This window comes from Paenibacillus sp. P46E (genome assembly GCF_001909095.1).
GTDB lineage: Bacteria > Bacillota > Bacilli > Paenibacillales > Paenibacillaceae > Paenibacillus_AQ > Paenibacillus_AQ helianthi.
The window spans coordinates 173,015-230,685 of sequence record NZ_LVYZ01000044.1; the positions used below are offsets into that span (position 1 = coordinate 173,015).

The 57,671-nt window shown below is 50.3% G+C and carries 52 protein-coding genes (2 of these 52 running past the window's edge); 7 read left to right on the forward strand and 45 right to left on the reverse strand.

The window, feature by feature from the left end:
- The 15 genes from hydF (A3849_RS16605) to cysT form a co-directional block, all read right to left on the reverse strand.
- On the reverse strand, nt 1-84 hold the 5' portion of the coding sequence (hydF, locus tag A3849_RS16605; protein ID WP_074112413.1) for a [FeFe] hydrogenase H-cluster maturation GTPase HydF. The gene continues 1,185 nt to the left of window position 1, outside the view; 84 of the gene's 1,269 nt are visible here — the first part of the coding sequence; its start codon is at nt 82-84; its stop codon lies off the left edge, out of view.
- A 41-nt stretch (nt 85-125) separates the two neighbouring features.
- Nucleotides 126-1,556, reverse strand: coding sequence for an aspartate ammonia-lyase (locus tag A3849_RS16610; protein WP_256700797.1), 1,431 nt, complete (start codon nt 1,554-1,556; stop codon nt 126-128).
- Complete coding sequence (gene hydF / locus A3849_RS16615; RefSeq protein ID WP_074112414.1) at nt 1,553-2,743, reverse strand: [FeFe] hydrogenase H-cluster maturation GTPase HydF; 1,191 nt, start codon at nt 2,741-2,743, stop codon at nt 1,553-1,555. Before hydF (A3849_RS16615) ends, A3849_RS16610 begins: the two co-directional genes overlap by 4 nt.
- Before the next feature lie 26 nt (nt 2,744-2,769).
- On the reverse strand, nt 2,770-4,194 hold the full coding sequence (gene hydG, locus A3849_RS16620; protein ID WP_483874378.1) for a [FeFe] hydrogenase H-cluster radical SAM maturase HydG: 1,425 nt from the start codon (nt 4,192-4,194) through the stop codon (nt 2,770-2,772).
- 47 nt (nt 4,195-4,241) lie between these two features.
- Nucleotides 4,242-5,978, reverse strand: coding sequence for an NADH-dependent [FeFe] hydrogenase, group A6 (locus tag A3849_RS16625; protein WP_074112416.1), 1,737 nt, complete (start codon nt 5,976-5,978; stop codon nt 4,242-4,244).
- 17 nt (nt 5,979-5,995) lie between these two features.
- Entirely contained in the window at nt 5,996-7,873 is a 1,878-nt protein-coding gene (gene nuoF / locus A3849_RS16630; RefSeq protein WP_218619245.1) for an NADH-quinone oxidoreductase subunit NuoF, read from the reverse strand.
- A 42-nt stretch (nt 7,874-7,915) separates the two neighbouring features.
- Entirely contained in the window at nt 7,916-8,416 is a 501-nt protein-coding gene (locus tag A3849_RS16635) for an NADH-quinone oxidoreductase subunit NuoE family protein (protein WP_074112417.1), read from the reverse strand.
- 170 nt (nt 8,417-8,586) lie between these two features.
- Nucleotides 8,587-10,878, reverse strand: a complete 2,292-nt coding sequence (locus A3849_RS16640; protein ID WP_074112418.1) for a thiamine pyrophosphate-dependent enzyme — start codon at nt 10,876-10,878, stop codon at nt 8,587-8,589.
- A gap of 20 nt (nt 10,879-10,898) precedes the next feature.
- Complete coding sequence (locus A3849_RS16645; RefSeq protein ID WP_074101593.1) at nt 10,899-11,891, reverse strand: 2-oxoacid:acceptor oxidoreductase family protein; 993 nt, start codon at nt 11,889-11,891, stop codon at nt 10,899-10,901.
- 204 nt (nt 11,892-12,095) lie between these two features.
- Complete coding sequence (hydE, locus tag A3849_RS16650; RefSeq protein WP_256700803.1) at nt 12,096-13,178, reverse strand: [FeFe] hydrogenase H-cluster radical SAM maturase HydE; 1,083 nt, start codon at nt 13,176-13,178, stop codon at nt 12,096-12,098.
- A gap of 706 nt (nt 13,179-13,884) precedes the next feature.
- On the reverse strand, nt 13,885-14,667 hold the full coding sequence (locus A3849_RS16655; protein WP_074112420.1) for an MBL fold metallo-hydrolase: 783 nt from the start codon (nt 14,665-14,667) through the stop codon (nt 13,885-13,887).
- A gap of 208 nt (nt 14,668-14,875) precedes the next feature.
- Nucleotides 14,876-15,943 carry a sulfate ABC transporter substrate-binding protein gene (locus A3849_RS16660; protein WP_074112421.1) on the reverse strand — a complete coding sequence of 356 codons (1,068 nt, stop codon included), beginning with the start codon at nt 15,941-15,943 and terminating at the stop codon, nt 14,876-14,878.
- Nucleotides 15,944-16,052: 109 nt separating this feature from the next.
- Entirely contained in the window at nt 16,053-17,117 is a 1,065-nt protein-coding gene (locus A3849_RS16665; protein WP_074112422.1) for a sulfate/molybdate ABC transporter ATP-binding protein, read from the reverse strand.
- Between the two features lies 1 nt (nt 17,118).
- Nucleotides 17,119-17,916 (reverse strand): sulfate ABC transporter permease subunit, encoded by a 798-nt coding sequence (locus A3849_RS16670; protein WP_074112423.1) that lies wholly within the window; start codon nt 17,914-17,916, stop codon nt 17,119-17,121.
- Entirely contained in the window at nt 17,913-18,728 is an 816-nt protein-coding gene (gene cysT, locus A3849_RS16675) for a sulfate ABC transporter permease subunit CysT (protein ID WP_074112424.1), read from the reverse strand. The genes A3849_RS16670 and cysT overlap by 4 nt, the downstream gene beginning before the upstream one ends.
- Nucleotides 18,729-18,913: 185 nt before the next feature.
- Between cysT and A3849_RS16680 the strand changes: the two genes are divergently transcribed.
- Nucleotides 18,914-19,315: a secondary thiamine-phosphate synthase enzyme YjbQ gene (locus A3849_RS16680; protein ID WP_074112425.1), complete on the forward strand. Its 402-nt coding sequence runs from the start codon at nt 18,914-18,916 to the stop codon at nt 19,313-19,315.
- A gap of 187 nt (nt 19,316-19,502) precedes the next feature.
- Here A3849_RS16680 and A3849_RS16685 read toward each other — a convergent pair whose 3' ends face one another.
- From A3849_RS16685 to A3849_RS16695, 3 genes are all read right to left on the reverse strand, one after another.
- Nucleotides 19,503-20,084, reverse strand: a complete 582-nt coding sequence (locus tag A3849_RS16685; protein WP_074101599.1) for a TetR/AcrR family transcriptional regulator — start codon at nt 20,082-20,084, stop codon at nt 19,503-19,505.
- 3 nt (nt 20,085-20,087) lie between these two features.
- Nucleotides 20,088-20,720, reverse strand: a complete 633-nt coding sequence (locus A3849_RS16690) for a YigZ family protein (protein WP_074112485.1) — start codon at nt 20,718-20,720, stop codon at nt 20,088-20,090.
- 129 nt (nt 20,721-20,849) lie between these two features.
- The gene (locus A3849_RS16695; RefSeq protein ID WP_074084892.1) at nt 20,850-22,205 is read right to left on the reverse strand and encodes a glucose-6-phosphate isomerase; all 1,356 of its coding nucleotides are present in this window, start codon (nt 22,203-22,205) and stop codon (nt 20,850-20,852) included.
- A gap of 247 nt (nt 22,206-22,452) precedes the next feature.
- On the opposite strand from A3849_RS16695, the gene A3849_RS16700 reads away from it, so the two are divergent.
- Both A3849_RS16700 and A3849_RS16705 read left to right on the forward strand, forming a co-directional pair.
- On the forward strand, nt 22,453-23,355 hold the full coding sequence (locus A3849_RS16700; protein WP_074112426.1) for an NAD(P)-dependent oxidoreductase: 903 nt from the start codon (nt 22,453-22,455) through the stop codon (nt 23,353-23,355).
- A gap of 94 nt (nt 23,356-23,449) precedes the next feature.
- Nucleotides 23,450-23,926 carry a GNAT family N-acetyltransferase gene (locus A3849_RS16705; protein WP_074112427.1) on the forward strand — a complete coding sequence of 159 codons (477 nt, stop codon included), beginning with the start codon at nt 23,450-23,452 and terminating at the stop codon, nt 23,924-23,926.
- A gap of 15 nt (nt 23,927-23,941) precedes the next feature.
- Here the strand turns inward: A3849_RS16705 and A3849_RS16710 are convergent, their stop codons facing one another.
- From A3849_RS16710 to tkt, 3 genes are all read right to left on the reverse strand, one after another.
- A complete protein-coding gene (locus tag A3849_RS16710; RefSeq protein ID WP_083613541.1) occupies nt 23,942-25,474 on the reverse strand; it encodes a M14 family metallopeptidase in 1,533 nt (510 codons plus the stop codon).
- Between the two features lie 162 nt (nt 25,475-25,636).
- The gene (ppnP, locus tag A3849_RS16715; RefSeq protein WP_074112429.1) at nt 25,637-25,954 is read right to left on the reverse strand and encodes a pyrimidine/purine nucleoside phosphorylase; all 318 of its coding nucleotides are present in this window, start codon (nt 25,952-25,954) and stop codon (nt 25,637-25,639) included.
- A gap of 34 nt (nt 25,955-25,988) precedes the next feature.
- Nucleotides 25,989-28,037, reverse strand: coding sequence for a transketolase (gene tkt, locus A3849_RS16720; protein WP_074112430.1), 2,049 nt, complete (start codon nt 28,035-28,037; stop codon nt 25,989-25,991).
- A gap of 461 nt (nt 28,038-28,498) precedes the next feature.
- On the opposite strand from tkt, the gene A3849_RS16725 reads away from it, so the two are divergent.
- The gene (locus tag A3849_RS16725; RefSeq protein WP_178382720.1) at nt 28,499-29,146 is read left to right on the forward strand and encodes a hypothetical protein; all 648 of its coding nucleotides are present in this window, start codon (nt 28,499-28,501) and stop codon (nt 29,144-29,146) included.
- A 101-nt stretch (nt 29,147-29,247) separates the two neighbouring features.
- Here the strand turns inward: A3849_RS16725 and A3849_RS16730 are convergent, their stop codons facing one another.
- The 14 genes from A3849_RS16730 to A3849_RS16790 all read right to left on the reverse strand — a co-directional run bounded on the left by A3849_RS16730 (nt 29,248) and on the right by A3849_RS16790 (nt 45,075).
- Nucleotides 29,248-32,379 (reverse strand): glycoside hydrolase family 78 protein, encoded by a 3,132-nt coding sequence (locus tag A3849_RS16730; RefSeq protein WP_143191836.1) that lies wholly within the window; start codon nt 32,377-32,379, stop codon nt 29,248-29,250.
- A gap of 765 nt (nt 32,380-33,144) precedes the next feature.
- On the reverse strand, nt 33,145-35,409 hold the full coding sequence (locus tag A3849_RS16735; RefSeq protein WP_074112432.1) for a PKD domain-containing protein: 2,265 nt from the start codon (nt 35,407-35,409) through the stop codon (nt 33,145-33,147).
- Nucleotides 35,406-36,005, reverse strand: a complete 600-nt coding sequence (locus tag A3849_RS16740) for a hypothetical protein (protein ID WP_143191837.1) — start codon at nt 36,003-36,005, stop codon at nt 35,406-35,408. The genes A3849_RS16735 and A3849_RS16740 overlap by 4 nt, the downstream gene beginning before the upstream one ends.
- Nucleotides 36,006-36,036: 31 nt before the next feature.
- Complete coding sequence (locus A3849_RS16745; protein ID WP_074101605.1) at nt 36,037-36,534, reverse strand: hypothetical protein; 498 nt, start codon at nt 36,532-36,534, stop codon at nt 36,037-36,039.
- A gap of 20 nt (nt 36,535-36,554) precedes the next feature.
- Nucleotides 36,555-36,935, reverse strand: coding sequence for a hypothetical protein (locus tag A3849_RS16750; RefSeq protein ID WP_074112434.1), 381 nt, complete (start codon nt 36,933-36,935; stop codon nt 36,555-36,557).
- A 15-nt stretch (nt 36,936-36,950) separates the two neighbouring features.
- Nucleotides 36,951-37,094, reverse strand: coding sequence for a hypothetical protein (locus A3849_RS32955; RefSeq protein WP_020428330.1), 144 nt, complete (start codon nt 37,092-37,094; stop codon nt 36,951-36,953).
- 5 nt (nt 37,095-37,099) lie between these two features.
- Nucleotides 37,100-37,312 (reverse strand): hypothetical protein, encoded by a 213-nt coding sequence (locus A3849_RS16755; RefSeq protein ID WP_074112435.1) that lies wholly within the window; start codon nt 37,310-37,312, stop codon nt 37,100-37,102.
- Nucleotides 37,313-37,391: 79 nt separating this feature from the next.
- A complete protein-coding gene (locus A3849_RS16760; protein WP_074112436.1) occupies nt 37,392-38,261 on the reverse strand; it encodes a hypothetical protein in 870 nt (289 codons plus the stop codon).
- A 15-nt stretch (nt 38,262-38,276) separates the two neighbouring features.
- Nucleotides 38,277-39,326 carry a hypothetical protein gene (locus A3849_RS16765; protein WP_074112437.1) on the reverse strand — a complete coding sequence of 350 codons (1,050 nt, stop codon included), beginning with the start codon at nt 39,324-39,326 and terminating at the stop codon, nt 38,277-38,279.
- An 18-nt stretch (nt 39,327-39,344) separates the two neighbouring features.
- On the reverse strand, nt 39,345-40,892 hold the full coding sequence (locus A3849_RS16770; protein ID WP_074112438.1) for a P-loop NTPase family protein: 1,548 nt from the start codon (nt 40,890-40,892) through the stop codon (nt 39,345-39,347).
- Nucleotides 40,889-41,953 (reverse strand): CpaE/TadZ family protein, encoded by a 1,065-nt coding sequence (locus A3849_RS16775; RefSeq protein WP_074112439.1) that lies wholly within the window; start codon nt 41,951-41,953, stop codon nt 40,889-40,891. The genes A3849_RS16770 and A3849_RS16775 overlap by 4 nt, the downstream gene beginning before the upstream one ends.
- A gap of 21 nt (nt 41,954-41,974) precedes the next feature.
- The gene (locus A3849_RS16780; RefSeq protein ID WP_074112440.1) at nt 41,975-42,757 is read right to left on the reverse strand and encodes an SAF domain-containing protein; all 783 of its coding nucleotides are present in this window, start codon (nt 42,755-42,757) and stop codon (nt 41,975-41,977) included.
- A gap of 246 nt (nt 42,758-43,003) precedes the next feature.
- Nucleotides 43,004-43,900 (reverse strand): formyltetrahydrofolate deformylase, encoded by an 897-nt coding sequence (gene purU, locus A3849_RS16785; RefSeq protein WP_074112441.1) that lies wholly within the window; start codon nt 43,898-43,900, stop codon nt 43,004-43,006.
- A gap of 47 nt (nt 43,901-43,947) precedes the next feature.
- A complete protein-coding gene (locus A3849_RS16790; RefSeq protein ID WP_074112442.1) occupies nt 43,948-45,075 on the reverse strand; it encodes a deoxyribonuclease IV in 1,128 nt (375 codons plus the stop codon).
- A 171-nt stretch (nt 45,076-45,246) separates the two neighbouring features.
- On the opposite strand from A3849_RS16790, the gene A3849_RS16795 reads away from it, so the two are divergent.
- Both A3849_RS16795 and A3849_RS16800 read left to right on the forward strand, forming a co-directional pair.
- Entirely contained in the window at nt 45,247-45,711 is a 465-nt protein-coding gene (locus tag A3849_RS16795) for a DUF2621 domain-containing protein (protein ID WP_074112486.1), read from the forward strand.
- A 16-nt stretch (nt 45,712-45,727) separates the two neighbouring features.
- The gene (locus A3849_RS16800) at nt 45,728-46,633 is read left to right on the forward strand and encodes a TIGR01777 family oxidoreductase (RefSeq protein WP_074112443.1); all 906 of its coding nucleotides are present in this window, start codon (nt 45,728-45,730) and stop codon (nt 46,631-46,633) included.
- A 16-nt stretch (nt 46,634-46,649) separates the two neighbouring features.
- Here the strand turns inward: A3849_RS16800 and A3849_RS16805 are convergent, their stop codons facing one another.
- From A3849_RS16805 to A3849_RS16850, 10 genes are all read right to left on the reverse strand, one after another.
- The gene (locus A3849_RS16805; RefSeq protein WP_074112444.1) at nt 46,650-48,317 is read right to left on the reverse strand and encodes a DUF6382 and FHA domain-containing protein; all 1,668 of its coding nucleotides are present in this window, start codon (nt 48,315-48,317) and stop codon (nt 46,650-46,652) included.
- A 17-nt stretch (nt 48,318-48,334) separates the two neighbouring features.
- A complete protein-coding gene (locus A3849_RS16810; protein ID WP_306010714.1) occupies nt 48,335-48,850 on the reverse strand; it encodes an A24 family peptidase in 516 nt (171 codons plus the stop codon).
- A complete protein-coding gene (locus A3849_RS16815) occupies nt 48,847-49,863 on the reverse strand; it encodes a TadE/TadG family type IV pilus assembly protein (RefSeq protein WP_083613542.1) in 1,017 nt (338 codons plus the stop codon). The genes A3849_RS16810 and A3849_RS16815 overlap by 4 nt, the downstream gene beginning before the upstream one ends.
- Before the next feature lie 16 nt (nt 49,864-49,879).
- Entirely contained in the window at nt 49,880-52,135 is a 2,256-nt protein-coding gene (locus A3849_RS16820; protein ID WP_143191838.1) for a hypothetical protein, read from the reverse strand.
- A 72-nt stretch (nt 52,136-52,207) separates the two neighbouring features.
- The gene (locus A3849_RS16825) at nt 52,208-52,870 is read right to left on the reverse strand and encodes a TadE/TadG family type IV pilus assembly protein (protein WP_074112447.1); all 663 of its coding nucleotides are present in this window, start codon (nt 52,868-52,870) and stop codon (nt 52,208-52,210) included.
- The gene (locus A3849_RS16830) at nt 52,867-53,055 is read right to left on the reverse strand and encodes a Flp1 family type IVb pilin (protein WP_074109306.1); all 189 of its coding nucleotides are present in this window, start codon (nt 53,053-53,055) and stop codon (nt 52,867-52,869) included. Before A3849_RS16830 ends, A3849_RS16825 begins: the two co-directional genes overlap by 4 nt.
- A 15-nt stretch (nt 53,056-53,070) precedes the next feature.
- Nucleotides 53,071-53,943 (reverse strand): type II secretion system F family protein, encoded by an 873-nt coding sequence (locus tag A3849_RS16835; RefSeq protein WP_074112448.1) that lies wholly within the window; start codon nt 53,941-53,943, stop codon nt 53,071-53,073.
- Nucleotides 53,944-53,957: 14 nt separating this feature from the next.
- Nucleotides 53,958-54,752, reverse strand: coding sequence for a type II secretion system F family protein (locus A3849_RS16840; protein WP_372237774.1), 795 nt, complete (start codon nt 54,750-54,752; stop codon nt 53,958-53,960).
- Nucleotides 54,752-55,984: a TadA family conjugal transfer-associated ATPase gene (locus A3849_RS16845; RefSeq protein WP_074112488.1), complete on the reverse strand. Its 1,233-nt coding sequence runs from the start codon at nt 55,982-55,984 to the stop codon at nt 54,752-54,754. The genes A3849_RS16840 and A3849_RS16845 overlap by 1 nt, the downstream gene beginning before the upstream one ends.
- Complete coding sequence (locus A3849_RS16850) at nt 55,977-57,146, reverse strand: cellulose synthase operon protein YhjQ/BcsQ (protein ID WP_074112450.1); 1,170 nt, start codon at nt 57,144-57,146, stop codon at nt 55,977-55,979. The genes A3849_RS16845 and A3849_RS16850 overlap by 8 nt, the downstream gene beginning before the upstream one ends.
- Nucleotides 57,147-57,421: 275 nt before the next feature.
- Here A3849_RS16850 and A3849_RS16855 point away from each other — a divergent pair, with 275 nt between their 5' ends.
- Nucleotides 57,422-57,671: the beginning of a copper amine oxidase N-terminal domain-containing protein gene (locus A3849_RS16855; protein ID WP_074112451.1), read on the forward strand. It continues 941 nt past the right edge of the window; 250 of the gene's 1,191 nt are visible here — the first part of the coding sequence; the start codon lies at nt 57,422-57,424; the stop codon falls past the right edge of the window.

The window sequence follows — 57,671 nt, forward strand, 5'->3', positions numbered from 1 at the left end:
GATCAGACTTGATTTTCCTGCGTTGCTCCTGCCAAACAGGGCGATATGCAGGCGATTCGGGCGCGGGGTATCGTTCACACTCACACGGTTCTCTCCTTCCCCCAGCGGCTAGCGCAGAGCTGGACTTATTTACCGGGTACACCCGGTTTGGTTATTTGATACGGATTCAGGATTTGATCCAGCTCAGCCTCCGGTAGAAGCTGAGCCTCCAGCAGTACCTGCCGCACCGTTTTGCCTTCTTGGCTTGCCCGCTTGGCTACCTCAGCACTTTTCTCGTATCCGATGTGGTGTATCAGCGCGGCTGCCAAAGCGGAGGAATTCTCAACCCTTTCATAACACCGCTGCTCACAGATCCGGATGCCGCGGACACAGCGCTCTTCGAACAGCCTTACAGCATTGGCCAGGACCTCCAGGGACTCCAGGAGCGCATCCGCGATCAGCGGCATGAACGCATTCAGCTCCAGCTGACCGCCCGCAGCCGCCATCGTTACAGCCGTATCATTGGCAATGACACGCATTGCCACAAGCCCCGCCATCTCTGCCATTACCGGATTGACTTTACCCGGCATAATGGAGGAGCCTGCCTGCACCGCCGGCAATTCAAGCTCCCCCAAGCCCCCAACCGGCCCGCTGGCCAGCAGACGCAGATCACCGGAAATTTTCAATAGATTAATAGAAGCCGCCTTCAACAGCCCGGATACTTCAGCGAAAACATCCATATTCTGCGTAGGGTCCATCGGATATTCACTCCGGGCCAGCCCGTAGCCGGTCAGATCCTGCAAAATATCAGTCATCAAAAACGTATATTTTACCGGTGCATTGAGGCCTGTGCCAATTGCAGTTCCCCCAATGTTGATCTCCCTGAGCCGCTCCTCCACTTTGTACAGGCGCCAGCGGTCCCGGGCTACCGCTTTGGCATATGCTCCGAAGCCCTGCCCTGCCATCATCGGCAAGGCATCCATGAGCTCGGTACGGCCCAGCTTGAGCACATCGGCGAAGGCATGCTCTTTCTCCTGAAGGGCTTCCTGCAAGGACGCAAAAGCTTGACTCAGCAGCCGAACCAGCCCGATTGCAGCAATTCTCAATGCCGTGGGATAGATGTCATTGGTGGATTGGCAGCAGTTAACGTGATCGAGCGGATGAACCTGTGAATAATCTCCCCGCTCTCCGCCCATGAGCTCAATAGCACGATTAGCGATGACTTCGTTCACATTCATATTAGCTGATGTCCCGGCACCGCCCTGCATGGCATCTACTGTAAATTGCTCCCTGTGGGCACCGGCCAGAAGCTCATCACAGGCCTGCACAATCGCCCGGGCTATCGCTGCCGGATAGGTATTCAGCTGCAAATGAGCCTGTGCCGCAGCTTTCTTCACTGTTATTAGGCCATGAAGCAAATGAACGTTGACCATTCTGCCACTTACAGCGAAATTGTCCATAGCCCTAGCGGTATGAATCCCGTAATACACTGCTTTTGGTATATTCCTGGCACCCAGTGCATCCTGCTCTTCGCGGAAAGACTGCAGCGGGTTCTCCACCCTGGACAGCCTGCTCAAGCCTTCACTTCCAGGACTTCCAGCACACGCGGCAGAATCCCGTGAAAATAGGCAAAGGCGATGCCATAGTTGGTAATCGGCACGTTTTGCACACCCGAACTCCGCAGCCGCATCATCAGTTGCTTCCGGTTGAATATACAGCCGCCGCAGTGAACGATCAGTTTATAACCGGAGACGTCATCAGGGAAATCAGGCCCCACACTTGTCGTAATATCCAGCCCGCCGCCAGCCATTTCCTGCAGTTTGGCTTTGACGAGCATACGGTCGATCTCTCCGTTATGCGGGTGGTGGATACAGGCCTCTGACAGCAGTACCTTATCCCCAGGCTTCAGGCTGGATATCATCCCGGCACCGGTCACAAAGGTTTTCAAATCCCCCTTAAAACGAGCCATCAGAATCGCAAAGGTGGTTAATGGCACACTCGCCGGTATAATCTCATTCACTCTGTCAAATACCTGCGAATCGGTAATAACAAGATCAGGCAGCTTGTTTAAGCGCGCGAGCAGGTCAGGCAGCTCTTCTTCAGTAACCGACAACGCTATCGCGTGATGATCGAGCAGGTCGCGGAGGATTTGCTGCTGGGAGGCAACCAGCCGGTATTTGGGAGCAGGGATCATCTCCGGCATTACCATAACGACCAGGTCCCCCAGGTTCACGAGATCACCTACAATGCTGTTTCGTTCAAATTCAGCAGGAGCCAAGGCGCTCATAGCATGGCGCAGACTGCCAAGATTGGAATTCCGCTTCACACTGAGCTTCACGATGGGGACATTCAGAGCCGCCTTCAGCGAATCAATATCAACATAATGATCGTCGGTTTTGGCAATGACGCCAATGACGGGAATGTTCCGTTTGTCCAGCTCGTGCACCCATTCCTTCTCCAGCTTGTAGTCGCCCGCTTCATCCGAGAAGATCATGATGCCCAGATCGGTCAGATCCATCACCTCTCTCGTTTTTTGCACGCGGAAGAGGTCAGCATCATCGATTCCGGCTGTATCTACGATAATAGCGGTCCCCACATTTTTGATCTCCACATATTGAAAAATGGGTTCAGCTGTCGTTCCGGGCTCATCACTGACCAGCAAGGTCGATTTCCCTGTGAGCGCGTTGATCAGACTGGACTTCCCGGCATTTCTTTTGCCAAAAACAGCAATGTGCATTTTGTTAGATTGTGGTGTAAATTGCATAGCAATTCTCTCCTCAATATGCGATTTTAGAAACGCAAATCCCGTTCACCGTTCTCAATGCGCCGGAGCCGGTCCATCGTTGCTTTTCTCGCGGCTTCCTTAGGAATATCCTCAAGCCCCTTGCGAATGATCTCTTCTCCCAGGGTACGGGTCGTTTCATCTGCGTAATCAAGTAAATATTCTTTAAAAGTTAACAGGGAGTTCGGCTGGCATATATTATGAATCTGTCCGGATTTGGCAAGCCGCATAAAACGGTCCCCTGTCCGTCCTTCCCGATAGCAGGCTGTACAATAGCTGGGAACATATCCGTCCTGGCACAGTCCGCGGATAATTTCCTCCGGCGAACGATGGTCGCTGACTTCGAATTGAGGCTTCTCTTGCGGCCGGCCTCCGGTTCCCTGTTTGGTCTCCATGTATCCCCCGACCCCCGTACTGGAGCCTGCACTCACCTGTGAAATGCCAAGCTTAATCACCTCATCACGGAATGACGGTTCTTCGCGGGTGGACAGAATCATTCCGGCATAAGGAACGGCGAGCCGCAAGACGGCAACCAGCCTTTTGAAGTCCTCATCCTTCACCAAATGCGGATACACTTCCAGATTCACGCCCTCCGCCTCCCGCAATCTGGGAACGGAAACGGTGTGAGGGCCTACCCCAAACCGCTCCTCCAAATGCTCCGCATGCATCAGCATAGCAACGGTATCGTACTTATAGTCATACAGGCCGTAGAGAACGCCTATCCCCACATCATCAATTCCTCCCATTTGCGCCCGGTCCATGGCTGTAGTGTGCCAGTCGTAATCGCTTTTGGGTCCCTTAGGGTGCATGGCAGCATAGGTGGGTCTGTGGTAGGTCTCCTGGAACAAAATATAGGTCCCGATCTCTGCATCCCTAAGCTTCGTGTAATCTTCAATGGTAGTAGCTGCGATATTAATGTTCACACGACGGATGCTCCCGTTATCTACCTTAACCGAATAGATCGTCTTGATCGCTTCGACAACATAGTCAATGTCACAGTTCACCGGATCTTCTCCTGCTTCAACCACAAGCCGTTTATGGCCCAGCTCCTGAAGCACACGGACCTCATCCGCCAACTCATCCAGATCCAGCTTCCGCCGCAGAAAATCCTCGTTGGTGTGTTTATATCCGCAGTACTCGCAGTTATTGACGCAATAGTTGCTTATATATAGTGGAGCGAACAATACTATACGGTTACCGTAAATTTTCTCTTTGATTACCTTGGCCGAGCGGTTAATGCTGTCAAGCACCTCAGTCTCTGCGACTTCAAGCAGGACAGCCGCCTCCCGGTGGGTCAGTCCCTTGCACGCTCTCGCTTTCTCCAAAATGGTCTGGACATAGGCGGAATCGCCCGCCTTCACTTTGGCTTCTTCCAGACTCAGGCGAATTTCCTCATCATTGATAAAATCTGCTGCTTCCCAACCCTTCCGCACATCCATCAACCTCCATGAACTAGACCTCAAAGCTTGTGGGCATAAGCTTAAACCTTGGACCGCTTGGTATAGTGAGTATGCAGCAGTTCGTGTGCTAGGTGACCGTTAGGCTCCCCTAAGAATTCTTCATACAATGCTTTTATAAAAGGATTGTTATGCGATTTGCGAACCGTTTGGGCCTCATCTTCGGTGTAGATGGCTTTTGCGCGCTCAGCCTTAATATCGATCCGCTCGGAGGTTCCCGCATCCACGATGGGCTGTCCCCCGCCGGTGATACAGCCGCCGGGGCAGGCCATCACTTCCATGAAGTCATAGGTCTTGTCACCCCGCTCCATCGCTTCCATCAGCTTACGCGCGTTGCCGAGACCATGAACAACAGCCGTACGAATTCTCTGGCCGGTGGGCAAATCAATGACGGTTTCCTTAATGCCCTCCATGCCACGGACAGCGGTATATTCAATGGTATCGAGTGCTTTGCCTGAGGTGATCTCGAACACGGTACGAAGTGCGGCTTCTGCCACACCACCGGTTGCACCAAAAATAACAGCAGCACCCGAACCCTTACCGATTGGATTATCAAACGCTTCATCCTGCAGGTTCACAAAGTCTATACCGGCTTCTTTGACCATGGCCGCAAGCTCACGGGTGGTGAGGACCCAGTCGACATCCTGCAGTCCTTCCCTTGACAGCTCTTCACGTGCACCTTCGTACTTCTTGGCGGTACAAGGCATGATGGAGACAACAACAATACTCTTTGGATCTATCCCCGCTTTCTTGGCAAAGAAGGATTTCACCATGGAGCCTTCCATTTCATGAGGCGATTTGCAGGTAGACAGGTTACCCAGCCTGTCAGGGAAGTTATGCTCCATAAATTTCACCCAGCCGGGGCAGCAGGACGTCATAAGCGGCAGGTTCTCTCCGCTGCCAAGGCGGGAGAGAAGTTCGGTCCCTTCTTCCATAATGGTAAGATCGGCGCCAAAGTTAGCATCAAATACTTTATCAAATCCAAGCTTCCGCAGGGCTGCGACCATTTTTCCGGTAACCCGGGTTCCAACCGGCAGGCCAAATTCTTCTCCCAGGGCTACACGGACAGCAGGCGCTGTCTGGACAACAACATATTTGGCCGGGTCTGCGAGAGCATCCCACACATCGTCGATATTCTCACGCTCACTAAGTGCGCCTACAGGACAAGCCATAATACACTGGCCGCAGTTGACACAGGTGGACTCGGCAAGCGGACGGCCAAATGCGGTGGAGATCACCGTATCAAACCCGCGCTTCGCAAAGCTGATCGCACCCACGGTCTGCATAGTCCCGCAAGCCCCGACGCAGCGGCCGCAAAGGATACATTTCGATGCATCACGGACGATAGCCGGGGAAGTATAGTCCTTCTCCTGGCTGGATTGCTCACCGGTGTAAGTCACTTTACGGATATTAAGATTACTGGAGACGTCCTGCAGCTCACAGCCGCCGCTTCGGGAGCAGCTGAGACATTCCTGATTATGATCGGACAGCAAAAGCTCGACGGAAGCACGGCGGGCGTCCCGGACCTTTTTGGTGTTCGTCTGGATCTTCATGCCTTCTTCCGCAATCAGCGTGCAGGAGGCAATGAGCCTCGGCCCCACTTCAACCACACATACCCGGCAGCTGGACGAGTGGTTGATTCCTTTCAAATAACACAGGGAGGGTATATGGGCGCCTTGATTACGGGCGGCTTCGAGCACAGTCGTACCTTTGGCGACTTCTGCTTCGATCCCGTCGATCATGATTTTAATCGTATCCAAAGTAATCACTCCTCTCGTCAGACTATCGCTACGGCTTTGAACTTGCATACATCGAAGCAGACCCCGCACTTGATGCAGACCGCCGTGTCGATGACAAACGGTTCCTTCATTTCACCGGAGATCGCATCCGTTGGACACTTTTTGGCACAAAGGCTGCAGCCCCGGCACAGATCAGGATCGATTTGATAAGAAATCAGTGATTTACAGACGCCTGACGGACATTTTTTGTCGATAATATGGGCCATGTACTCTTCGCGGAAATACTTGATGGTGGACAATACCGGATTCGGAGCGGTCTGGCCCAAGGCACACAGGGAGGCATTCTTGATCTGAACCGAGAGATTCTCAAGCTTCTCGAGATCCTCCATACTTCCTTTTCCTTCAGTGATCTTGTCGAGCAGCTCCAGCAGACGTTTGGTGCCTATGCGGCAAGGCGTGCATTTCCCGCAGGACTCATCGCGTGTGAAATCCAGGTAGAACCGGGCAACGTCGACCATGCAGGTATCTTCATCCATGATGATCATGCCGCCGGAGCCCATCATCGAACCCAGACTGGTCAGCGTATCAAAATCAATGCTGCAGTCCAGATGCTCTTCTGTCAGACAGCCGCCGGAAGGCCCTCCGGTCTGTACCGCCTTGAATTTTTTGCCGCCCGGAATCCCGCCGCCGATTTCAAAGATTACTTCACGCAAAGTTATTCCCATGGGAACTTCAACCAGGCCGGTATTCACGACTTTCCCGCCCAAAGCGAATACTTTGGTGCCCTTAGACTTTTCGGTTCCGATACTTGCATACCATGCGGCACCTTTCAGAATAATCTGAGCAACATTCGCCAGGGTCTCAACATTATTGATGATCGTCGGCTGCTCCCACAGACCTTGAACGGCCGGAAAAGGCGGTTTGGGTGTTGGCATTCCCCGGTGGCCCTCCACCGAGTGGATCAGGGCTGTTTCTTCTCCGCAGACAAAAGCTCCGGCTCCAAGCCGTACATCAATGCTAAAGCTAAAGCCGGTTCCCAGGATATTATCGCCGAGCAGACCATATTCACGGGCTTGGGCAAGCGCTTTCACAAAGCGTTGGACGGCGATTGGATATTCTGCACGGACATAGATGAAGCCTTGGCTGGAACCAATGGCATACCCGGCAATCGCCATCGCCTCTATGACCGAGTGGGGGTTGCCTTCGAGGATTGAGCGGTCCATAAATGCCCCGGGGTCCCCTTCGTCCGCATTACAAATGACGTACTTTTGCTTCTTATCCTGCTTGGCTGCAAATTCCCACTTCAGACCTGTGTTGAACCCGCCGCCGCCGCGTCCCCGCAGACCCGATTGCTTGATGGTATCAATCACCTCCTGGCGTCCCATGGTCTTGAGCACCTTGCCAAGTGCCTGATAGCCGTCACTGCCGATGTACTCATCAATATTTTCCGGGTCAATAACCCCGCAGTTGTGCAAGGCGATCCGCACTTGTTTTTTGTAGAATTCCGTTTCTTCAAAGTTCAGGATTTCGCCGTCCTGTTTGGTCTTCTCGTAAATCTTCTTCTCGTAAGGTTTGCCGTGGAGCAGATGTTGTTCCACCAGCTTCGGAATATCCTGAACCTCTACCCTGCTATAAAATATACCTTCCGGATAGACGATGACGACTGGCCCGAGCTCGCATAGACCGAAGCAGCCTGTGCGCACGACTTCCACCTGCTCCTGGATGCCGTGGTCTGCGATTTCCTGGTTCAGCTTCACAATAATCTGATTGGAATCGGACGATGTACATCCTGTCCCCCCGCATACCATCACTGACCTGAACCGGATGGAATCAGGAGATTCTCCGGTGATTTTCCGGTTATCCAGACGGCCTTGCGTAAGCGTTCTGATAGCATCAAGATCCGTTAAGAGCTTCATACTCATACCTCCCGTATCAAATGCGCCAGAGGCGCAAGAGCATCAATTGTATTCCTTCAGAATTTTCGGAATGTTATTAGGTACCAGACGTCCATGAACTTTTTCGCCAATGGTCATGACGGGTGCAAGGCCGCAGGCCCCCAGACAGCGGGTCGCTTCCAGTGTGAATTTATTATCTTCGGTGGTTCCTTGTACTGGGACCTTCAGCTCCGTGCTCAGACGGTCAAGCACACCTTGTGCACCCTTGATATAGCAAGCTGTGCCAAGGCACACATGGACCACATTCTCCCCTTTGGGGGTCAGCGAAAAGAAATGATAAAACGATGCCACACCATAGATTTCACTCATCGGCAAATTAAGTTCAGCAGATACAATCTGGAGAACGGGCTCCGGCAGATAGCCGTAGATATCCTGAATTTCATGAAGCACGGGAATCAGAGCCCCTTGTATCATTTTGAACTGCGAAATCGCGGCCTGGACTTTCAGCAGCTTCTCGTCGGCCTCCGCTACGCCCCCACAGTTACTGATTGGTTGTTGTTCCATTAAGAATGCTCCCTCCACTCAAGGTAAAAAGTTGAGCGCGATATTTAGAAAAGCAACATCTTTAGCTGAAATCCAAATATAATGTAATGAGAATGATTTTCAGTTATAAAGGATGAGGATGAGGCCAACTCCTTTATCTGTCGGCCTCCCACAACCCTGCCCTAGGGCAGTTAGAGCAGCGAACTCTCACTCTTGAGCTTCAGCCGGCTCCAGCGGCGTTCAATTTCGGCTTCGAAATTTTGCAGCAGTTCTTCATCCTTGAGCAGATGTTTGGTTTTACCCATTCCCTTCAGCCACTCCACTGCCGGGATACGCTTGCCCTTCAACTCTGGATTGTAGGTGATGCTAGTGATCCCCTGCTCGATTTCATACAGCGGGAAGAAGCAGGAATCCACAGCCGCTTTTACCAGGTCATAGCCGCTATGGTCACTCGTCTTCCAGTTCAGCGGGCAGGCGCAGAGCAGCTTTCCGTAGGCAGTACCGACATTATTGGCATACCACTGTGCCTTGGCAGCCTTCTGCAGCAAATCCTGGGGATTGGATTCAGCACCCGTAAACACATAAGGAATGTTGCAGGCCGCCAGAATTTGCGCCGTATCCTTGTGATGGCCTTTTTTACCTTTTTGCGTCTTCCCTACCCCGGAGGTGCTGGTCATGTGTCCCATTGGAGTCGAGTAAGACAGTTGGGAGCCGGTGTTCATGTAGCCCTCGTTATCATATTCAAGGATGATCATTTTATGGTTGCGGAGAGCCGCGCCTACGGTTGCCCCCATGCCGATATCCATGCCGCCGTCGCCGGACACCATCACGAAGGTGATGTCATCACTAATCTGAACTTCGCCGCGCCGCTTCAATTCATAGAAGGCATCCACCATCCCGGCGAGTGTAGCTGCACCGTTCTGGAACAGGTTGTGTACAAAGGTCTGGTTATGGGAGGAATACGGATAGCTGGCTGTCACCACATACGCACAGCCCGTCTGGAACAGGACCACCATATCGCCTTCGATTCCTTTGAAGAACAGCTCCAGTGCGGAAAGTGCGCCACAGCCGGGACAGGCGCCATGCCCGGGGGCCAGGCGGTGCGGCTTGGCAGTCAATTGCCGAAGCGGAGGGAGCTTCACTTTCAGCAGGCCGGTATCTTCACTGGGAGTCACCTGGATGAGGCCGCTTTTGTAAGCATCGCCATGCAGCGGTTCCATCACCGGAACAAGTGCGTCCTTGGCATCCCCGGGGTAGTACCCATGATAGTCGAACGGTTTCTCGGCATACCCTTTATCCGCTGCATCCATAGCCAGTTGAAAAAAAGCTTCCGCATCATCCGCATAGAAATCCTTGCCGCCCAGACCAAAAATACGGGAGAGGATGATTGTCTTGTTGTCCGGATCTACCTGCAGCGCAGAGCGGATCTCGTGGGTCAGGTTACCGCCCTGGGCCCCATAGGAATCAGCGCGTTCACCGACAAGCAGTGCCTTGACGTTCTTAAGGGCCTGGCGAAGCTGCTCCGCCGGGAACGGACGAATGAGGTTGGGACGGACCAGACCTGCCCGGATGCCTTTAGCCCGAAGCGCATCAACGGTATCCTTTGCGGATTCCCCTGCAGAGTTCAGCAGGAACACAGCCACTTCAGCATCATCCATACGGTACAAGTCGAGAACCTTATGTTCACGTCCTGACAAGGCGGCATATTCCCGGGCGACCTCCGCATAGACCTCACCTGCTTTATCCAGAGCTACCGACAGCTGATAGTGGTTATTCAGCAGGTCATCGCCACCCATATGCGCACCTATGGTCACCGGATGGGCAGGGTCCGAGACATTGGGATAGTTGTGATTGGGATTCGGGCCTACAAAATTCTGTACAACTTCATTCTCTTTGAAGTATTGGACTTTGCGTTTCTGGTGGGAGGTGAAGAAGCCGTCATAAGCGACGATTACAGGCAGACGAACCTCAGAATGTTCAGCTATTTTGAGAGCCATGATATTCATGTCATATACAGCCTGCGGCGTGCTGGCAGTCAGGATGACCCAGCCTGTATTAAGACCATAGTACAAATCAGAATGATCTCCACGAATATCAAGCGGTCCGCTGACTGCACGGGTAACAAGGTTAAGCACCATCGGGAACCGTGTCCCGGACTGGGTGGGAAGCTGCTCCAGCATATACAGAAAACCTTGGGAACTGGTTGCATTAATCACGCGTGCCCCCGCCATAGCCGCACCGTAGCAGATCCCGGCAGAACCATGCTCACCATCTGCTGCGATTAATTGAATATCATGCAGACCATTCGCTTTCATCTGATCCAGGTATTGGGCTACTTCCGTAGATGGCGTAATGGGGAAATAACCCATAATGTGGTAATTAATCTGAGCAGCGGCAGTAGCCGCCATTTCATTGCCGGATTCGAAGTGAGTGACTTGTTCAGCTACTATGATCTCCGTCTGTGCATTTTCACTAACAGCCATTGTTGTTTCCTCCCTTTCCATCACTTGAACACTTGGGGAACGCGATGCTCTTCGGCAAAACCCACTTCTTCACGGATACTGGTGAGGGCTTCTGTGGGGCATACTTCAATGCATTTCAGGCAGCCTTTACAGTAGTGATAGTCGATGCCGAGCAGGATCTGCTGGGGCCGTCCACGCTTGTCTTCGCCTTCCTCCCAGACAAAACAGTTGTCAGGGCACACATTGTCGCATGCCGCGCAGCTAATGCATGAATCCACATCAAGGACCGGCAGTACACCTGAACGCGAGCCGCTCAGATCCTTCTGAATACTGTTGCCCTGCGCGAGAATTACACCGCCGGGAACTTGTGTCTCGTAGCCGAGCAGAGACTGCGCACGCTTGAAAGGTACAGCCTGCGTCCCTGCAGGCACTTCGTAGGTTTTGAATTTCACTTCGTTGTATCCGCGGTCGAAGGTGCGGATGTTCGGCTCCACCAGGTGCGGATATTTCTTCTCAAAGGTTCTGCGGATGACCTTGCGCATCGCTTCCGGATCAAGGAAATCACAGATACGGAACATAGCGCCAAGCATCGAGGTATTGACTTTCGTCTGCTCCTCAACGGCAATTCCCATGGCATCCACCAACGCAACCGTGCCGTATTCCAGCTTCAGGTCTGCCCGGACCTCATCGAAATCGCGCGAAGTATTCACCAGGACAACACCGTCCGGCTGCAGGCCACTGACAACGTTGACCGTCTTGTACAGGGCTTCATGAAAAACAGCAACCAGATGGGGCTCTTCAATTGGACTATGGTCCCTGATTTCGACTTCAGGATCACAGAAACGGACGAATGTTTTGATAGGGGTCCCTTTTTTTTCGGAGCCGTAAGACGAGAAGTTGGATGCATTGAAGCCAAGCTCAATCGCACCGGTCTCGGCAAGCATTTTACCTGCAAGGTTGGCGCCAAGTCCGCCGATGGATTCCAGACGGATTTCATAAAAACCCAGCGCATTCTTTTTTGGCAACGTTGACATTAGATCTCCTCCTAAAAGTTTTGTCAGCATTCTATCTATGAGATCACTTCGTACAAAACTAGCTCCGGAAGCATGAGCTTAGTTTTGTCAGCATTCCTTCTATCAGATCACTTCGTACAAGACTTGCTTGGCTGCATGTGCTTAAATCACCGGGCCATCGAACGTGAAATTATTCACTTATAGGTCTAAAATAAACCTCACGCTCTAGCTTTTCTCTGGTGTTCGGTTGAAGCTGCAATGATCCCCTCTAGTGAGATCAATCTTATAGCCGGCGGCTGCGATCCTCATCTCCATACAGCTTCTGCATTGGGAAGCCTCGTCCCCCGTACAAATCTTGTTCTCGTACAGCGCATATTTCCTGCGGACGCTCAGAGGGGAGAGTATGGGCATCACTACGTTACTGCCCGCCGCAAGTGCCTTTTCCCTGCCTGTATGATCAAGAGTTCCCATTGCCGTAGTTGCAGGCATCAGCGCATCCGGAATGAGCAATCTTGCCATGGCAATCATTACGAGCGTGTCTTCAACCGTCCCCCCCTGAGCATCTTTAAGCGGAGTTGCGCTATGCGGGATGAACGGGCCGATGCCAATCATTTCCGGATGGAGTTCCTTCAGAAAGAGGAGATCCTCTGCCAGGTGCTCATGGGTCTGTCCGGGAAGTCCCACCATAAAGCCGGCTCCAACCTGGTAGCCAATCTTCTTGAGTGTACGCAGGCAGTTCACACGGTTATCATATGACATCCCCGGATGCAATGACTGGTACAGCGAACGTGAGGCTGCCTCGTGCCGAAGCAAGTACCGGTCAGTTCCAGCATCAAACAGCGCACGATAAAAGGCCTCGCTGCGTTCTCCAATAGATAAAGTGATTGCCGCATCAGGAAAACGGAGCTTCATAGTCGTGACCAAGCGGATCATCCGTGCTTCAGTGAAGTAGAAATCTTCTCCGCTCTGTAAGACAAATGAACGATAACCGAGACGGTATCCCTCTTCCGCACACTCCAGAATCTCCTCCTCAGTCAGCCGGTAGCGCTCCGCCGCAGCATTCGACCTCCGCAGACCGCAATACAGGCAGTCCTGTTTGCAAAAGTTTGAAAATTCAATTAGGCCCCGCAAAAAAACGTTTTCATTATAGTGCAGCTTCCGGGTTTGTGCCGCCAGATCGAACAACCGGACCTTAAGTTCGGGAGTCAGATGCTGCAGAAAATAGACCATTTCGTCTTGATCCAGCTCGTTCTGCTCAACTAATTTGCCAAGCAACCCTTCCATCGAGCGTATTCCTCCATCCCGCATGTCTGCCAAGTGAAGACCTCTTATTTCTCCGTCCGTTACCAGGCAAAACAAGCTCGCAGTGAACGAATTACTCTAGATTATGCAGGGTGTGTAGGTAACATGACGGCGTGATCTGCACATTTTTCGCTTTTTATGCATTTCTTTAGAACTCCTCCATGAAGTCCTGTAAAAAAGCAGATTGTGCTTGTCACCATAGGGTCGGGGGAACAATATTTTTCAGGGAGAGGAATCAAAAACAGCGGGTTTCCGACAATCGGAAACCCGCTGCTATCTTAGATTACGAACACACCCGGGAGCTTATACGGGGAGAGAGTTCTTGGGCCAAAGGCAAGCTCAAGTGGAAAAAGTAAACTTAATACTTCCCTTTTCTATCCCCCGCAAACGCTAGTTGGACAAAGTAAACTTAATCTGGCCCATTCGCACACGTACGGGAAAATCCGCTTAGATTAGGTCTACTAATTCCCACTAAATCCACTTCCCAACGCCTTCGAGCCCCATTTAAGTTCACTAATTCCACTCCAATTTCCCACGGCGCCCAGCAGCCCTCCATTCCCATATTCACACCGAAGGAAGACCCCAATTTTCTGTAAAAGGAAAAAAAAGGCCCCCACTTGAGCAGCAGCAGTCATGCACAATGGGGACTCTTGGGGGAGAATTTCTCTTATAGGCTTGGCCCTCAGTCAGGACGTCCAGTCTCTGTCAGGCCTCAGCCTTCACCGTGGCCCAGTTGCAGCTTCAGCCCTGTTACCGCGAGGGTCACATTTCCCGGAAGAATGTAGTCTTTTCTGAAGTCCACATCATGCGACATATGGGTGTACACGGCACGGATTGGCTGTACGATATCCAGCAGTTCTGCAGCTTCGGTCATATCATAGACTGAACGGGTGGACAGCTCAGCAGATTCATAATAAAAGCTTGTTCCCAGCACCAGAAGGTCCGCCCCATGCATATGCTTCGTTTCCTCCGGAGAGAGGGAAATAGAGTCCGGGCAATAGACCCAGGTGTAGCCGTCCTTTTCCAGCCTGTAGGCATAGGAATAGCCGTTCTTCCCATGGTTGACCCGCCAGGTGCGGATCTGCCACCCGTCCAGTTCAACTCCGTCATCACACGGAATCATATCGATGTGGCCGCCAAGCCACGGATACTGCCGCTGAATTACCGGGATCACCTCCGCCGGCGCGTAGAGCTCCCCTCTATACCCCATCCAGCGGCAGCTGTCTGCCCATTCCGGCAATCCGCCGATATGGTCGAAATGGGCATGCGTCACCAGCAGCCTGCGCATGCTGCGCCGCCCCTCCAGCTCCATCTGGCGCCGCCAATCCGGGCCACAGTCTATGACCCAGAAATCACTGGCGTTATCTATCAGCACTGAGGAGCGCAGCCGGATATTTTCTCCGCTGCTTCTCGCCTCCATGCAGGTCTCACAGCTGCAATATACCCGGGGTACGCCCATGGCGTCCCCGGTTCCCAAGAATACCAATGTGTCCACAAGCCAGCCCTCCTTAAATTTCGCGTCACGCGTCACGGATGTTCGGAAACTCTTTATCATTATAGAACAGCTCAGCCACCTATTGCACCCTACGGTAAGAAGTGGCTCCGGTCCATCGGACTAACCCTGGCCGAACATCAAAAAGAGCAGCCTCATCCGCAGGTTAGCCCTGCCGTGAGACCACTCTTTTTCATCCGAATTCTCCATCCTAGATTCCAGCCAGCACCTGATACCAGATACCCCGCTTCGAATACAGTGTAGTACGAACCTCATTCCAGCCGCCGAGATACGAAATGTCGAACAGGCCCGCAGGAACCGGATAACGGCTCTCATTCTCTGCATAGACCTGCTTGTCAACGGGCCGGAACCCGTATTTGGCAAAGACCTCCTGCGCTTCAGGTGTAGCCAGATAATCCACCAATGCGTCCGCTGCTTCGCTGGTACCGTGTTCTTTGGCATACTTATCCACGACCGCAGCCGGATTTTCAATCAGGATCGTATTCTTGGGAATAACCACCTCATATTTCACACCTTTGGCAATCCGGGCCAGCAGCTCATTCTCGTAAGTGACGATCACATCACCCACCCCGTATTCAAAAGCCGCCATGGAAGCCCGTCCGCTTTTGTCCAGAGACTCTACGTTCGCGTGTATGCTCTCCAAAAATGCTTTGGCGGCAGCTGGATCCTTTGCCCCCTCCTGCTCCTCAGACAGCTTCAGGCCCGCCCCGTAGATGGCGTTGATATCCCACTGTGCCCCGCCGGAGGTCTTCGGATTGGGATAGAGCACCTTCACCCCTGGCTTCGCCAGATCCGCAAAATCATGAATGCCCTTCGGGTTGCCTTCCCGGGTACCCAGTGCAACCACCGAGCGGGTTACCATTCCGTTCACCCCGCGGTCCTTCCAGCCAGGTTCAACAAGTCCAGCCTTAACCAGCTTCTCCACATCGCCTTCCATTGCCAGCAGCGTCACATCCGCTTCAAATCCGCCGACAATGGCCCGCGCCTGGGTTCCCGATGCCTCATAAGACTGCTGAAAGGTGAGGGTCTGCCCCGTTTTGGTCTTCCACTCTGCTGCGAACAGGGGCAGAATCTCACCCAGAGCATCCTTCGCCACACTATAAGCTCCTATCACAAGCGTAAGATCCCCATGCTGCGGGTTGTCAGCCGCCGTGCTTTCCTTACCATTCCCGCAGCCGGCCACGGCCAGTGCAAGCATTGCCAGCATTATGGGCGCCAGCCATCCGTGCAGTTGTCTGCTCCTTTTGATAAGCCTCATCCCGGCGACACATCCTTTGACAAGATACCCCCACACAGTGGAGATTTGAATTCGAAACGTACTCAAGCACTTTGCGGGGACCCCAAAAAACCTAGAAATTCTTCTATTATTAGATAAACACAGGCATTGGATCTTCCTTCAGTCCATTCTCTTGAATCCAGCTCCGCTCGTCATTGAACAAGTAGGCACGGTGGACAAGCACAGCGATTTCCTGGCCCGGCGTAAGGGTTTCTTTTTCCAGAGAACGGTAGGTCACCAGCTTGTGGCCGTTCACTTCCACCTCAACCAGCCATTCACTGCCGCGGAAATGCAGATGCTTCACGATGCCCTGTTCCGTGGCCGAGGCCATTTTGAATTCATTTAGGTTACCTACTTCGATATATTCCGGACGAATCAGTGCCTTGGTAGGCTTGCCGCCACCTGCATTCTTGAAGCCCTTCAGCTCGGAAGCGCTCCCGATCAGGGTGGATTCCCCGATAAAGGTTGCCACAAACGGCGTTTTCGGCTCTTTATAGATATCCCAAGGTGTGCCCTTCTGCTCCAGCCGTCCCTGATTAATGATCATAATCTCATCCGCCACTTCAATGGCTTCATCCTGGTCATGGGTCACGAAAATGGAGGTGATGCCAACGCGCTCAATCAGCTCGCGAAGCCATGAACGCAGCTCCTGCCGGATCTTGGCGTCAATCGCGGCGAACGGCTCATCCAGCAGCAACAGCTGCGGCTCAGGTGCAAGCGCCCGGGCAAAAGCGACCCGCTGACGCTGCCCGCCCGAAAGCTGATGCGGATAGCGTTTCTCAAAGCCCTTCAGTCCCGTAAGCTCCACCAGCTCGGCCACCCGGTGCTGGATCGTGTTTTTGTTCACCTTTTTCACCTTGAGTCCAAAAGCAATATTCTCATACACAGTCATGTGCTTGAATAGCGCATAGTTCTGGAATACAAAGCCGATCTCGCGTTCCTGGGGCGGAAGATTATTTACGGTCTTGCCGTGAAAAATGATCTCGCCGCTGTCCGGTGTCTCAAGGCCCGCCAGCATGCGCAGTATCGAGGTTTTGCCGCCGCCGCTTGGACCGAGCAGGCCAATGAGATGGCCTTTGGTAATTCCGAAGTTAACGTCCTTCACCGCATGAAAATCTCCAAAATGCTTATCGAGTCCCCGGACTTCCACATGCATATTAATGCACTTCCTTTCTTCGTTTGCTCCATTCCATAAGCAGCAGCAGACCCGCGGAGAATGCGGCCAGCACCAGCGCTATACCGCCCGCAGCCGTTACATTGAAGTTCTCGACGTCCTGATAGACCAGCGTAGTGGCAGTCTGGGTTTTGTTCATGATGTTCCCCGAAACCACCAGCACTGCCCCGAATTCACCCAGGGAACGCGCAACCGTTAGAATCACACCGTAGATCACAGCCCAGCGGATGGAGGGCCAGGTTACCTTCCAAAAGGTAGTCCAGCCATACGCACCAAGCGTTGAAGCTGCCTCCTCCTGCTGGGACCCGATCTCCTGAAGCACAGGCATAACCTCACGCACCATCAGAGGAAAGGTCACGAAGAGTGTGGCAATAACCATTCCCGGAAAAGCATACACAATCTTCATCCCGATTTGCTCAAATACAGCACCCAGCGCACTATCCGGCCCGAGCAGGAGCACAATCATCAGTCCGCCAATAACCGGAGATACGGCATAAGGCAGATCTACAATGCTGTTCAAAAGCCCTCTGACCCGTCTGCCCAGCCAGTTCGCCCTTACCAAATACAAGGCCATCATAATGCCAAACAGCGTATTGAGCAGCGTGACCACCACAACGACGAATCCTGTCATCATCAGCGCGTGCAGCGCCTCCGGCCGGGTCAAGGCATCCCAGAAGCCGCCGAAGCCTTCACTGAAGGCACCGATCGCCATTTTCCCGAGAGGTGCAGCAATCAGCAGGAAAAACACAAGATAAGTCAGTCCGATCCAAAGTCTCCTCATGCTCTTCTCCCCCGCATCTGCAGCATATTGATCAGCCATAGAATGAGAAAGGACAAGGTTAACAGGATGATGGATACTGCTGCGGCACCGACCGGATTGTCACTTTCAACTTCACCGAAAATAAACACGGAGGACACTAGTGTCCGTCCTGGAATATTACCCGCTACGAGCACGACAGCTCCAAATTCGGCAAGTGCGCGGGAGAATGCAAGCATGCCGCCACTAATCATCCCGGGGGCCATGGAAGGAAGAATAACCTGCCGGAATACCCGGCTGCGTGTAGCTCCCATCGTATAGGCCGCTTCCTCTTCAGAGGGGTCCAATTCTTCCAGCAGCGGCTGTACCGCACGGATCACAAATGGAAAAGTTACAAAGACCATGGCAATCACAATAGCCGGCTGGTGAAATACAATCTCAAATCCCAATGCTTCAGCCATTCCGCCAATCAGACTTCCCGGACCCAGCAGCAGCAGAATCATTAGCCCCCCAACCGCTGTCGGCAGCGCAAATGGCAAATCCACAAGACTGTTCAGCAGTGCCTTGCCGGGAAATTGATAGCGGATCAGCACCCAGGCAATCATCGTGCCGAGCAGAACATTAATAACTGTAGCAATAACGGCCAGTTTCAATGTCAACAGTACCGACTTCCAGGCAATCGGGTCGCTGACGCTCTCGGCAAAGTTTCCGAAGCCCAGAGAGAATGAGTTGTAATAGACACCGAGTATTGGCAGAACAATCAGTACAACAAAATAAAGAAGTATCGTCGTGCGGAATCCCCAGGTCCATCCCTTGTGTCTAAGCAGCGTATTCAAGAATAAGTCCCCCCACCTCCGGCTTACCGGTCGGTATACTCGCCTTTACAGCCATAATTATTCCTATTAATATACTTGGTTTAAAGTTATCACTACTTTACCAAATGCCCCTTGCCCCGTCAATTACTTTCATGCCGATTTGGGGTAAAATATAGTATATTGGCAACACAGAGAGGGGATAAGGTATGCTACACACTATGGAGATCAGTACCAGCAAACGGGATGAACTGCGGGACATCACCCGCGAAGTCATTTCCTATGTCAAAAAGAGCGGTGTACAGAATGGGATCATCGTCGTCTACTGCCCGCATACCACAGCCGGAATAGCCATTAATGAAAATGCCGACCCTAATGTCAAGCATGATGTGTTAATGAGGCTTGATGAGGTTTTCCCTTGGGAGCATCCCAAATATCGTCATGGAGAGGGTAATACGGCTTCCCATTTGAAATCCATCACCGCCGGCCCCTCACAAAGTATAATTATTCATGAAGGAGCACTGCTGCTGGGACGCTGGCAGGGCATTTATTTCTGTGAGTTCGACGGGCCCAGACGGCGGCAATGCCATTTTAAGATTATTGAGGGCTAAGACAGCCTTAACCGCCAATTCCACAAACACTTCCTTGCCTAACAAAAATAGCGGCTCCGCCTAGTCCCGGGGAGCCGCCTTTTATACACCTACACCTATGAGATCCGCCTTCGCGCTTTCACTATTGAAAGTAATAAAGTAATACCAATGCAACGCGCTAAATTGATAAGTGATAAAAAAACAAGCCCTACAAGCTGCGGCTTAATACCTTGACATGCATGATTGCAGCCTGCCTGACATCTTCGAAGGATACCTTATCCTGGATATAGTAAGAAATAAATCCGTGTGCAGACAAGAACAAGGTTAACGGGATGCTCTGCCAGTCTTCAGACACATACCCCTCTTCCTTCATATGAGAACGTACAATACCTGCGAATAACTCAAAACATCGGCCCTGTTCCGCACGACAATAAGCAAGCAGTTCTTCGTCACGGATCATGAACATAATTTCATACTGGTAAGGATGATCCAAGCCAAACCGGATAAATTCCAGAATCAGCTGTTCCACCCGGGTCATTCCCGTTTCAGGAGGAGTCTGCATGACTTGATTCAGCAATGTGGCTACATGATTGAAATCCTCGACGACGATGGCATAGAACAACTCAGCCTTTTCCTTGAAGTGATAATAGAGCGAACCATGGCTGTACCCCAAATGCTGGCCAATGCTGCGCATCGATATGGCCCGGTATCCCTTGGTAATAAATAAATGCCTCGCCGCTTCCAGGATTCTTTCCCTCGACAACTCCTGCTCGACTGCTCTTCTTGCCATATCTTATTCCCCTTCGCTGTAGTAAAGCCGCCGCCCTTCTGTAACCAGTGCTTGCCCCTGGGTAAGATCCGTTATCCATGCCATAAATGCGTCACCATCATCATTGCGTGGAAGACACAGCAGCGTAACCTTATCCGTAAATAAAGTTTCACCCGTCTGAATGCCTCTTCCTCTAAGCTCGTTCTCAACCTTGCCCAGCCAGGTATAGTCGATTTCAACAAATACCTCCCGCCTCAGCACACAGGTGATCACTTCTCCAGCTTCGAGTGCCAGCACAGCGCCGTCCGTATAGGCCCGGATTAATCCGCCTGCACCCAGCATAATGCCTCCGAAATAACGGGTAACCACAATTGCGACATTTTTAACGTTTTGGCTGCGAATTACTTCCAAAATCGGTTTACCGGCCGTTCCACTCGGTTCCCCGTCATCCGACTGTCTCTGGATCTCGTCCCGCTCACCAATCATATAAGCAGAGCAGTTATGTGTGGCATTCCAATGCTGCTTCTTGATATTCTCGATAAATTGAACCGCTTCTTCTTCGTTCTCTACCGGCATAACATGACCGATAAAACGTGACTTACGGATTACGACTTCCCGGGAACCGGGAGAGCGCACCGTCCGGTATTGTTCCAGCATCATTATTCCATTCCTAACATCTATATAATAACTTGATATATATTAGGAGCAGGCCATGGTATTGGATTACCTATGGACTGCTCCCGGGTGCTTACTGCTTGTATGAATAATCTGCGGTGTTCGGTGATACTATTCGGTAAGTCTGGCTTCGAGCTCTGCTTTTTCTTTCTCGTAGCCCGGCTTGCCGAGCAGCGCGAACATATTCTTCTTGTATGCTTCTACGCCCGGTTGGTCAAACGGATTAACGCCCAGCAGGTATCCGCTGATTCCGCACGCTTTTTCAAAGAAGTACACCAGGTACCCAAAGGTATAAGGCGTTTGATCCGGGATGGTCACGATCAGATTCGGCACTTGTCCGTCTGTGTGTGCCAGCATCGTACCCTGGAACGCTTTTTTGTTGACAAAATCCATGGTCTTCCCAGTCAGGAAGTTCAGACCGTCCAGATCATCCGGATCATTCTCAATCGACACATGATGCTGAACTTGTTCGACCTGAATTACTGTTTCAAAGATATTCCGGTTACCCTCTTGAATGAATTGGCCCATGGAATGCAGATCCGTGGAGAAATCAACGGAGGATGGATAAATCCCCTTGAAATCCTTGCCTTCGCTTTCGCCGTACAGCTGCTTCCACCATTCGGATACAAAGTGCAGGGAAGGTTCGTAGTTAACGAGAATTTCCGTTGTCTTGCCCTTGCGGTACAAAGCATTGCGGACTGCAGCATATTGATAGCTCTGGTTGGTAGCCACATCAGGATTGTTGAACTCATCGGCTGCGGCTGCGGCCCCTTGCATCATTTCTTCGATGTTGATTCCAGCCACTGCGATTGGCAGCAGACCTACTGGTGTGAGCACGGAATAACGTCCGCCTACATCGTCAGGAATAATGAACGACTCATAGCCTTCTTCATTCGCAAGCTTCTTGAGTGCGCCCTTCTCCTTGTCAGTAGTGGCGTAGATACGTTTGCGAGCTTCTTCTTTGCCGTATTTCTTCTCCAGCGCAGCGCGGAAAATGCGGAATGCGATTGCCGGCTCAGTAGTTGTTCCGGATTTGGAGATAACGTTCACGGAGAAGTCTTTGCCTTCTACGAGGTCAAGCAGGTGTGTGATGTATGTCGAGCTGATATTGTTCCCTGCAAAATAAACTTCCGGTGTTTTGCGTTTGTCTTTGGAAAGGTTGTTATAGAAGGAATGCGAGAGCGCTTCAATCGCTGCACGCGCACCCAGATAAGAACCGCCGATACCGATAACGATAAGCACATCGGAATCCCCTTGGATTTTCTTGGCAGCCTGTTGGATACGGGCGAACTCTTCCTTGTCATACGCTGTAGGCAGATCGATCCAGCCCAGGTAGTCGGAACCTGCTCCACTTTTGTTATGAAGCTGCTCATGGGCCAGCTTCACCGGGGCGGCAAAGTAGTCAATCTCATGCTGGCTAAAGAAGGAAAGGGCTTTGGTGTAGTCAAAATTAATCTTCTTGGACATCGGTATTGGTAACCTCCTGTATATCTCTTTAGATTTGACACCGTTTGGTACAACTTTATAATAGGATACTTTAATTTGCCTGTACTGGCAAGGTCTTAAGGCACATCCCGGGCTTTAGAACCATGTTTTTGAAAGTTTTGTGGAAGCGCTTGCCGCTAGAGCAAAGCACGGTTGTGTGGAACAAGCTCTGGGGGCGTGATAGAATATAACAAAGCATGCCATTACAAAGAGCGAAGGTGGAAACGGAATGAAACAGATCGGCTTTATCGGACTCGGAACAATGGGTGCACCCATGGCTTCCAACCTGCTGCGCAGCGGATTTGGGGTTACAGTGTACAACCGGACATCAAGCAAAAGCGAACCTCTCCGGGCAGAAGGCGCCCAGGTGGCTGCAACATCTCAAGAAGCCGCCAAAGGCAAGGATATTATTATTACCATGATCAGCAATGATGATTCTATCCGTGAAGTATTCTACGGCGCAAACGGTATCCTGGACGTGATCAAACCAGGCGCAACCGTAGTCGATTCCAGTACAATATCTCCTGGTTTGGCCCGTGAAATCGCTGCAGCCGTGGAGGAACGGGGTGGAAAGTTCCTGGATGCGCCAGTAACGGGCAGCAAACCCGCCGCCATTGAAGGCACACTGGTATTCATGGTTGGCGGCAGTGCTGATGTCATTGAAGAGCACCGGGATATCTTCGACTCCATGGGCAGACTGCTGCTGCATATGGGCGGTAACGGCAGCGGTGCAGTTGCGAAGCTGGCACATAACGCTATGGTCGGCATTCATAATGTCGCGCTCGCTGAAGGCTTCTCCATCGCGGTAAAATCGGGCGTTCCCGCTGACAAGTTCCTGGAACTGGTGAAGAACGGATCGGCCGGCAGCAAACAAGCTGAGCTGAAGGGCCAGAAGATCATCGATAATGATTTCAGCAACCAGTTCTCCCTTGCCCTGATGCTGAAGGATCTCAAGCTGGCTTCCTCACTCAGTGACTCTACAGGTGTGCCCTCACCTATGCTTGGCGTAGCCAAAAGCATGTTCCAGGCCGGGTTCAACCACGGCTTCGGGGACGAAGATCTGTCCGCAGTGGTCAAATCCTATGAAGAATGGATCGGCCAGAAGATCGGCGGCGGCGCAAGCAAGGAATAAGCAGTCTCTTCTCACATACTCAGGTTTTAATTTGGCGCAGCTGGAATTTCAGGCTGCGTCTTTTGATGGCTAAAATACCAAGGAGGAAATCAATATGCTGTTTATCCAGTTAGCTGATCCGTTAGACGCTCCTGCGTTAGCTAGAGTCCAAAAAACCACATTTGATCACGACGCCCAGCGGTTTCAGAACAAAGCTGAAGACGGACCACCGGGATATAGCTCCAGCTCCTGGCAAAGCGAGATGATGGAGAAGGGCTTATATTACAAGCTGCTTGCAGATGACTCTATCATCGGCGGAATGCTTGTATTCGCTTCACCGGATGAACGGGAATATCATCTCGGCCGTATCTTCATAGACCCGCTATATCAAAACCGGGGGTACGGGCAAGATGCATTCAACTTCCTGTTCAGCACTTTCCCCAATGCGCAGAAATGGACACTGGATACCCCTTCATGGGCGGTCAGAAACCAATATTTCTATGAAAAGCTGGGATTTGTGCAGATCGCAGAGGTTCCGCTCGAACCTAGTGGAGAAACACTGATTCAATATGAACGAACCCGGCAGCAGTAATGAATTTGATTGATATTACGGAGTAGTTACAGGTTCTAACTGTATTCCCCCGGATGTCTCCACTTCCGTAGCCGTATTTTGCCCAGTATCCTCTATGGGCCACTTGAGCTCTGCCTTACGCCCGTCAATCCACCAGGTTCCGCTTGGGGTGGAGGCCAGCAGCCAGGTTCCCCATCTTCCCGATACTTCGACAGTTTGCGGTGCGAGGCTAGTCACTTTAGGAGAGAAGGCATCCGGATATTTATAGGCAGGTGAACTTACTTTTAATTCAGCAGTTGCTTTGATCTCCTCGATGATCGTCAGCTTTCCCGGTGACGGATGGATCCATCCCTGTCCTTCATTGGCCTGAACCTGATACCAGTCTCCCTTCCGGGCCATCACATGAATTTTTTGCGGTTGCAGCTGGACACCGCCCGCCTGCGCTCCTATTGAAGAAAATAGCACTGTTCCCCCTACCAGACTCATAGATTGCTGAAGATACTGAATAGTCTGCTTCTTAAGCCATAAAGAATAGGATTGCGTTGCAGAATACAGCCCAACCTCTTTATTTTCAGACCAGATCCTGTTGAACTGATTTAACGGAACACTGCTCTCACCGGCATAATTTGCAATCTCAATAGTAAACCCGGGACGGCCATACTCTTGAATGAACCAATCCTTATACCCGCCGCCCGAAGGGTTCTTCTCCGGAGTCACCAGAGAGTAGCCTGTCAGGTTGCCAAGTGCCCGGGCCATCGTTTTGTCGCGGGTCAGATTGCTGTTCAAGGTATTGAAATGCCAGAATATGATTTCACCGGAGCTATGGTAGGAAATGGTAACCTCCGGATCAATCTTACGGGTAAAATCCATCATCATCTGCACTTCAGGTGCTTGCCCCGGCTTCTGCCCCTTATAATTCTGATACGAAGGATACTTGGCCGCATTCTTTATCGTATTCCAGCTTGCCGGATATTGGCGGTTAAGATCAATTCCCTGCATATTTGCTTTCCAGCGGGTAAAGTTCGTGCTGTTTCCGTTATATTGACGCAGTGTTTGGGCTAGACTTGCCGGCAACCCTGCTGTACCTTGTTGAGATAATGTAACTCCATCCGGATTTACCATCGGAACGATCCAAATGCTGACTTCATCCAGTAAACTGCGTACGTTGTAATCACCGATTTTACTATTACTGTTATAGGCCTCAGCATAAGTATCGATCATTTTCATCAACAGAGAACTTGTCATCCACTCTCTGGCATGATGAGAACCGTTAAGAAACAGCACGGATTCCCCTCTCCCTAACTTCACTGCAAACAATTGCCGCCCATATGCGGTTTGTCCCAGTGATTCATAAGATACGAGGTCGGGGTATTGCTTCACAACTCTCTCAATATCCCTTTGCATTACCGTATAGGAGTATACCTGATTGGGGTTCACAAGGTTTGCCGATGCCTGTGCTGGTCCGGTAGTAACGAACAAAGAGACTAGTAATATACAACTTAATAAAAATAGCGTAACCTTATGTATTTCCTTGCAAAACCCTGACTTTATCACATTTCCATCTCCCATTCTATCTGCTTGAGGCACTCTAGCCTCTCTCGTAGCTAGTGGAAGTATATGAAAATGTACCCATATCGTCAATATTAAGAATTAGTAGATTTATCTGCGTGAAACAAAAAAAGTGTCCCAGCAGCCGGAGCTGTCGGGACACTCTTCATTCCTTGGCTTGAATTACAAAACCGGGTAAGAACAGCAATAATCAGTTAATGCGAATACTTCCAGCGAAAACTTGGAGTTGCCGGGAACGTGGAAGGTGTCTGTGCCCTTGATATCTTTCCAAATGTCTGAGCCGGGAAGCAGCACTTTTAGATCGCCGGACAGAATTTCCATCGTCTCAGGGCCTTCGGTACCGAATTCATACACTCCAGGCAGCATGATGCCGAGCGTCACCTTGGTGCCGTCCTGCAAAGTAACTGTACGGCTGGTAACTTTTCCATCGTAATAAATATTAGCTGCTTTTTGAATTGTCGCGTTGGTGAACTGACTCATCTGCTTATTCTCCCCTTTGTCCTTAATCCGTCTATTATAGCAGGGCCTTCACGCGGCTGACTACATTTTCAACCGTAAAGCCATATTCTCTGATTACAGTATCGCCAGGTGCGGAAGCGCCAAACGTTGTTATGCCCAGGATATCTCCCTGGTCGCCGGTGTAACGTTCCCAGCCGAAGGTTTGCGCCATTTCGATAGCCAGCCGCGCTCTGACTTCAGGCAGGATAACGGAATCACGGTAGGCTTTATCTTGCTTCTCGAACAGATCCCAGCTCGGCAAACTGATGACACGGACATCGATGCCTTCTTCGGCAAGAGCAGCCTGTGCTTTCACTGCCAATTGAACCTCGGAGCCTGTTGCGATAATTTGTGCCTGCGGTGTACCGTTCTTGGAATCGGAAACCACGTATCCGCCGCGTTTGATGTTATCACGCACTCCGTCTACCGTGCCTTGCAGGATCGGCAGGTTTTGGCGGGTCAGCACCAGCGCTACCGGATTTGAAGTGTTTTCCATTGCATAGGCCCAAGCGGCAGAGGTTTCATTGCCGTCAGCCGGACGGATCACTGTAAGGCCCGGAATGATGCGCAGGGAAGCGAGCTGCTCGATAGGTTCATGCGTAGGACCGTCTTCACCAACAGCGATACTGTCATGCGTAAGCACATAAGTTACCGGAAGCTTCATAATCGAAGCCAGACGAACCGCCGGACGCAGGTAGTCGGTGAATACGAAGAACGTACCGCCGAATACTTTGAGACCACTATGCAGGGCAATCCCGTTCATCGCCGCAGCCATACCGAACTCGCGTACACCGAAATAAATATTACGGCCATCGTAGGAATCCGGAGTGAATTGGTCGAGACCGTTCAGATGAGTCATTGTCGAGCTTTCCAGGTCGGCAGAACCGCCCACCAACTGAGGAACTCCCGCAGTCAGTCCGTTCAGGGCATTACCGGAGGCAACACGGGTGGACACTGCTTTGTCTTCAGCTTTGTAGAATGGAAGATTCGCATCCCAGCCTTCAGGAAGTTCACCCTTCAGAGCCGTTTCGAACTGTGCTGCAAGCTCTGGGTATGCTTTTTTGTATTCCGCGAATTTCTCGTCCCATGCTTTGTTGGCTGCAATGCCTTTTTCCTTCACTTCAGCAAAACGGGCACGGACTTCATCAGGCACATAGAAGTTTTCTTCATATACCCATTTGTAGAAATCCTTCGTCAGCTTCGCTTCATCTGCTCCCAGCGGGGAACCGTGAGTACCGCCGTGGCCGCCTTTACCTTGTTTGTTCGGACTGCCGTAGCCGATAACCGTCTTCACTTCAATGAGTGTTGGCTTGCTGCTGTCGGCTTGTGCTTCACCAATAGCCTTGCCCAGTGCAGGAAGGTCGTTGCCGTCTTCCACACGCAGAACCTGCCAGCCATAAGCTTCAAAACGTTTGGCAACATTCTCGGAGAACGCAAGATTCAGCTTGCCGTCCAGCGAGATATCATTGGAATCGTACATGACAATCAGTTTGCCGAGCTTCAAATGGCCGGCAAGCGAAGCAGATTCGGAAGAGATCCCTTCCATCAAATCGCCGTCGCCGCAGATTGCGTACGTATAATGGTCAATTACATTGTGTTCGCCTTTATTATAGGTAGCGCCCAGCTGAGCCTCAGCCATTGCCATCCCTACTGCCATCCCGATACCCTGACCCAGCGGACCGGTAGTAGCATCAACACCTGCAGTATGACCGAATTCCGGATGTCCCGGTGTCAGGCTTCCCCATTGGCGGAATTGCTTCAATTCTTCCATCGGCAGATCATAGCCGCTCAGGTGCAGCAGGCTGTACAGCAGCATGGAACCGTGTCCGGCAGACAATACAAAGCGGTCACGGTTAACCCAGGTCGGGTGCTCCGGATTATGATTCATAGTCTTCGCAAACAGCTGATACCCCATTGGAGCTGAACCCATCGGCATTCCCGGGTGTCCGGAATTTGCTTTTTCAATCGCATCGATAGCAAGCGTGCGGATCGTCGTGATGGCCAGGTTGTCCACTGTGGAGTTTTCTTTTTTGTGGATGGCTTGTTCTTTTGCCTGTTCAGTCATGAAAATAATCCTCCTCGAATTCAAGAATGTCATTTTGACTATTATTGTATCACTAAAGTGGAAGCATTTCCAATTGTTTTTGCAAACTCTATGTTCGAACAGCTTATATTTTGCGGTTTCAGTCTAATCTATGCATCAATTTTCCAGTGTTTCACAACAGTTCACTCCCCCACAAGAGCAGTAAAAAACAGCCCGTACTTTGAAAAGAACAGGCTGCCAGAGCAAAAATAGAGTATGATAGATTCATAAATGAAAACGTTTTATTTTAGATATAACGGAGGAGCGATCCTCTTAAATGTTCTGCAATATACATAAGACCAGTCTACAACTTAGGCTTTGGTCCAGTACCGGAATTAGACTAAAGTTTGTTTTACAATGCTGGAATATACAGTAAGATGGAACTACTTAAGTGAGCGGTTATACCAAATTATTCATATTTTCAGCAGAAAGGAATCGCGAAAATGACTGCAAATCATAATATCTACGTTGTGCTTACCGGAACGGGCACTGCCTTTAGCGGGCTCATTAAATGGTTTACCAAAGCCGAGCTCAATCATGCTTCGATTGCCTTCGACTGTGAACTGCGAGAGGTGTACAGCTTCGGGCGAAAAAAAGCCTATAATCCCTTTGTCGCAGGACTGATCCGCGAGGACTTTATCCATCCCTTTTATAACAGTGCGGACTGTGCAATCTATCAGCTCAGAGTGAGCAAGGACGAATACGAAAAGATGTACAACCACGTGAAGGGCATGATGGAGCACCAGGACCGCTACAAATACCATTTGTTAGGCTTGATCGGTGTTCTGCTGAATGTAAAAATCAACCGGGAAGACGCTTATTTCTGCTCCCATTTTGTCGCCTCTGTGTTCGAAGAGTCTGCTGTTCATCCAGTAGCCAAGCCCTCCTGCTTCGTGACTCCCGAAGATTTCGCTGACTCTCTGTGCGCGCACAAAATCTTCAGCGGTAAGCTGTCCTACTATATGCACAGAACACACAGAATGACAGGCCATGCTTCCGGCGTACATCCTTCTTCAGGGTCCGCAGTTCCAGCTTCCGTCGCGGCAAGATTGATAAGGCTGCAGGATGAACGTGCGGAAGGGGTTGTCTGAACGCCCGCTCTCCGCACGCTGCTGCTTACAATGAATACCTCACATCGGTCAGGTTCACAATTCACAATTCACAATGCTAAGACTTGCTTATCCGCAACGTTCTATTTGACCCTATGGCTCTGAAAGTATTCTGTCCAGTCTCCCAGCACGGTAACGGTTACCGCATCTATTTTGGTGTTATACTCATTCTTTGCGGTGAAAGTAAACGTAACTGGACCGTCTGGCAGTTTTTCAAACATGGGATCGTATAATTCACCGCTCCATAACGTTTTCCCGCTGTCTGTAGGACTGAGCTGCACTGTATACCCCCCAGACATTACTACATTAATCGTATCTGGCAGCCCGGTTGCATTCGCTTGCAGCACAAAGCGTTCTCCCGCCCAATACACGCTATATCCCCGCGGACTCTCTGCACTCCCGCTTTTATTCAAATTATAGGATTGTCGGTTGGCATTCCACTCTGCCGTATGCTGCACCCCTCCCTTAACCGTAAGCAGGTTGACCATAAAGTATTTACGGGGAGACACGGTGCTCCAGTTGAAGCCGTCATAGACCTCTACCTCGGCAGCATACTTCTGATTCTCCGCCAAGGCGCTGGACGGTATTTGCCACTGTTCATCGCTTGATGCTTGTTCGCCGGACTGCACAGTGACCGCTCCGGTAGTCAGATTAATGATTCTTACCTTATAACGCTGCTGCTGATCTCCGTCTTCGTCACGATACTCCCATTTGATGATTGGAGTCAGCGTACTGACGATCGTTGGACTAGCCTGACTGGTGCTGGCCGGATATGTGATATCAGCTGTAGGGATACGGTTCACAACCGTAATGGTCTGAGTCAGTTCCCGGTACAGCCCCAAGGAATCCGTAACCCTCTGCCGAAGAGTAAAAGTACCGTTCGAACTAAATTGCTTGGTAAACGCACTCTGCGTACCCGCCAAGCTCTCCGCCCCACCTGATGGCTTCAGGAAATATTGATGCTTAATGCTATCACCTTTCGGTAAATCGGCGTCTGTAGCTGTACTTTTAATCTGGAGTACATCTGTCCGGTAGACAGGCACGGTAGTCGCGTCACGTCCGGTATCTGTGAACAGGGTAAAGCCCGGATGCGGCGGGTTGTCGATGATGAAAGCTTTTTCGTTGGAGCTTTCCGACCAGGAATTTTTAGAGTACGAACGGCCATACAAGTAATAATTCACAAAACGCTCGAACGTCATGTTAGGCGCTTGATACTGTCTAACACTTCCGTCGCTATCCGTATTCTCTACCGTTTTGGCCAGCAAATCATCTTTGGTGAAATAGAACTCCAGCCGGTATTTCTCCTGTGGGTCGTTCTCCGGATCACTGTAGTTCCATTTGATCAGCGGATCTCCCTGCAATTCGGCATCCAGTACCGTAGGATTTCCCGGAGTACCGGCTGGAGATGTTAATGTCATGGATGGCGCAAGGTTTGGCGCAACCGTGACCTTCAGATTTGCAATATTACTTTTATCTCCAATCTGATCCACCGCCCAATGGGTCAGTGTATAGACACCTGGATCATCGAACGTCAAAGTTACACTTTTAGTGGTTACTATCGATTCTTTTCCATCCACATCCGTCAATCTCCAATAATATTTCAGGCTGTTCAAATCTGAACTGTCTTCATCCGTAGCTCCAGAATTGTACGTTATCGTGCTGTACTGTGAAACCGCTGCTGGACCTATAATTTCGGCAGTCGGCACATGGTTAAGGATCTCAAACACCTGCGTTGCATAGCTTGTGTTCACACCATCGCTGACATTTAAGCGCATTTCCCAATTTGTTGAGACAGCAGTTTTATCCGATATCCCTTGCGAGTGAATTAGGTTCCGAATACTGACGGACTGATTTCGGTTGCTGCCGGCATAGTAGTAGCTCTTGTTGCTGTATTTCCCATACCATGTATAGCTCAGCGTATCTCCATCTGCGTCCGGGTCCGGTGTAAGATTATCCATGGTGACAATTGAATCACGGTACACCTGTGGCGGCATCTGGAACTTCGCTATTGGTGCATTATTCAGGACATAGGCATACTGCGAGTAATTATCAGACCATGCCCCGAGCGTATCCCGGACCCGTAATACCACTTGGTAGTTGCCTGTCCCATAATTAGTGAGGCTTGGTGGTATGGTTGGAGATCCATAATAGTGATATATCTGTGCTCCATTCTTGTAGATGGTCCATTCATGGGTATCAATTCCATTATTGTCTGGGTCATAGGATTTATCGGTGATCGTCGTACTGCCGCGATAGCTTGAAGTAATTGGGGTAATAATGAAGTTCGCAACGGGCGGCAGGTTCGAACCCGTTCCCAGCAGCTGCGTCTTCCAGTCACTCCACACTCCTATCCCTGAAGGCCCGTCCATATCTCGCACCCTTAACCGCATTTCATAAGCATCCCATGATGGCAACGAGGTAAGGATTCCGTCATTCCAGACCTCGTTCCCCACCTTTCGCCACTGCCATTGCCAGGTAATCAAGCCCTTATTGGAGGCTGTGGTATGATCGATATCATACGAGTTATCCACCACTTGAACTGTATTTCCAATTACCTTAGCAGAAAATAAAGCTGTGGGCTTACGGTGTATTAAAAACACTAAACTTGAATTGTTATCTCCACTCCACATCCGGAACTCATCAAAGGTATCATTCTTCGGATTATCCCTTACCTGGACGGTTGCATTGTACCAGCCTGGATAATTAAAAGCATTGTACATGGAGGATCGCCATAGGCCGGAGTCCGGTAAGGTCCCCTGGGAGTTGTCGAAAAAGCTGGGATCATGATCATACCTGAACCGCACCGAATGGAAGGGATCACTCTCATAATCCTCGTAAGAATAATTAATTTCAAACGGCGTTCCAACTAAATAATAAAACTTGTTCTTTAATTTATTTTTGACGATGAAGGACACTTGCCTTGAATCTTTGAAATTGTACTTGTCTACAACTGTGACGGTTGCTGTATAAGTACCTGGAGAAAGAGAATCGCCAACAGCATCGATGGGGACTGAAAAATATTGAGGAGACAAGGTATTCGCTACATTAATTTTCCTGTAGAAGATGTTTGGGACCTCTACAATGACACTTACCGTATCATTATCTGCGTCCTGTACATATCCTTGTACATTTAATGTGCTGCTGCCCGATTCATTATAGATAACGGCATTGTTTTGCGTAGTAATACTTATAATAGGTGCGCTGTTTTTTATCAAAGGAACCTTCACGCCAGAATAAACCCAGTAACTAGCGGAATAAGCATTGTACCAAAAGTCACCAAGATTCAAATTTATATTCAAATACTTGGGGACTGTAATATATTTCAGGGTGGATTTAAAGTCTCGGGCAGCCCACGAGTACGTTTTTTGAGAGTGGGGAAACCACGGACTACTATCCACCATGGACAAACCGTTTCCGGCAGAATCTAAAAAAGTTTGATCCGTTCGATTATACCACCATGGATAGTCTTTGCCGTCATACGTAAATGGATCTCCATTTTCGTTAATACCATCACCTTCAACTAAATGCTCATTACGCATTGGCAAACCATCTGTGTCGGGGTTGGGGACGTAAGCAAAATTCAGATCATATCCGTGAGCAGTCGTATATTTTCTCGTCGTTTCGATGCTAGCTGTCATTGCACTCATGTGATAAGAAAATTCACGTGTTACGGTATTGTATTTGATATTTGTGACATCATATGCACTCACATGTATGCTTGCATTCGAGTCTACACTGTAACAAATATTTCTATACAACCAATTGGGATTATCGGCGTATTGTTCACAATCGTTATCTCCAGTAAGATCCCGGGCTGGCTGGTGGTAGTCCATGTACTCTACAATGGAAGTATCTAATGCACTAGCTTTATTCCCATTCCCAATCCCACCTAAAACAGACGAAAGGATAAGAGTGATTACCACTAACACTCTAATATGAACTGATAAATGATTTTTCAAATGCTTCATGTCAATCAACTCCTACCAGGTCCAGTCTGTAACTGGTTTTCGATTGTATACTGTTATGATTTTTTCGGTGGTTGCCTGTGAATCCGTATTTGCCGTTCGACGATCTGCGGCAGTCACAAATTTATCAATCGTCGGTTGTCCAAATTCCTCAGTCAATGTTAACCGAAACTCGTATCTTCCTACCTCAGTCAAATAAAAAGTCACCCGGTCAAGGTTAGCATCGCTAATCACTACCCAATTTTCTTCGTTAAAGTTTCCGTCATTATCGCTGTCGTACCGGTACTGCCAAAAACGATGGGCTAAATAATCAAAATCCGGAGAAATGGATAAATCATCAAGCACTACTTTGGCCCTGTTCCCATCACTGGGATCTCTATAAGCTCCGGAAGGAATGGATATATACGGTATAGGTGCTTCGTCTGGTGAAATAGTTAGCGTCCTGGTAGCTGTAGCTCCATACCCTGCTGTATTTTCAACATACAGGCTGACCCGATATTTCCCTGGCGATTTGACTAGAAAATCCACATCGTCGATGCCGATCAAACTTCCGCTATATTTAATATCTGCATTGCTTCCGTTCCCCTCTAACCATTCAATTTTGAATTTCGTTTTTGCCGGGACAAGAGGAAAATCATCGGGTCCAACCCTTGTTTCATTATGCAGGGAAACCTTGCGGTTTTCCTTCAGCGTTCCACCAACAGTCAAATAGGGGGCTGGAACAGGAGCCACCACCTCTACATCTTGTGAGGTCGTACCTGTTAATCCGGAGTTGTCGGTTACCGTAAGGGTGATGGTCTGTGTTGTCCCAATCAGAGATAACGGATAGCTGGTATCACTGGATTTACCGTACAACGCCTCATTCGCATTCGGCTGCTCCCATTTATACGAAACAATAGTTCCGTCTTTATCGAATGAATTTGCACCAGAAACGATAAAGCTTTGACCACCTTTTACTTTGGTAGGCGCCGTAATTCGGGCGAATGGCGGATACAACTCACCCGGTCCTGAAGTAGGTGGTGGCGTAGTGGAGGGGCCCGGACCCGTGTACGTACTTGCATTAATGGTGAAGGTCTCGCTTAGAGAGGATACGCTGCCTCCTGCAGTGATAACCGGCTGTGCAAAGCGCACTGTTACAGTTAATGTGTAATTTTGTGTGAAATTCGGAACATTGGTCTTGGTTTTACTGATCAGAAAATCAAAACTCTGTTGGCTGGTGAAAACTTTCGCTTGATCTTTCTTGGTTTTTAAAGAAGCCTCGTTACCGGTTTCCTTTGCAAAAAATACCCATTCCTCGATGTTAGACGAATTTTGATAAGCCGAAAGCAATCCTTTAATGGATATTTTCACGGGAATATCGCTCCCGCTTGCTCTCGCCGGATTGGGGTTGGGGTCAATAAGCCCTACTTCGCCTGTTAGTGTAGGCTCAGTAGGGAGTTTGTAGTCGAAGGTTACTGTTCCGGCGTAGCTGTAAGATTTAACTTGGGCTTGGCCAGAGAAGTAGTATGGAACATTGGCATAATATAAGCGCCCTAATACCCATGGTCCTTTTTCGAAGCTGTCAGAGACTTTCTCTGCAACAAAATTATTGGAGGGAATTGTCTGTGACACAGAAAATTTGTTATTCTGTACTGTTGCTGAACCCGAACCATTAATCAAGGGAAGAGCTACAATTTGGATGCTGGATGGAATAACACTGCTGTAATCTATTTTGTTTGCCTCGTCCTTATACCAGGTAGCTGTACTAGGGACAACTGGATCCGCTTTGGTTGTAACAGTTCGTTTTGGGGGTTCTCCGGAAGGCGTCAGTGAATCCGTCGCGTTAACGTTGTAGCTGAAGTTAACCCCACGATTCTCGTCATAATCGTTAATTTGCCAACGTCGTCCGTCTGAATAACGCCATATAGAGTTTCCAGGGACAGTTAGAAAGTTCTCTGTAAAGCGACCATCTGTCCCTTTAACTGAAAATCTCTCCGCCTTCTCATTCCCCTTCAGATTGATTTTTATTTTTCCATTTTCGACACCGATGTTATCAATCACGGTGTTGTTTCCGGAATATTTCAATGTACTGGTCTTAATGGATGACGTTGTTAAACCGCTTGGAAGATCCAAGGAAAAGCTCTTAGCTGCATTGCCTGAACCCGTCAACCCTATGTTGACGGGAATAGCTACTGAGGTTGACTTTACATTCGGGTCTTGTGCTGAATAAGTTAACGATGGTACCAATAATGCTAAAAAGAGGGCCATGGAAAAACTGATAATCAAAGATTTTTTAATCAATTTTTCACCACATCCAAGTATGCCTTAGCACCTTTATTGCTCAGAGAAACATAAAACCATTTGAAATCCCCATCATAGCTGTAAGCTTGATAAGTTGATAACTTTTTACCTGGAGCAAGCTCCCAGCCCCATAGCGCTACTGTACTGTTCGTTTTTTCCGCCAATTTCTCTGGCATCCGTGTCCATGCTTCTTCGCCAAAATTAAATCTCCACTTACTGTTCAAGTCTTTAGAACTAAACTGGACAAGAGCTTTACTATTATTCACAATTGTAATTTTCGTCCAAATGAAATATTTTTGATCTTCAGTTCCAGTATATCCATACTTCTTAATCACCGCTTGGGCCATATCCGACTTTGTTTCATAAATCATGATCTTCTCCAACGTATAACTCAATCCACCAGCCGTCACAGTAACCGGCAACTCCACATCTTTTACAAGTCCATACTTCGCAAGATTATCCCTCATAATTGGCACGGCAGTAGCGGCAGCAACCGCGGGAGTCGTGCCCGCAGCATTCGAAACACTCCCCTGCCCCACCACTGCACCCGCCAACATCGCCGCTGCCAGAACTGATTTCATCATTGTTTTTTTCATTTTTGAATTCCCCCTTAATATTTTTGTGTGATTAATCATTCATCTTGTACTCCTGCACAGCAGGAACGATGATGGCCTCCTGAACTTTTGCCCGGGAGATCAGCACCGGATGGGCCGTCTCGATGACAGCGATCACGGACGGACCTTGTATGTATTTAGTGATGCCATAGTTGCTATCCTCGTAGAGAAAAGGAAAAGTAACTCCGCTGGATTGATCGACTATGTCGAACTTTACAATTTTCACTTGAGTTTGAAGCCTGCTGCCCGCCAGGGGGGACAGGCCGTCGTCCAGTCCCAGATTCGCTTGAAGGGATTGCCGGAATGTGGCAAAAGCTTCAGCCGGATCGATGATCAGACGGCCTTGTGCCCGTGCGGACTCATTAAGCTCCTGTGATGCGTCATGGACGGCTATGTTATTAGCATCCTTGAGCATGCTGCGCAGCATGTCCCATTCCTGATTCTGAATCTGAAAAAACCAGGAATAGACGAAGATCAGTAGAACAAACGCCAGCTTAATAATATAGTCCATAGATTAGGTTCATCCCTTAATCAGTCGAGATACTCACTCATGATAGAACCGTGCCCGTAATAACGTGTGGGCTGGGCCACTCCGGAAAAATTATACGGGAAAAGATTCATACGTGGTGCTGAGATATACACATCCATGCGGCGCTTGCGTTCCTGAACAGTTTCCGTGCTGCTTGTGATTTGAATCGAAGCCTCAGGAAATCCAACAGCCTTTAGATTCGCGATGACCTCACTTTTCATTGAAGCCGTGACCATCCCCTCCGTTGCCGCTTTTTGCGTAATATAGGAGGTATTGGCCTTGACCTGCAAATCGAGCAGATAATCAATGTAGGTGAAGATGGGCTGCAGGATAATGAACAAGACAAGCCACATGAATAATGCCCGGAGAACGGTAGCTTTCAATGCCTACGCCCCCTCTTAATACTGCTCGACTTGTTTGGTGTGTGTAATGATATCGTCCTGGCTGCTGCCGATAATGTTAGTTGCCGCTGCGATGAACATGCCTGCAATCACAAAGCCGATAGCCAGAAACATGGCAACTGAGATGGAGTCTTTTTTCATCGTGATTAGACCGAAGTGTGGAACTGGGTCTGGGCAAGTGTAGCCGATGGTCCGGACTCTACCGGTTGCACCATAGTGACACCTGGAATGGTTGGTCTGTTGTCGTCCGCAGAGTTAATGACATCCCGAACAACCGGAATCAAAATGGCAATTACGATGGCAACACACAGGAATCCGATAGCGATGAACAATCCAGTAGAAATGGCGTCTTTTTTCATTGTTAATATCTCCCTTTTCATTTTATATTTTTAAATGATTCTTGAATATAGAAAATTTCATACGATGCAATTCATCCACTCACTGAAACATCCCCACCCCATTGAAGTTGCCTTTGATTAGCAAAATGTACTGCATTGCCAGCGACACAATCATTAGGAAAGTGGCGATGGAGGGAATCACGTTGATGATGGTAGAGACGTCTCCGATGAAGGACCATTTTTTCAAATACTGATCACTGGAGATCTTGGTAATGATCTTGCCTTGCTCCCGCAAATAATTGGCTGCTTCCGTATCATCGTCCATCCCCTCCGTAGCCAGCAGAATGGAACGGATATCGTTGATAAAAGCGTGGTTGTCCGGGAATTTACCGCAGAACCATTCAATCGCCCGTTCGGTACCCTCATCAACAGCACGTTCGGACAGCTCATACAGATCCTGGCGAATGTAATTGAAATGTCCGGCTGTTCCGGCGCAAAAAGCTCCAAACTGCACGTAACCCCGTTTGCGCAGCCGATTGTTCTCATAGAGCCGGATGAAGGAGATCAACTCACCGTCTTTTTGAATGAGGGTCTTCTGATGAAGCCAGGCGAGCAGCCACCCCAGCGGAAGATATCTTAACGGACTGGTGATCAACAGAATCAGAACAGCAACAAGCAGATCATAGATAGAAAAAACCTCCGAACGCAGGAAATCTCCTGCCCCCTGAACCAACAAATAAATCAATGCGGCCGAATAGCGGAACAGTGTGATTTTGCCTGCAGAAAGGGTTAGACCGCTGTTATTCAACAGCAGCTGCAGCCGCTCGTTGTGCATCCGTTCTCCGATTATCTTCCACCTGGTACCCAGCCGAAGCAGATAACGTTCCTGTCTGGAACTGCTGCTCACAAACACCAGCAACGAAAGATATACAATTCCGAGTACAGCAATTAAAAGTAAGAGTCTGTCCATAATTCATTCATCACCTTAGTGGTAGTCCAGCTTTGGCCTGGCGAGTATGGTACTGATCATGAAAGAGATGAACAGTCCAGCAATAATAATCATCAAAAACGTCAAACCCACAGTGGTCTGAAACTGCAATTTGAAATAAACATCCGGCTTCAGCATGTAAATAAATGTTCCGACGGATGACACGAGAACCACCAGATTGCCGTACAGCCCGAGACTGATCGCGTCCCTGCTGCCCGCCTTCACTGTCAGGATCGTCTCCCGCTGCTGCTCCATGGAGCGGCTTAGCATCATAAGCGTGTTCTTCAGATAACGGGTGCCCTCTTTCTCGCAGTAGAGCAAATCCGAGACAAATTCCACGGCAAAGGTAGTTCCAATAGCCCCCGCAAACCGCTCGGCCTCACGGGTCAGCTCCCGCTCATTACTGTAGTTAGAGAAGACTGCTCCCAGTAGTCTAAGCGGGGTTTTCAGCACACTTTCTTCCGTTAAGAATTCAGCGGTTTTGGTTAAAATCGAGTCTACCGACAGGTGAGTGAATTTGGTAGCGATTTTGATCACATCTAGTAGATCGTAACTCCCGCGCACCTTGCGCTGAGCATAGAGGTATCGCGTCCGCAAATAAGGAATACTGGCTGCGATGACTGCAACAAAGAGCGGAAAGCGCCAAGTCCCCTGAACCGGAATCCGTTCATCGAAGCTGATGCCCTCCAAAAATGGATTACTGAAGTTCAAATGCCCCGGCAGTTCGCTTAGGGTCAGCATTCCCGAGAGAAACACGGCGCTGAACAGAAACAACGTGCGAATCAAAAAACGCGTAACACTAATCCCCGGCTCATACTTATGCTTAGCAAAATAGAGCAGATCGTCCAAATGCCGGTACAGCCACCTCCGCTTTTTATTGCTGCTGACCTTTTTACCAAAAAGACTGATCCGCAGGCTCATCCGCTGGTCGATCTTTTGTCCAAGCTGCCTTAAATGCCTCTCAATGAGCGGCTTCACCAGCAGCCACAGGCCACCGGCAATCAATAGATGAAAGACAACCTGAAGCACATAAAATAACAGCCCCATGAGCTCTCCCCCCTCACTTTATTCGTTCAGGACAATCTTTGACTTAAGACTCTCTTTCAGCGGCCCGTCCATTGGTTTCAGCGCAGCCAGATGCCCAAGCTCCTGCAGGAGCACCCGCGAAGCGCGCGGATTTTTCTTCTTCATTTTCCGCATCAGGCCGGCCGTCAGCTTGTCATTATAGCTCCAGGCGGATTGTTCTTCTTCCCAGCGCATCAGATCATTGGCAAATACGGAGTTGGCTGCTTCGTCATAATACACCTCGGAGATCCGGGCCAGCCGTTTTTTCCCGTCCGCTACACTTTCCAGAATAAACACCAGCTCACAGGACTTCAGCGCAGAGATCAGATGGCCCTTCAGGCTGCCGCCGATCCGGGTGGACACCGCAAAAGCGCCCTGATAAGGAATGTCTTCCGAATCCACCGTATGAAAGGTTCCTGTAATCCCGTCATAGCCCTTTTCACCGCTCCACAGATAAAATTCCCATTCGTTATACCGCATTTCCGTCATATAAAGAATGTTCGGATCATGCCGCAGCGACTCCACTCCGACCTCCATCAATTCCTCGTTGGCTGCCTGAATCGGGATAATCCGGTGGCCTTTGATCTGATACGGCAAAATCGACTCCGGATGCTTTTCGATCATCACGACTCCCATGCAGGAAGAAGAGCCGAGAAGCTGCTCACCGACAACCGTGTTGGCGAAAGTGGTTTTGCCCGATCCGACTGCACCGGCGATAATGGTGTTGCGGAACGTACCCGACAGCGCGCGGATCAGATCAATAGCTTCTGCAGGGATACATTCAGTACCGGCTTGATCCTCCAGATCCAGGAACTCCACTACCTGCCGCCGCAGCGAGATCGTGGTGAATCCCTCCCACACCCTGGGCGATACCCAAATCGCGAGCCGGATGAAGCGGCCGGGCCAGAGGGGGTCATCCATTTTGAACTCGACGGAGGGGTTATCCTTGTTGAGTTTTTTGTTGGGGTCGCTTTTCAGTAAGGAACGTTTGAGCTGTTCGACCCGGTCCAGTGAAGGCATCTCATAGGGATACACTACAAATTTCCCGCGATGATTGTAAAAAATCTGCCGTCCGATCATCTGCAGCCCGGTAGATTCGCTATAGGCCCGGTCAGTGAACCAGCGGTAGGCAGGTCCAAATCCTTTCCATTCGTGAAACAGCGCTTCTGCCGCTGTCCCGTAGGCATCCGGCACTTTGCCGGTAAACGGTGTTTTGCGCAGATATTTCTCGATCTCATTCATGAAAAAGCTGACGGCCTGCGGATCACCGATCAGCGCCTTTGCATTTAACTCAAAGTACCCGTCGTCCTCCCGCTCCAGCTCGGCGTTCATGTCATTTTTCATTTTTTGCAGGAAACCATAAAAGTCCTCCTTGCCCGGCTTGCTGGTACTCAGCACTTTTTGCTTCAGGGAAAACAGCCTATGGTTATCCTGTAGAATCGGCAGCCGTAACGGCTCATGTACATGTTCCAGCCCTTCGACTTCAAGCTTCGTCTCCTTCTGCTGCTTCCAACTTGCCGGCCATACCTCATCCCGATATTCAATCATTGAAAAATCCCCTTCTTTCGGGCTTCCGGCGCCATACCGAGAGATACCAGCAGCGCGTGAACCTTGTCGTCCACCTGCTGCAGCTCTCTTTTGCCCAGTGGAAGGCTGTCGTGAAATGGCTGGTAATAGGGCAACTCAAGTAAAATCTCACTACCGAAGCGGAGGGCCAAATTCTTGGGTGAGCTCATTTCCTCCACATTGCTGCGGTTGATGATCCACTGGAAATCCTGCGGATGCAGATCCATGTGTCCGGCAAGCTCCATGAGCGGTTGAAGGCGGTACTCATGCTTCGGATGCGTAACCATCATGCGCAGTGCCGTTTTCTGCATTCCTACATACCATGCGGCACTCTCGGGAATGGACCCGAAGTCGGCGACTACCACATCGGCATTCCCGGCCGCTTGGGTAAGCAGATATTCAATCTCCTCCTCCTGGTAATCCTGAACACTTAAATAATCAAAATTGCCCGGCAAATACGCGTACCCCTCCTGCTTAACCAGACCTTCAAAATCCGCTGCCTGGAGCATTTTACCGGTCATCCGGGGGCGCAGCCTGTCGAGGCTGATGGCCGTCTTACGGTCAAATCCGGGATCATACAGATCAAGTCCGAGCAGAATTACACGTTGTCCCGCAGCGGCAATCCGCCGGGCGAACAGTTTGGCGATACTCGTACAGCCGATTCCTGGACCGGAGCCAAAAAATCCGACGAGATTACTGCGCTCATCGCGCTCCTCCTCCAGGATGTAGCGCAGCTTCTCCACTATCGCTGAAGAGGTCGCACGGGGCGGGATAAAGAATATCCCCAGACTTTCACATAACATATGAATAGACTGATAGCTCCTCACCCCCTTTTGCCGGTAAATATATAATATGGAGGAGTTCGGATAACCCTGCCGCAGTTCACTTAAGCCTGTAACGGGCACTTGTTCGCTTGTAACCATTAGCATCTGCCCCTGAGTCTGGGAAGGCTCGGGCAGGACATTTTGCGTAACCACTGTAAACCCGGCAAGCTTGATCTCATTGATGGTCAGCTGATCCATCCCAAAACTGAATATTTTCATTTCAATCTCCTCCTTTCCCTTTTACTCAACACGCACAATCCACAGCTTTTTACCTTGCTCCAGATATTGTCCAAGCCGTTCGCCGTCACTTTTTTTCAGCTTCAGTTCGGGTGCAGCTACCTTGCCGGTTGAGGTGAAGCGGTTGTTTGTGTTGCCGTTCTCGGAATCCTGGACATCGTTGTTGTCTTCAGTTCTTACATAATTAACAGTGACTCCGGTGAGAAACACCTTGCGCGGAGGGGCGGAAGGCTGTGATTCTAAGGCTCCTGTCCCCGCTGTTGAACCCTCTGTGCCGGAATTCCCGTCACCTGGGATTGCGACTGAGGCTCTATATCCGCTATTCCGCGCCTGATCCGCCGAATCGCCTTCGACGAGATAAATATCCACCTTGTCTCTGCTGCGCAGTGAGCCGTTGATCGCATAGATCGCTTCCTTGGGAATCGGGAAAATCCCCTCATCCTGCTGCGGCTCCAAATCACTGACATCCACAAGAGCTGCCGTCAGAATACTTCCGTTCGTCAAATTAACATTAGTGATCTTATGCTCCACCTGACTGATGTCCGTAATTACCCCTGAAGGAATATCCTTGGTCTGGACAGAATCCAGATAAAGGTCGCTTGGCTTAAGCTCATAATTTTTGGGCAAAAAGCTATCCTGGGCCACTTTGATCTTAACTACAGTCTGCGACAGCACGTACGGCTTGAAGTACAGATCGTAGCCGAGCAGACCGCCGAAGCCGATAAGTAAAATGAGAAAAGCAAATAAATAATTGCGTCTTAACAAATGTCCCCGCTGTGAAACCAAGCTTTTTACCCCCTTATAAATGAGTTAGTGAACACGACAAAATACACTTTGGCATAGTGCGCCAAAATGTCCGGTAAAATGCTTTTTCACCTGTTGTGGTTGAGAAAAGTATTAGATTATCAATGTGAGGTTGCTGTACTTGAGGATACTGCGGGAGTAAGCTCCCGGCAGGAGAAGGATTCCGGTGAACGGCAAACACTATCAAAATACAGCATGACTACTGCCTGTTCACCGGAGAAACTCCAATTAATTAAAAACCACTGTCTTGTTATGATGTACAAGAATTCTGTCCTCGATATGCCATTTGACCGCCCGGGCCAGAACGACCCGCTCAATGGTGCGCCCGATGCGTTTTAGCTCGTTCACGTCATCGCTGTGGCTGACCCGCTGCACGTCCTGCTCAATAATGGGACCACCGTCCAGCTCTTCTGTAACATAGTGGGCGGTTGCACCGATAATTTTCACTCCGCGCTGATAGGCCTGGGCATAGGGCTTGCCGCCAACGAACGCCGGAAGGAACGAATGATGGATGTTAATGATCCGGTGACGGTAATGCTCTATGAACGCTGGTGAGATAATCTGCATGTAGCGCGCCAAAATAATTACATCAATATCATCTCCGATGACCTCAAGCTGGCGCTGCTCCGCTTCCACTTTGGTATCCGCCGTGACCGGAATATGATAGAACGGAATACCGAAGGATTCCACATAGGCCTGCATATCCGTGTGATTGCTGACAACCAGTGCGATATCCGCATCGAGATCCCCGGCCTGCCACTGCCAGAGCAACTCCACCAGACAATGATCCTCTTTGGAGACAAAGATAGCTAGCCGTTTCTTGTGGCTCACCTTGAAAATTTGCCAGTTCATCTGGAAACGTTCAGCAACCCCGCCGAAGATCGAACGCACCTCGTCAATCCGCTCATCCAGCTTGGGCAGGTCAAACTCCACTCTCATAAAAAACATTCCGCCATCCGGGTCCATGGTATATTGATCCGACTGAACAATGTTCGCTCCATGCTGGTACAGAAAATGCGATACTGCAGCCACAATCCCCGGCCCATCCGGACAGGAGATAAGCATGCGTGCCCGGTCCGGGTATTGTCCGCTTGACGAATGATCTCTTTTCACATGCAACTCCATATTCCTCTTTCCATCCTCTCATCTACTTGCGCATTCTATAGTATGGCTTATGCGTTCACGAGTAATTGCTTGCCTGCCAGCCAGGCAATAAGCCTCTGATTGACAGCTTCCTCGCTTAACTGTGGAAACAGCTGTGCCTCGGCAACCGAATCGTACAAACGTTCCAGAGGCTCACGCGGGTCCGCCTTCTTGGCCTTGGCATCGTTCTTCAGCAGTTCCCATACATTCAGCACATACTGGCGGGGATCAAGCTCCTGTTTGGCAAAAAAAGCCTGCAGTTGTTCAACCTCACCCAGGAACTCCGCTCCGAACCGTTCAGCCACCGTGCCGCGAAGCAGCGCAATTTCCACCTCGTACATAGGACGCAGTGTCTTTGGATCCTTTCCAATCCAAGGTGTCTCCAGAATGAATGGCAGACCCGCAAGGGCTTCGTGGTGAACTACCTTGTTGATGGTTTCAAAGCCAATGTATCCTGACCCGATAGGGGTATGGCGGTCTTTGCCTGCTCCGCGTGGATTTTTGCTGTCGTTGATATGGACTACGCCCAGCCGATTCAGACCAATGATCTGGTCAAACTGCTGAAGCACACCATCCAGGTCGCCGACTATATCATATCCGGCATCGTGTATATGACAGGTATCGAGGCAGATGGACAGCCGCTCATTATGTGTGACCTTGTCGATAATCGAAGCGATTTCTTCGAAGCTGCGTCCCACTTCCGTCCCTTTACCGGCCATCGTTTCCAGCGCAATATGCACTTCCGTCTCATTCGTACCGTCAAGTACCTCATTCAGGCCATCAGCAATCCGCTGTACGCCGTATTCGGCATCCTTGTCCGTATATGCTCCCGGATGGAGTACAATATGTTTCACCTCAAGCGCATGGGTACGGCGGATTTCCTCTTGCAGAAAATCAACAGCCAATTGATATGTGCTTTCCTTGTAGGAACCCAAGTTGATGATGTAGGGGGCATGGACAACGATCTCTTCCACACCGTTCTCCTTCATCGCCAGCTTACCTTCAGCGGGATACATCGATTCAATTGGTTTGCGGCGCGTGTTCTGTGGCGCACCTGTATATATCATAAATGAGGTTGATCCGTACTCGTTTGCTTCATTGGCCGCACTCAGGAGACCCTTGTCCGCACAGGACACATGTGAACCTATTTTCAGCATGCTTTTTTCCCTCTTTCCTTCACGAATTAACCCTTATTCTACCGTGATCGGGAAAATAAATCTAGGCAAGCTCCATGTGCCTGCTTCCGCTTCGCAAAACTATGGAAATACGCTATACTTTAGATGAGAATGAAGTTTGTGACAATCATCATTGTCAAAGGCGGTGTAATCATGTCATTTAAATCAGGCTTAAGCTTGTTATCCGCAGCACCGAGCAATTGGTTTATGAACTCCATCGCATTTTGGACTTTTTTGCTGCTGGGCTGCATGTGCATCGGCGGCTATTTTATGTTCCGCAAATTTCTCAAAGTGCTGCCCAAAGCCGATGGTAAATCCAAGCTGGACTGGCAAAATTATTGGGTCGAACGCAGCCGTCCTCTGTGGAGCGACGAGACGAAAGCTTTTTTGGATCAGCTCGTCCAGCCTGTACCGGGTCCCTTCCGCGATATCGCCAAGCACTCCATAGCTGCCGAGATTGGCAGGATCGCCGTGGAGAGTCATGCGCCGGAGGTCACCCGTGAGCACTGCATCAGAGGCTATATCGTAGCTACACCACGGCGCGACAACCGCTTTCTTATCAGCTTCCTTGAAAAGAACGGCATTGACTACTCTCCTTACCAGCATCTGATTAAGTAACCGAAGGAGCGATTGAATGAAATACGTAATCTGCGGCGGCAGCGGATTTATCGGACGCGAGCTTACCGAATATTGGCTCCAGGGCGGGCATCAGATCATCGTTGTCGGCCGCAAGCAGCCTGAATCCCGGACCGCTGCCCATTCAGGCCTTAGCTTCCTTACCTGGGATAGCCTAGCCTCAAATCCGGAGCTAGCCGAAGGGGCAGATGCGCTCGTTAATCTTGCCGGTTCTTCACTCAGCCAGCGCTGGACCCCGAGCGGCAAAAAGGCCATTATGCAGTCTCGTCTTGAAACCGTCTCGGCAGTGGCCAAGCTGCTGAATGCATTGAAGAACAAACCTTCCGTAGTCATCCAGTCCTCTGCCGTAGCTATTTACGGAACTTCTCTGCAGGATACCTATGACGAAGCCTCCCCGGTCCATGTCATGGACTTTCCGTCCGAGGTTGTTAAGGCTTGGGAAGCGGCTGCGGACGAAGCTTATAAGAACGTAAGAGTGGTCAAGCTGCGCACAGGAGTAGTGCTAGGCAACGAAAGCGGCGCTTTTCCCAAAATGAAGCTGCCCTACATGCTCGGCTTCGGCGGTAAAATCGGCAGCGGAAAGCAGTGGCTGTCCTGGATTGATCTCACAGATATCGTCCGGCTGATCGATTTTTGTGTCCACACTCCCGAAATTGAAGGTCCTGTCAATGCTACTGCCCCGAACCCCGTTACCAATGAGGCATTTGGCAAAATGATCGGTAAGGTTTATCATCGGCCAAACTGGTTCCCCATCCCGTCGCTTCTGCTGAAGGCTGCCGTCGGTGAACTGTCGGAGATCTTATTGGAGGGCCAGCGGGTACTCCCTGCCAAAGCCTTGCAGCACGGGTTTTCCTTTACTTACCCTACCTTACAGCCGTCATTGGAACATCTGAAATCGGAATAACAGTCGGCCCTGCCTCTCAGGCGGAACGGAAGGTATAGCATCCTTTTACTATAGTGAACATCGCTCCCTCAGTCAGTGGATACTCCTTGTATGGAATCATCGCCTCTCCCTGAAACAGTGTTCCGTTTCTGGAATCCAGGTCTTTCAGGATGTATCCTCCCGCACTCTTGGAGATCTCTGCATGCACTCTCGAGACCCCTTCAGACTTCTCCACATACTGAGCTACATCAGGGGATCGGCCAATAAGAAAACTGGGACGGTTCAGTTCGATCTTTTCCGGAATCCCGCCTGCATTTTCCTGAATTCTCTCAAGATAGGGTATCGTACGCTCCCCTCCCTGCTCCTGTTCCTTCCTGGTGTGGGAATCATGCTGCAGCAGTGCTGTAGCTTCTACAAATAATGGAGGCGTTGGAACCGGTCCTTTGGCTAAACTGCGTTCGGGCCATTCGGCTTTCGTCACCGAAGTGTGAACATCGTTGTGAATAGGGGGCTCCAACTTCCGTACCGGAACGGGTGCCCTTGAAGTATCTACTTTATTAGAAGAAACTGCATTGTTTCGCCCAAAATCCCATTCCAGCTCTTTAGGGTTCCTCCGGCCCTTAGCCGCAATCTCGTCTCCTGCCTCTTCATCTGCCTGGGTACCACCCAAGATCAGCCTTCCACTCCATACCAGCCAGCAGAATATACCTAACATGATCGTCGCAAGTACACATACAACCATCCAAAGCGGTTTGGGATGGTTCATATATAGAAACTTCCACAACACCGCATCGGTCACAACACCACCCAGCATTGTATAGGTTCTGTAAGCAGAGGTATCGGGTGCCGCTTTGCTCCCAAGATCCCGGTCATCCGCCAGCAGCTGCTGCTGTTCCTCCTTCAGCTTAAGTATCGGATAGCCGCTCATCCATGGAGTTGGCTTAGGAGGCTCTGCAGCCACACTCGCGAAACTCTGATCCGCCCTGCGCTGCTCTTCACCGCGTAGAGTAACGCCAGGCAATGAACCACTCCGTTTCTGAATACTTCTCTCTATATCGGGTACATTTGCCTCAGTCAAAAAGGTGCTTGGTGCAGGCCGGACAGTATCCAAATGCCATTTTGTCCCTTCACCTTCTGTCAATAGCTCTGCCAAAAGTTCCTTGAGCCCTCCCGGAGTGAACCCCTCTTCCCCGCAGTATTGCAACAGCCTCTGAACCCCGTCACCGGACAGTTCTCTGACGGAAGCCATAAGCGCCATGATCAATGCTGTTAGCGATCTTCCGGCACTCACTGAACCCTCAGCAGCCTGCATAGGGAGATAAGTAAGGTACACCTTGCCTCCATGCAGTGGCCCATCGATAAAAATATAATCCTCCTGCAGTAAATACTGATCAGCCTGCAGCATGTACAGACGCCCCTCTTCCATCCCTGACGCAATCTGCAGCAGCAGTCCGAAGAAATCGGACAAGCCAAGCTTCTCCCCTTTCAGGAGATGACTGAGCATTTTCCGGCGGGACAGCGCGTATTCCAGGGTTACCTGCATATCTATTTCCCGTAGCTGCAGCCTCAGATGATGGGGAATTCCTGAATTCATCAGCATCCGGGCTTGAATCATATTAAGCTCTGCCGGTCTTAGTCCTCCAGGCTTGCTGAGCAGCATCGAAATTCCGTCCTGCTGTACAAAATCACGGCTTAATCCGAACAATACTCCTCACCTCTTCATTATAAATACAAATAAGCACAGATGAACCCCGGCATAACTGCCAGCATAAATGGGAATTTCAACACTTCCTTGCTTCCGGTCTGTAGTATCCGGGGATCCCGGAGTATGAGAAATCCCGTACTTCTGCTGATAATCCCTCTTACCCGGCTTCCTGTTTCATGTTTTGCGAGAACGATAATCCAACCAATTACTGCGCCAAACAATACAGAATAGACAACAACCTGCAGTGTGAACAATATTCCAGTCCAGGCACCGATTCCCGCAAAAAGCTTCACATCCCCAGCTCCAACCGCCCCCAGAAGATGCATGATCAGCAGCAGCAAAAACCCTGCACCTGCACCGCATATAGCCATTAGGATTCCGTGACGTCCATTCATCACACCCTGCGCAATCAGTCCGACGATTAATAGCGGAAGCGTAATCCAGTTCGGTATCTTCATGAAACGGATATCCATAAGGAGCGCCACTGTGAGAAATAGCAGGCAGCTCCAGAATGCCCATACCGTCATTATCATTTCACTTCTTTCACTTGGTTTCTTTTCACCACTGTAAAAGTCACCTCCAGAGAGGTTCCATCCTCCAGCTGAATAACCAAAGGCCATGTACCCGGAGTAGTGTTAACCCCGATTTTCCATTCCCACTCAAGATATCCGTTCGCATCTGCCTGCTTCCACCCCAGATATTTGGCTGTACTCTGACCGCTCTTATAGAAGATAGACAGACTGGCAGAAGCATTAGGCGGTATCTTAACCCGGACTTTGCCCTGACCATTCACTACTCCTGGATTTGGTTTCTCCAGAATCACAATAGTGCTATGGTCGTCTTCCCCTGCCGAGCTGTCTTCATCGCCTTCCGCATCTGTATTCCCTATCCACAAGCGCTCCACCGCACTGGCCTCAAGCACAATGCGCTGATTCAGAAAAGGTACCTTCATCGGCAGCGCATAACTCACCACAAGTCCAAAGTATGGCCGTGACCCCGTCTTCAGGTCCGGGACAATCACATTCGAAACATGTATGCGGTCATAATCCAGCCAGTCTGTGGATAGATAAGGTTTCATTACAGGCTTGAGCGCTAGATCAAGTACGCCTTCGGATGCCTCTGCCTGTAGTTCCTGCAAAGGTTCTTCCCCCCGCTTTACGGCCGCGCTGACCCAATCCGCTATTGGTTCAGGCAAATCTGCCACATAGCTGTCACTCCACTCTTCAAGTGAGAGCCGCGGAACGCTCCATTTATCCTTGGAAGCAGCCCCCTCCGAAGCCGCTCCTGCTCCGTCAGGACCACCGGCAGCATCTTCTTTCTTGTCCTCCCATTTCTGTGCTGCCAACGCAGCAGGGTACATATGAGTCGAGATCACTTTTACCGTATCCGAAGCCGTGCTCTGCAGCGCAGTTGAATATAAGGTCATTTGCACGATGAAGATCAGGAACAGGACAAAGAGCAGAAACATAGGAAGGACCATTGCGGCTTCTACTACCATACTGCCTTCAGATCCCGGATTTTTTTGCTTCCGATCCCCATACCCCACCTGGTTCCACCTCCTGCTAGTAAGAAAAATCAGCCTGCACAGTCCGGTAATATAATTTGCCCTTCACTTCACCGGAAAGACCTGTACCATAATCCAGCAGCTTCACCACGCCCGGCAAAAACCATAACGGCATAGCCATTTGGATATCCGCTGCTGTGTATGTGAATTTCTCATCCAAGTTGCTTCCTGTATTCAGCCGGATTAAGGCCAGCATACGCGACAATTGAACATCGCCCCCTCCATGCAGCACCAGAAACAGACGCAGATAGTCCCGGTAGCTCAGCTTGACAGGTATGTATTTAGACAGTGGAATTTCACCATTTTTACATAACAGCAGCATGTCCTGTACTGCCTGCTCAACTCCGTACAGAAGCGCGGCTGCCAGTATCAGCAGCGGATTAGCAAGCCCTGCGCGTTCTGTAAATCCCTCCATGGTACGTATAGCCAGCCGCACTGCAAAAATCTCCCCATAAGCTGCTGCTATATTCCCGGCAGGATTATAAAAACCATACAGAATATACTCCAGCTCCTGGGCATTAGGATCAAGCTGATCCGCCAGCCTTCGCGCACCTTCATTTACAGAGCCTGAGGCCAGACCGGCCAGCTGTGAAATATCAAAGGGAGGAAAATACAGCGCCGAATACTCTGTCTGAAATAGCCTGTCCCTGGCCCCCTCCAGCACATTGCCCATTGCAGCATAGAGGCTGTCCACTTTAACCATAGAGGCGCTCCCGGCAGCATAGGGATTCTGATCAGCAGTCCCAGGCTCAGTTGGCTGATCCATCCCCGTGTTGAAAGCAATATTGTCGTTGAAATACTTATGCAGAGTCTGATAGCGTTTCATAGCTTCCCCGGCGCTCTCGCCAAGCCCGCGAATCTGGTCCAGCAGCTTCATGGCCTCGCTAAGCTTGCCTTTAGCTTCCTGCTCCACTTGCTTGCGCTGGTTATCATATGTGCGATGTGCTTCAATTTGAGCACTTTCGGAAGCAATCAGCGTCCCCGCGTTTCCATAACTGCGCAAATAATTATTCACCGCTTCCGAAGTATTGAGAATACTGGCATTCATGCTGGAAACATCGGCATTAAGTCCCGAAGCCGGGCTCAAGCTTCCTGGCAAAAGAGCAACCTTCTGTACTACGGCCTGCGAAGCTGTCAGTTGTGCTGACAAGCTATTTTCCATCGTGTTGATCTCGCTTACTGTGAGGATAAGCGAATCTTCCTGTTCGCGCAGCTTTTTAATGGGATCTGCACTTAACTCAGCTGAAGTGTCCGGGATATCCCAGTCTCGGGCTGAATTCTGCGCATCGTCCGGCCCGCTGTTTCGTGACTGCTCGAGCAGGCTTTTCATTTGCGCATTCAGAGTTTTCGCCCGCTCCAGCGCGGCTGTTGCCTCCTCCAAATAACGCGATTGTTTCTCTTGATAAGAAGCCTGTGCACCAGGAAACCGGCCAAGCAGTTCACCCGATTGCTGTATATAAGCCGCCAAAATCCCCTGGTACTGTGCTGCCTTTTTCTCATCACGATACAAATCAGCATGATATTTGCCCACATAGTCGCCGTACATAGCCGCAATATCCGCAGCTGTGCCAATTGTGCCTACGGTAGCGGGTATGACACTGCCACCAGGTGGATTCATGATCAGCTCCTGGAGCGCTTGTCCACTCTCCCCTGCCTGCTTCCGCGATTGCAGCATCTGATCCAGTGCTTCCTCACGCTCATCATATAAAGGCTGAAGCTTGCCAAGCACCTTGGTTGTCCGTGAAGCCTCGCCCATGGCCGCAGACAGCGGCTTGAATTTGCCGGCTAGCTCCAGGGCAAAGTCAATCGGCGCCTTGTATTTCATCTCTTCCACAATCTGCCGCCGGAAAATATCATAGCTTCCAAGCGGACGGCTCCAGCTTAAGGAGGAGGAATCCAGACCCAAGGGCAGAAGATTAAACGAATCACCACGCCCGCTCTCATACAGATTATCATTGAGCACACCAGCCAAAAGCTGATCACCGTCATTGCCGCCATAGGCGAACAATCCGTATTTGTCTTTCAGTTCAATATCATAAGAAGACATTACTGAGCGGACTGCAGCTCTGGCCAAACGCTCTTCCTGGACGTTTACAGCTGCAATGCGCGCATAGTCAATTAGCACTGCAGTAAATAGAAAGACAAATGCCAGCACCATAATTAAAAAAATAGAGACTGAACCTTCGGATCGGGTATACCCGCCGACCTTGAATCTTACCACTCTTTCAAAAGCATGCCCTTTCTCTGCCTTCAAGCGCGTCATATCCTCCTTCCGCGTCTCAGTTGCTTCCCCCAGATCCATGGCCATTAAGCTGATTCAGCTTGCTCAATGCAGCTTGCTCATCATGACGGCAGCATTTTTCTTGTCCATGCCTGTACCTGACTTGGCACTATCCGCATTACCCTTGAATTTGGCTCCATAATAACGCATAAGATCAACGGTACGGATGAATTCAACAGGTTCAGCAATCACGGACCGGGCCTGTACCACCGGCACTGCCTTGTCGGACAGAATCTCATCCAGCACAGGCAAATTCAGTACCCGCTTCAGCTCTGCGCTTACTTTACGGCCGGTAAGGCTATACGCGTAGTTCATCTCTCCCGGCATGTTGGCCGGAACCATAGAGGCTGCATGCGTAAGCTTGACCACAGGCAGTGTACCCCCATCTCCGGCAGCAGGCAGCGTGATAACTGCTCCTCCATCTGGCGCACCAATACCGAACAAAGAGGAGAGCAGATCGTCGTCGCCTATACGCCAATAGAGAGAATCATATTCGCCAATATTATATGAACCCTTCGTTTCTTTATGGCTGTTATCCCAATTGTAAGCAGCGCGTTCCGTAGCGGCTGAAGCTATCTGCAGGAGCATCGACTTCTGGTAGCTGTACAAGCAGAAGAACAGCAGCAGCATAGTGATGCACATAATGATCGGCAACAATAGAGAGGCTTCAATAGTAAAGCTGCCCTCGTCTTTTCGGAGTGTGCTCACTCAAAAACTTCCTGGCTCTTTTCACCCGCTGTAGCAATCAGATCTTTTACGACCTTCACAATTTCCGTACGGAATATTAATACTACTGCAATCAACACAGCGATGATCATAATCATCTCCAATGTACCTAGTCCTTCCTCATCCTTCCAAAATCGCTTTACAGCTTCCACTATCATTGAACTCATCCTCAGCTTCCTCCTCTACATTTTGAGCATCATGAGCGCCGGTGCTCCCACCAGCACAATAACAATTAAAAAGATGACCACCATCGGAAAAACTAGCTTCGAGGAAGCCTGTTCCCCGCGCGTCCGGCTGACAGACTTCCGCTTCTCCCAGAGTATCCGCGAGAGGTCACGCAGCGACAAGACAAAGTCCGCTCCACCCCTGCGGTAATTAAGCAGAACAGTGGTAGTAAACAAAGAAACCTCCTGTACCGCACAGCGTTTACTGAAATTCTCAAAAGCCTGCTGAAACGAATAACCGCTATCCCACTCGGCAGTCATTTTGTGCAACTCCTTGTAAAGCGGATGTGCCATGTCCCCTTTGCGGCTATCCACACAACGGATGATTGCTCTCTGCACCGTCTCACCTGCACCCACCAGGAGCACGATGCTGTTCAGCAGTTCCGGCAACTCAAGCATGATATTCTGCTCCCGCAGACGCACCTTCTTATGCAGGTCACTGACCAGGGCAAACGGCAATATTACCGCCAGCATCCCTCCAAGTGCAATCCCGGCTTTCTCCCCGCTAAATAGCGCGTACGCACATCCAGCTGTCAGGAACAGCCAACTGTAGGTGATCATTTCTCCCATGAAAAGCAGTGTCCGCTCTGCGCTGTAACGGTTGCCGTAGGTCCGCTGAAGTGAACGCTGAATCCGGAACATGACAGCTGGAATGTGGCTTCCAAGCTTCCAGGTGTCGATCAGCCAAAGGAAGGGTTCACCCAGCCGTCGCAGGCGCAGCCCTTCCATTGGGAGTGAGCGTAGCCCGGAGTAGCGAGAGCCGCATTTCAGGAGGAGCAAACCCCAACCAAGTGTCAACACCAACGTGATGGTGCCGCTTAGCCAAATCATTTATTTCACCTCCTTTACAGTGGAATATTCATGATTCTGGAAGTCCACAGATAACACAGAAACAGCAACCCGAGAGCAAGTGTAGATATCGCTATACCTGCACCTGTATACATAGGTTCCATATAATCCCCTGCTGTCAGACTCATGAACATCACCATAATGAGCGGGGAAACCAGTAAAGCCGTAGCCTCAAATTTCTTCTGGGCGATGCTGACCGCTATATCCTGTTGAATATCCAGCTTCTCTCCGATAATGGTTGAAGTACGCCTCACGATCTCTACCAGGTCACCTCCAGTCCGTTTGCACACGGAGAATACATCAGCGAACCGTTCGACATCTTCCATGCCCGCCCGCTTGCTGAAATCCTCCAGTGCTTCTTCTACCGGCTGTCCATACTCCATTCGCGTGCAGATAATATTCAGCTCGAAGATCATATCGCCTCCCCCCTCGGGGTCGAGCATAAGCAGATCCTGCACCGCTTCACGAAATGCATTCTCAACAGAGCGGCCGGCCGACAGCGATGAAGACAGCGAGAACAGCATTTGCTTGAATTGCAGATTAAGGGCAGTACGGCGCCGCCGGTGCAGGTAGTCACGCAACAGCCGTGGAGCATATGCCCCGCCAGGCACCAGCAGACAAGACAGCAGCCCATTGTGATAAAAAAGGTATCCTATTGCCCATAGCAGCGTTCCGCCAGCCAGCATCGCCATGATCTTTTGTAAGGAGGTTAAGACGTACACCGTATAATCTGGCAGTTGTGCCTCCGCTCCGGTATCACGCAGTCCTTGGGGCTTTTGTCTCAATGAGATCAGAGCACTTCCTCCTTCTTATCAATTCCGGCCATTCTGAGTTTGCCGGTATGCAGCATCGGATTCCCGCTAGGGACCAGTCCCCCTTGGACCCGCCCGTTCCTCTCACCTGTTTCACGGAATTCATACAGCGGATTAAGCACCACCTCCCCTTCCTGAACCCCGGTAACCTCACAGATTTCCACCACCCGGCGTGAACGGTCACGCAGACGCGACAGATGCACAAAAATATCAATTGCGGAGCCAATCTGCTGCCGGACAACCGCCACGGGCAAATCGGCTGCACTGAGTACCATCGTTTCGAGACGGCTGAGCATATCCTGCGCACTGTTAGAATGGCCAGTAGACAAGCTGCCATCATGCCCTGTGTTCATCGCCTGCAGCATATCAAGGCATTCTGCGCCTCGGACCTCGCCGACCACAATGCGGTTCGGCCGCATCCGGAGTGAGGAGCGAATCAGATCACGGATGGTGATCTCGCCGCGGCCTTCCGTATTGGCATTTCTTGTTTCCAGGGAGACGAGATTGGGTACAGTCACGATCTGCAGCTCCGCTGAATCCTCTACAGTGATCACACGTTCCTGCGGCGGAATGAATTGCGACAAAGCATTCAGGAAGGTGGTTTTGCCCGAACCGGTGCCACCGCTGATGAAAATATTGTATTTGGCCGCCACAAGCATCTGCAGCATTTCCGCTGCTTCCGCGCTTATTGCTTCCCGGCGGATCAGCTCATTCATCGTCATCGGGGTTTCGGGAAACTTACGGATTGTCATTGCCGGCCCCTTCAGTGCTACCGGCGGCAGAACGATATTGACGCGGGAACCATCCTTCAGTCGCGCATCAACGATTGGTGAGGAATCATTAACCACCCGGTTCACACCCGATACTACCGACTGGATAATATCCTCAAGCCGGCTTCTGGACTCAAAAGCCAGCGGAAGACGCCGGATCTGCCCCTCCTCTTCTACGAAGATTTCATCATGACTGTTAATCATAATCTCGGTGATGGCCGGATTATCCACCAGCGGCTGCAGTACATCCAACCCCCGGAAGGAGTCGAATAGCTTCTTGACCAGGGCATGTTTCTCTTGAGCCGTCAGATGCTGCAGGCTGTCCCGTGCAAGAACCGTCCGCTCAATATACGCGGTAAGCTCACGGTTGCCTACCGCAGAAGTCAGATCCAGCCCGGATCGGATGTCACTGCGCAGCGACCTGAACATTTCTTCATTCATATCCATTCCCGGTAAAGACCTGCGGCAGCGCCGGTTCAATGATTCCCGAGCACAGCTGCTGCACTCCGGCTGTAAATTGCGGAGAATTCAGACACAGCTCCCCATGATGCTGCATGGCCCAGGATGGGATATAAGGAAGTACAGCATCCACCTGAATCCCTTCAGGAAGAATTCCCGCGTTATGTGCATCGGCAGTGAGGTTCATAACAAACCTGCTCTTGACGGGGACCTCCTGATGCATGCCAGAATGCGGATTACTGCAGTGATCCAGCCACCCGGCAGTCTTATGGTGACTGGTCTTAGCACCCGTCAATACCCAGAGCAGAAGTCCACATCTATGCAGAACAGCCTGGGTTTGCTCCTCCTCGAGGGCTCCCGTATCTACAATGACAACATCATAGCGTCCTGCCCGGGACAGCTGCTCCAGAACATCCAATGTATCCGTATGTGTCATCTGCAGCTTTTCCTTAAGATTCTCTACCGGTCTGAAGGCATCCCCCCTTAGACTCTCGTGTCTGATCACATACCTTTCAAGCTCCAGCTCTGTCTTCACTTTGCTCCCTTCCCCTTCATTCGCCTTCAATTCATAGAGCAACCGCTCCAGACCGGGGGCGTTTCCTTCTGGGATACGCAGGAACAACCCGCTGCTGTCCACACTCTCCAGATTCAGATAAAAAACGGATAGTCCCAGCCCTCCTAGCTGCTTGGCCAAATTGAGCGCAAGCGTGGTTTTGCCACTGCCGCCACTGGCTGAAACGACTCCAATCAGCAGTGTCTCCTCCTTGGAGATGGACGCCATTCTGCTCCGCTTCACATCGCACAGCTGTAGAATGGCATCCAGCAAAGAAGGAAGCGATTGATACTTTTCAATCACCTGTCCGCCCGCCAGATTTCCGGAAGATTTGCCGCGGACATCCCCTGCATCGCTGAGAACCGCCCACGGAACGGTGCTCTTCCCCTCCACCAGCCAGGCCTCGATGAAAGAAGGATCTGCTACCACAGCATCCGGTACCTCCTCCCCCTTCATGAATTCCATAAAAGTATCCAACCGGCTGAAAGCGCTGATCCGCAGCATTCCTCCATATTCGCTATGGTGAATATAGTGCAGCAATGGCTCAATGTATTGACTCTCCCGCACTGCAAGTACGATTCTTGCCGCCATGCTCCCTCTCTCCTTTCTGCATAAAGACAGCAAAAAAGCACCGCCAATAACCGTGAGATACGGTCATTGAACGGTGCTTCCGTTACTATTCCTATAATTTACAGCAATAGTAGCATATATATAAGAGTACAGCAATAGCTTTTTTTCCATTACCTCAAAATCCCATGAACTCCCATATCCAGTGCTGGATATTCCCAAGTCCCCTATCTCCCTGTATAATTCATACGTTCATTATTCACCTAACTCAAAACCATAACAAAGGGGACTTACACGACATGAAATTCGTACCCGGTTTTCTTGCAGTTCTGGCCTTATCCGGTGCCATCACCGTATCGGCGGCGGCAGCAGCAGACCAACCCATCACCGTAACGATCGATCAGCAAAAGCTGAACCTAAGCACCAGTGCACCGGTCAAAGACCATGATGCCATCCTCGTTCCAATGCGTCCTATATTTGAGAAGCTGGGCCTCAGCCTGGTATGGAATGCCAAGACAAGCACGATTACAGCCTCCAAAGAGGACCTGA

Bases quoted from the DNA above. Each gene is read 5' to 3' on its own strand.
- hydF (WP_074112414.1), bottom strand. From the start codon at position 2,743: ATGCAATTTACACCACAATCTAACAAAATGCACATTGCTGTTTTTGGC.
- nuoF (WP_218619245.1), bottom strand. From the start codon at position 7,873: ATGAAGCTCTTAACGGATCTTGATGCTATCAGAACGCTTACGCAAGGC.
- A3849_RS16635 (WP_074112417.1), bottom strand. From the start codon at position 8,416: ATGGAACAACAACCAATCAGTAACTGTGGGGGCGTAGCGGAGGCCGAC.
- A3849_RS16640 (WP_074112418.1), bottom strand. From the start codon at position 10,878: ATGGCTGTTAGTGAAAATGCACAGACGGAGATCATAGTAGCTGAACAA.
- A3849_RS16645 (WP_074101593.1), bottom strand. From the start codon at position 11,891: ATGTCAACGTTGCCAAAAAAGAATGCGCTGGGTTTTTATGAAATCCGT.
- hydE (WP_256700803.1), bottom strand. From the start codon at position 13,178: ATGCGGGATGGAGGAATACGCTCGATGGAAGGGTTGCTTGGCAAATTA.
- A3849_RS16660 (WP_074112421.1), bottom strand. From the start codon at position 15,943: ATGAGGCTTATCAAAAGGAGCAGACAACTGCACGGATGGCTGGCGCCC.
- A3849_RS16665 (WP_074112422.1), bottom strand. From the start codon at position 17,117: ATGCATGTGGAAGTCCGGGGACTCGATAAGCATTTTGGAGATTTTCAT.
- A3849_RS16670 (WP_074112423.1), bottom strand. From the start codon at position 17,916: ATGAGGAGACTTTGGATCGGACTGACTTATCTTGTGTTTTTCCTGCTG.
- A3849_RS16680 (WP_074112425.1), top strand. From the start codon at position 18,914: ATGCTACACACTATGGAGATCAGTACCAGCAAACGGGATGAACTGCGG.
- A3849_RS16685 (WP_074101599.1), bottom strand. From the start codon at position 20,084: ATGGCAAGAAGAGCAGTCGAGCAGGAGTTGTCGAGGGAAAGAATCCTG.
- A3849_RS16690 (WP_074112485.1), bottom strand. From the start codon at position 20,720: ATGCTGGAACAATACCGGACGGTGCGCTCTCCCGGTTCCCGGGAAGTC.
- A3849_RS16695 (WP_074084892.1), bottom strand. From the start codon at position 22,205: ATGTCCAAGAAGATTAATTTTGACTACACCAAAGCCCTTTCCTTCTTT.
- A3849_RS16700 (WP_074112426.1), top strand. From the start codon at position 22,453: ATGAAACAGATCGGCTTTATCGGACTCGGAACAATGGGTGCACCCATG.
- A3849_RS16705 (WP_074112427.1), top strand. From the start codon at position 23,450: ATGCTGTTTATCCAGTTAGCTGATCCGTTAGACGCTCCTGCGTTAGCT.
- A3849_RS16710 (WP_083613541.1), bottom strand. From the start codon at position 25,474: ATGGGAGATGGAAATGTGATAAAGTCAGGGTTTTGCAAGGAAATACAT.
- ppnP (WP_074112429.1), bottom strand. From the start codon at position 25,954: ATGAGTCAGTTCACCAACGCGACAATTCAAAAAGCAGCTAATATTTAT.
- tkt (WP_074112430.1), bottom strand. From the start codon at position 28,037: ATGACTGAACAGGCAAAAGAACAAGCCATCCACAAAAAAGAAAACTCC.
- A3849_RS16725 (WP_178382720.1), top strand. From the start codon at position 28,499: ATGACTGCAAATCATAATATCTACGTTGTGCTTACCGGAACGGGCACT.
- A3849_RS16740 (WP_143191837.1), bottom strand. From the start codon at position 36,005: ATGAAAAAAACAATGATGAAATCAGTTCTGGCAGCGGCGATGTTGGCG.
- A3849_RS16745 (WP_074101605.1), bottom strand. From the start codon at position 36,534: ATGGACTATATTATTAAGCTGGCGTTTGTTCTACTGATCTTCGTCTAT.
- A3849_RS32955 (WP_020428330.1), bottom strand. From the start codon at position 37,094: ATGAAAAAAGACTCCATCTCAGTTGCCATGTTTCTGGCTATCGGCTTT.
- A3849_RS16755 (WP_074112435.1), bottom strand. From the start codon at position 37,312: ATGAAAAAAGACGCCATTTCTACTGGATTGTTCATCGCTATCGGATTC.
- A3849_RS16760 (WP_074112436.1), bottom strand. From the start codon at position 38,261: ATGGACAGACTCTTACTTTTAATTGCTGTACTCGGAATTGTATATCTT.
- A3849_RS16765 (WP_074112437.1), bottom strand. From the start codon at position 39,326: ATGGGGCTGTTATTTTATGTGCTTCAGGTTGTCTTTCATCTATTGATT.
- A3849_RS16770 (WP_074112438.1), bottom strand. From the start codon at position 40,892: ATGATTGAATATCGGGATGAGGTATGGCCGGCAAGTTGGAAGCAGCAG.
- A3849_RS16775 (WP_074112439.1), bottom strand. From the start codon at position 41,953: ATGAAAATATTCAGTTTTGGGATGGATCAGCTGACCATCAATGAGATC.
- purU (WP_074112441.1), bottom strand. From the start codon at position 43,900: ATGGAGTTGCATGTGAAAAGAGATCATTCGTCAAGCGGACAATACCCG.
- A3849_RS16790 (WP_074112442.1), bottom strand. From the start codon at position 45,075: ATGCTGAAAATAGGTTCACATGTGTCCTGTGCGGACAAGGGTCTCCTG.
- A3849_RS16795 (WP_074112486.1), top strand. From the start codon at position 45,247: ATGTCATTTAAATCAGGCTTAAGCTTGTTATCCGCAGCACCGAGCAAT.
- A3849_RS16800 (WP_074112443.1), top strand. From the start codon at position 45,728: ATGAAATACGTAATCTGCGGCGGCAGCGGATTTATCGGACGCGAGCTT.
- A3849_RS16810 (WP_306010714.1), bottom strand. From the start codon at position 48,850: ATGATAATGACGGTATGGGCATTCTGGAGCTGCCTGCTATTTCTCACA.
- A3849_RS16830 (WP_074109306.1), bottom strand. From the start codon at position 53,055: ATGAGTTCAATGATAGTGGAAGCTGTAAAGCGATTTTGGAAGGATGAG.
- A3849_RS16835 (WP_074112448.1), bottom strand. From the start codon at position 53,943: ATGATTTGGCTAAGCGGCACCATCACGTTGGTGTTGACACTTGGTTGG.
- A3849_RS16845 (WP_074112488.1), bottom strand. From the start codon at position 55,984: ATGAATGAAGAAATGTTCAGGTCGCTGCGCAGTGACATCCGATCCGGG.
- A3849_RS16850 (WP_074112450.1), bottom strand. From the start codon at position 57,146: ATGGCGGCAAGAATCGTACTTGCAGTGCGGGAGAGTCAATACATTGAG.